Source organism: Enterococcus sp. AZ095b, assembly GCF_051714725.1.
In the GTDB taxonomy this organism is placed as follows: domain Bacteria; phylum Bacillota; class Bacilli; order Lactobacillales; family Enterococcaceae; genus Enterococcus_B; species Enterococcus_B pernyi.
Genome location: NZ_JBIOSL010000001.1, coordinates 229,875 through 287,545, shown reverse-complemented (window position 1 = coordinate 287,545; position 57,671 = coordinate 229,875). Strand labels below are relative to the sequence as shown.

59 protein-coding genes, 1 pseudogene and 1 other annotated feature (2 of these 61 cut by a window edge) are annotated in these 57,671 nt (G+C 38.9%); of the genes and pseudogenes, 15 read left to right on the top strand and 45 right to left on the bottom strand.

Annotated elements, in window-relative coordinates:
* From IGJ99_RS01395 to rlmH, 10 genes and pseudogenes are all read right to left on the bottom strand, one after another.
* A protein-coding gene (locus tag IGJ99_RS01395; RefSeq protein WP_062805823.1) for a BglG family transcription antiterminator crosses the window boundary here: on the bottom strand, positions 1-1,447 show its 5' portion. The gene continues 635 nt to the left of window position 1, outside the view; 1,447 of the gene's 2,082 nt are visible here — the first part of the coding sequence; its start codon is at positions 1,445-1,447; its stop codon lies beyond the left edge, outside the window.
* A gap of 276 nt (positions 1,448-1,723) precedes the next feature.
* On the bottom strand, positions 1,724-2,368 hold the full coding sequence (locus IGJ99_RS01390) for a DUF998 domain-containing protein (protein ID WP_438770473.1): 645 nt from the start codon (positions 2,366-2,368) through the stop codon (positions 1,724-1,726).
* Positions 2,369-2,559: 191 nt separating this feature from the next.
* Positions 2,560-2,772 (bottom strand): annotated as a pseudogene (locus tag IGJ99_RS01385) (hypothetical protein); the annotation flags it as partial.
* A gap of 23 nt (positions 2,773-2,795) precedes the next feature.
* The gene (sstT, locus tag IGJ99_RS01380; RefSeq protein ID WP_438770472.1) at positions 2,796-4,031 is read right to left on the bottom strand and encodes a serine/threonine transporter SstT; all 1,236 of its coding nucleotides are present in this window, start codon (positions 4,029-4,031) and stop codon (positions 2,796-2,798) included.
* A gap of 492 nt (positions 4,032-4,523) precedes the next feature.
* Complete coding sequence (locus IGJ99_RS01375) at positions 4,524-5,090, bottom strand: hypothetical protein (protein ID WP_254679146.1); 567 nt, start codon at positions 5,088-5,090, stop codon at positions 4,524-4,526.
* A 227-nt stretch (positions 5,091-5,317) separates the two neighbouring features.
* Entirely contained in the window at positions 5,318-5,656 is a 339-nt protein-coding gene (locus IGJ99_RS01370) for a DUF4176 domain-containing protein (RefSeq protein WP_224434436.1), read from the bottom strand.
* A complete protein-coding gene (locus IGJ99_RS01365) occupies positions 5,646-6,242 on the bottom strand; it encodes a hypothetical protein (protein WP_438770469.1) in 597 nt (198 codons plus the stop codon). Before IGJ99_RS01365 ends, IGJ99_RS01370 begins: the two co-directional genes overlap by 11 nt.
* Positions 6,239-7,546, bottom strand: coding sequence for a hypothetical protein (locus IGJ99_RS01360; protein WP_349521008.1), 1,308 nt, complete (start codon positions 7,544-7,546; stop codon positions 6,239-6,241). Before IGJ99_RS01360 ends, IGJ99_RS01365 begins: the two co-directional genes overlap by 4 nt.
* Positions 7,476-7,871 carry a hypothetical protein gene (locus tag IGJ99_RS01355; protein ID WP_224434434.1) on the bottom strand — a complete coding sequence of 132 codons (396 nt, stop codon included), beginning with the start codon at positions 7,869-7,871 and terminating at the stop codon, positions 7,476-7,478. The genes IGJ99_RS01360 and IGJ99_RS01355 overlap by 71 nt, the downstream gene beginning before the upstream one ends.
* Before the next feature lie 355 nt (positions 7,872-8,226).
* Positions 8,227-8,706: a 23S rRNA (pseudouridine(1915)-N(3))-methyltransferase RlmH gene (rlmH, locus tag IGJ99_RS01350; RefSeq protein ID WP_010736523.1), complete on the bottom strand. Its 480-nt coding sequence runs from the start codon at positions 8,704-8,706 to the stop codon at positions 8,227-8,229.
* A 428-nt stretch (positions 8,707-9,134) separates the two neighbouring features.
* Here rlmH and IGJ99_RS01345 point away from each other — a divergent pair, with 428 nt between their 5' ends.
* Positions 9,135-10,439, top strand: a complete 1,305-nt coding sequence (locus IGJ99_RS01345; protein ID WP_438770467.1) for a S1C family serine protease — start codon at positions 9,135-9,137, stop codon at positions 10,437-10,439.
* 49 nt (positions 10,440-10,488) lie between these two features.
* Here IGJ99_RS01345 and ytpR read toward each other — a convergent pair whose 3' ends face one another.
* From ytpR to pepA, 5 genes are all read right to left on the bottom strand, one after another.
* Positions 10,489-11,094, bottom strand: coding sequence for a YtpR family tRNA-binding protein (gene ytpR, locus IGJ99_RS01340; RefSeq protein ID WP_010736525.1), 606 nt, complete (start codon positions 11,092-11,094; stop codon positions 10,489-10,491).
* Entirely contained in the window at positions 11,091-11,312 is a 222-nt protein-coding gene (locus IGJ99_RS01335) for a hypothetical protein (protein ID WP_010736526.1), read from the bottom strand. The genes ytpR and IGJ99_RS01335 overlap by 4 nt, the downstream gene beginning before the upstream one ends.
* Before the next feature lie 51 nt (positions 11,313-11,363).
* Positions 11,364-11,819 carry a universal stress protein gene (locus IGJ99_RS01330; RefSeq protein ID WP_010736527.1) on the bottom strand — a complete coding sequence of 152 codons (456 nt, stop codon included), beginning with the start codon at positions 11,817-11,819 and terminating at the stop codon, positions 11,364-11,366.
* Between the two features lie 21 nt (positions 11,820-11,840).
* Positions 11,841-12,161 (bottom strand): thioredoxin family protein, encoded by a 321-nt coding sequence (locus tag IGJ99_RS01325; RefSeq protein ID WP_023518982.1) that lies wholly within the window; start codon positions 12,159-12,161, stop codon positions 11,841-11,843.
* Between the two features lie 123 nt (positions 12,162-12,284).
* On the bottom strand, positions 12,285-13,364 hold the full coding sequence (gene pepA, locus IGJ99_RS01320; protein ID WP_023518981.1) for a glutamyl aminopeptidase: 1,080 nt from the start codon (positions 13,362-13,364) through the stop codon (positions 12,285-12,287).
* Between the two features lie 201 nt (positions 13,365-13,565).
* Here pepA and IGJ99_RS01315 point away from each other — a divergent pair, with 201 nt between their 5' ends.
* Together IGJ99_RS01315 and IGJ99_RS01310 are read left to right on the top strand one after the other, a co-directional pair.
* Positions 13,566-13,916 (top strand): PepSY domain-containing protein, encoded by a 351-nt coding sequence (locus IGJ99_RS01315; RefSeq protein ID WP_169058533.1) that lies wholly within the window; start codon positions 13,566-13,568, stop codon positions 13,914-13,916.
* A gap of 138 nt (positions 13,917-14,054) precedes the next feature.
* On the top strand, positions 14,055-15,014 hold the full coding sequence (locus IGJ99_RS01310; RefSeq protein ID WP_062805833.1) for a glycosyltransferase family 2 protein: 960 nt from the start codon (positions 14,055-14,057) through the stop codon (positions 15,012-15,014).
* Between the two features lie 38 nt (positions 15,015-15,052).
* Here IGJ99_RS01310 and IGJ99_RS01305 read toward each other — a convergent pair whose 3' ends face one another.
* A complete protein-coding gene (locus IGJ99_RS01305) occupies positions 15,053-16,510 on the bottom strand; it encodes an NAD-dependent succinate-semialdehyde dehydrogenase (RefSeq protein WP_169058532.1) in 1,458 nt (485 codons plus the stop codon).
* Between the two features lie 214 nt (positions 16,511-16,724).
* Here IGJ99_RS01305 and IGJ99_RS01300 point away from each other — a divergent pair, with 214 nt between their 5' ends.
* Positions 16,725-17,105, top strand: coding sequence for a PH domain-containing protein (locus IGJ99_RS01300; protein ID WP_010736533.1), 381 nt, complete (start codon positions 16,725-16,727; stop codon positions 17,103-17,105).
* Positions 17,106-17,203: 98 nt separating this feature from the next.
* On the opposite strand, the gene IGJ99_RS01295 is transcribed toward IGJ99_RS01300, so the two are convergent.
* The 6 genes from IGJ99_RS01295 to pepV all read right to left on the bottom strand — a co-directional run bounded on the left by IGJ99_RS01295 (position 17,204) and on the right by pepV (position 23,339).
* The gene (locus IGJ99_RS01295) at positions 17,204-17,404 is read right to left on the bottom strand and encodes a hypothetical protein (RefSeq protein WP_010736534.1); all 201 of its coding nucleotides are present in this window, start codon (positions 17,402-17,404) and stop codon (positions 17,204-17,206) included.
* A 135-nt stretch (positions 17,405-17,539) separates the two neighbouring features.
* Positions 17,540-17,719, bottom strand: coding sequence for a hypothetical protein (locus IGJ99_RS01290; protein WP_010736535.1), 180 nt, complete (start codon positions 17,717-17,719; stop codon positions 17,540-17,542).
* 270 nt (positions 17,720-17,989) lie between these two features.
* On the bottom strand, positions 17,990-19,345 hold the full coding sequence (locus IGJ99_RS01285) for a glycoside hydrolase family 1 protein (protein ID WP_010736536.1): 1,356 nt from the start codon (positions 19,343-19,345) through the stop codon (positions 17,990-17,992).
* A gap of 57 nt (positions 19,346-19,402) precedes the next feature.
* Positions 19,403-20,734 carry a PTS sugar transporter subunit IIC gene (locus tag IGJ99_RS01280; RefSeq protein ID WP_023518975.1) on the bottom strand — a complete coding sequence of 444 codons (1,332 nt, stop codon included), beginning with the start codon at positions 20,732-20,734 and terminating at the stop codon, positions 19,403-19,405.
* Positions 20,735-20,904: 170 nt separating this feature from the next.
* Positions 20,905-21,609 (bottom strand): GntR family transcriptional regulator, encoded by a 705-nt coding sequence (locus IGJ99_RS01275; protein ID WP_023518974.1) that lies wholly within the window; start codon positions 21,607-21,609, stop codon positions 20,905-20,907.
* Positions 21,610-21,920: 311 nt separating this feature from the next.
* Positions 21,921-23,339, bottom strand: coding sequence for a dipeptidase PepV (gene pepV, locus IGJ99_RS01270; RefSeq protein ID WP_438747518.1), 1,419 nt, complete (start codon positions 23,337-23,339; stop codon positions 21,921-21,923).
* Positions 23,340-23,481: 142 nt separating this feature from the next.
* Here pepV and IGJ99_RS01265 point away from each other — a divergent pair, with 142 nt between their 5' ends.
* From IGJ99_RS01265 to IGJ99_RS01250, 4 genes are all read left to right on the top strand, one after another.
* Positions 23,482-24,309, top strand: coding sequence for an NAD(P)H-hydrate dehydratase (locus IGJ99_RS01265; protein WP_010736540.1), 828 nt, complete (start codon positions 23,482-23,484; stop codon positions 24,307-24,309).
* A gap of 14 nt (positions 24,310-24,323) precedes the next feature.
* Positions 24,324-24,782 (top strand): acyl-CoA thioesterase, encoded by a 459-nt coding sequence (locus IGJ99_RS01260; protein ID WP_010736541.1) that lies wholly within the window; start codon positions 24,324-24,326, stop codon positions 24,780-24,782.
* Between the two features lie 62 nt (positions 24,783-24,844).
* The gene (locus IGJ99_RS01255; protein WP_155756849.1) at positions 24,845-25,021 is read left to right on the top strand and encodes a hypothetical protein; all 177 of its coding nucleotides are present in this window, start codon (positions 24,845-24,847) and stop codon (positions 25,019-25,021) included.
* 183 nt (positions 25,022-25,204) lie between these two features.
* Positions 25,205-25,879, top strand: a complete 675-nt coding sequence (locus IGJ99_RS01250) for a GntR family transcriptional regulator (RefSeq protein ID WP_010736543.1) — start codon at positions 25,205-25,207, stop codon at positions 25,877-25,879.
* Positions 25,880-25,949: 70 nt separating this feature from the next.
* On the opposite strand, the gene IGJ99_RS01245 is transcribed toward IGJ99_RS01250, so the two are convergent.
* The 6 genes from IGJ99_RS01245 to infC all read right to left on the bottom strand — a co-directional run bounded on the left by IGJ99_RS01245 (position 25,950) and on the right by infC (position 31,636).
* Positions 25,950-26,594, bottom strand: coding sequence for a hypothetical protein (locus IGJ99_RS01245; RefSeq protein ID WP_438770465.1), 645 nt, complete (start codon positions 26,592-26,594; stop codon positions 25,950-25,952).
* The gene (locus IGJ99_RS01240; RefSeq protein ID WP_010736545.1) at positions 26,569-28,698 is read right to left on the bottom strand and encodes a hydantoinase/oxoprolinase family protein; all 2,130 of its coding nucleotides are present in this window, start codon (positions 28,696-28,698) and stop codon (positions 26,569-26,571) included. The genes IGJ99_RS01245 and IGJ99_RS01240 overlap by 26 nt, the downstream gene beginning before the upstream one ends.
* Before the next feature lie 35 nt (positions 28,699-28,733).
* Positions 28,734-30,071 carry a citrate transporter gene (locus IGJ99_RS01235; RefSeq protein WP_142432881.1) on the bottom strand — a complete coding sequence of 446 codons (1,338 nt, stop codon included), beginning with the start codon at positions 30,069-30,071 and terminating at the stop codon, positions 28,734-28,736.
* 355 nt (positions 30,072-30,426) lie between these two features.
* Positions 30,427-30,786, bottom strand: a complete 360-nt coding sequence (gene rplT, locus IGJ99_RS01230; protein WP_019723984.1) for a 50S ribosomal protein L20 — start codon at positions 30,784-30,786, stop codon at positions 30,427-30,429.
* A 53-nt stretch (positions 30,787-30,839) separates the two neighbouring features.
* Positions 30,840-31,040 (bottom strand): 50S ribosomal protein L35, encoded by a 201-nt coding sequence (gene rpmI / locus IGJ99_RS01225; protein WP_010736566.1) that lies wholly within the window; start codon positions 31,038-31,040, stop codon positions 30,840-30,842.
* A gap of 71 nt (positions 31,041-31,111) precedes the next feature.
* The gene (gene infC / locus IGJ99_RS01220) at positions 31,112-31,636 is read right to left on the bottom strand and encodes a translation initiation factor IF-3 (RefSeq protein WP_010736567.1); all 525 of its coding nucleotides are present in this window, start codon (positions 31,634-31,636) and stop codon (positions 31,112-31,114) included.
* Between the two features lie 43 nt (positions 31,637-31,679).
* Positions 31,680-31,809 (bottom strand) — a sequence feature (ribosomal protein L20 leader region).
* 498 nt (positions 31,810-32,307) lie between these two features.
* On the opposite strand from infC, the gene IGJ99_RS01215 reads away from it, so the two are divergent.
* Complete coding sequence (locus IGJ99_RS01215; RefSeq protein WP_137071930.1) at positions 32,308-33,678, top strand: lytic polysaccharide monooxygenase; 1,371 nt, start codon at positions 32,308-32,310, stop codon at positions 33,676-33,678.
* Between the two features lie 770 nt (positions 33,679-34,448).
* Complete coding sequence (locus IGJ99_RS01210; protein ID WP_438770463.1) at positions 34,449-35,846, top strand: lytic polysaccharide monooxygenase; 1,398 nt, start codon at positions 34,449-34,451, stop codon at positions 35,844-35,846.
* Between the two features lie 132 nt (positions 35,847-35,978).
* Here the strand turns inward: IGJ99_RS01210 and IGJ99_RS01205 are convergent, their stop codons facing one another.
* Positions 35,979-36,635 (bottom strand): deoxynucleoside kinase, encoded by a 657-nt coding sequence (locus tag IGJ99_RS01205; RefSeq protein WP_023518966.1) that lies wholly within the window; start codon positions 36,633-36,635, stop codon positions 35,979-35,981.
* Positions 36,636-36,931: 296 nt separating this feature from the next.
* On the opposite strand from IGJ99_RS01205, the gene mvk reads away from it, so the two are divergent.
* The 4 genes from mvk to fni are packed head-to-tail and all read left to right on the top strand — an operon-like array spanning position 36,932 to position 40,987.
* Positions 36,932-37,879 carry a mevalonate kinase gene (gene mvk, locus IGJ99_RS01200; RefSeq protein ID WP_010736572.1) on the top strand — a complete coding sequence of 316 codons (948 nt, stop codon included), beginning with the start codon at positions 36,932-36,934 and terminating at the stop codon, positions 37,877-37,879.
* On the top strand, positions 37,872-38,849 hold the full coding sequence (mvaD, locus tag IGJ99_RS01195; RefSeq protein ID WP_010736573.1) for a diphosphomevalonate decarboxylase: 978 nt from the start codon (positions 37,872-37,874) through the stop codon (positions 38,847-38,849). The genes mvk and mvaD overlap by 8 nt, the downstream gene beginning before the upstream one ends.
* Before the next feature lie 12 nt (positions 38,850-38,861).
* Positions 38,862-39,947, top strand: a complete 1,086-nt coding sequence (locus IGJ99_RS01190; protein WP_023518965.1) for a phosphomevalonate kinase — start codon at positions 38,862-38,864, stop codon at positions 39,945-39,947.
* Positions 39,944-40,987, top strand: coding sequence for a type 2 isopentenyl-diphosphate Delta-isomerase (gene fni, locus IGJ99_RS01185; protein WP_438770461.1), 1,044 nt, complete (start codon positions 39,944-39,946; stop codon positions 40,985-40,987). The genes IGJ99_RS01190 and fni overlap by 4 nt, the downstream gene beginning before the upstream one ends.
* A gap of 41 nt (positions 40,988-41,028) precedes the next feature.
* Here fni and IGJ99_RS01180 read toward each other — a convergent pair whose 3' ends face one another.
* The 15 genes from IGJ99_RS01180 to tgt all read right to left on the bottom strand — a co-directional run bounded on the left by IGJ99_RS01180 (position 41,029) and on the right by tgt (position 56,286).
* Entirely contained in the window at positions 41,029-41,832 is an 804-nt protein-coding gene (locus tag IGJ99_RS01180) for a gluconate 5-dehydrogenase (RefSeq protein ID WP_010736576.1), read from the bottom strand.
* Between the two features lie 15 nt (positions 41,833-41,847).
* A complete protein-coding gene (gene kduI / locus IGJ99_RS01175; RefSeq protein ID WP_010736577.1) occupies positions 41,848-42,690 on the bottom strand; it encodes a 5-dehydro-4-deoxy-D-glucuronate isomerase in 843 nt (280 codons plus the stop codon).
* 16 nt (positions 42,691-42,706) lie between these two features.
* Positions 42,707-43,714 carry a sugar kinase gene (locus IGJ99_RS01170; RefSeq protein WP_010736578.1) on the bottom strand — a complete coding sequence of 336 codons (1,008 nt, stop codon included), beginning with the start codon at positions 43,712-43,714 and terminating at the stop codon, positions 42,707-42,709.
* Between the two features lie 6 nt (positions 43,715-43,720).
* Entirely contained in the window at positions 43,721-44,365 is a 645-nt protein-coding gene (locus tag IGJ99_RS01165; protein WP_041684164.1) for a bifunctional 4-hydroxy-2-oxoglutarate aldolase/2-dehydro-3-deoxy-phosphogluconate aldolase, read from the bottom strand.
* Positions 44,366-44,458: 93 nt separating this feature from the next.
* Positions 44,459-45,220, bottom strand: coding sequence for an IclR family transcriptional regulator (locus IGJ99_RS01160; protein ID WP_010736580.1), 762 nt, complete (start codon positions 45,218-45,220; stop codon positions 44,459-44,461).
* Positions 45,221-45,271: 51 nt separating this feature from the next.
* On the bottom strand, positions 45,272-46,183 hold the full coding sequence (locus IGJ99_RS01155; protein WP_023518961.1) for an AraC family transcriptional regulator: 912 nt from the start codon (positions 46,181-46,183) through the stop codon (positions 45,272-45,274).
* 57 nt (positions 46,184-46,240) lie between these two features.
* Positions 46,241-47,083 (bottom strand): sugar phosphate isomerase/epimerase family protein, encoded by an 843-nt coding sequence (locus IGJ99_RS01150; protein WP_114543705.1) that lies wholly within the window; start codon positions 47,081-47,083, stop codon positions 46,241-46,243.
* A 10-nt stretch (positions 47,084-47,093) separates the two neighbouring features.
* Positions 47,094-48,389 carry a TRAP transporter large permease gene (locus IGJ99_RS01145; protein WP_438770459.1) on the bottom strand — a complete coding sequence of 432 codons (1,296 nt, stop codon included), beginning with the start codon at positions 48,387-48,389 and terminating at the stop codon, positions 47,094-47,096.
* Positions 48,390-48,399: 10 nt separating this feature from the next.
* Positions 48,400-48,879, bottom strand: coding sequence for a TRAP transporter small permease (locus IGJ99_RS01140; RefSeq protein ID WP_010736585.1), 480 nt, complete (start codon positions 48,877-48,879; stop codon positions 48,400-48,402).
* A gap of 3 nt (positions 48,880-48,882) precedes the next feature.
* Positions 48,883-49,902: a TRAP transporter substrate-binding protein gene (locus IGJ99_RS01135; protein ID WP_010736586.1), complete on the bottom strand. Its 1,020-nt coding sequence runs from the start codon at positions 49,900-49,902 to the stop codon at positions 48,883-48,885.
* A 16-nt stretch (positions 49,903-49,918) separates the two neighbouring features.
* Positions 49,919-51,025, bottom strand: coding sequence for a beta-galactosidase BglB (bglB, locus tag IGJ99_RS01130; RefSeq protein ID WP_438770458.1), 1,107 nt, complete (start codon positions 51,023-51,025; stop codon positions 49,919-49,921).
* Positions 51,026-51,224: 199 nt separating this feature from the next.
* Positions 51,225-51,479 carry a hypothetical protein gene (locus IGJ99_RS01125; protein WP_010736588.1) on the bottom strand — a complete coding sequence of 85 codons (255 nt, stop codon included), beginning with the start codon at positions 51,477-51,479 and terminating at the stop codon, positions 51,225-51,227.
* A 278-nt stretch (positions 51,480-51,757) separates the two neighbouring features.
* Positions 51,758-54,355: a bifunctional acetaldehyde-CoA/alcohol dehydrogenase gene (gene adhE, locus IGJ99_RS01120; RefSeq protein WP_019722420.1), complete on the bottom strand. Its 2,598-nt coding sequence runs from the start codon at positions 54,353-54,355 to the stop codon at positions 51,758-51,760.
* Between the two features lie 314 nt (positions 54,356-54,669).
* Positions 54,670-55,047 carry a preprotein translocase subunit YajC gene (gene yajC, locus IGJ99_RS01115; protein ID WP_010736590.1) on the bottom strand — a complete coding sequence of 126 codons (378 nt, stop codon included), beginning with the start codon at positions 55,045-55,047 and terminating at the stop codon, positions 54,670-54,672.
* Between the two features lie 93 nt (positions 55,048-55,140).
* Entirely contained in the window at positions 55,141-56,286 is a 1,146-nt protein-coding gene (tgt, locus tag IGJ99_RS01110; protein WP_010736591.1) for a tRNA guanosine(34) transglycosylase Tgt, read from the bottom strand.
* A gap of 206 nt (positions 56,287-56,492) precedes the next feature.
* Between tgt and IGJ99_RS01105 the strand changes: the two genes are divergently transcribed.
* Positions 56,493-57,185: a DUF975 family protein gene (locus IGJ99_RS01105; protein WP_023518956.1), complete on the top strand. Its 693-nt coding sequence runs from the start codon at positions 56,493-56,495 to the stop codon at positions 57,183-57,185.
* Between the two features lie 64 nt (positions 57,186-57,249).
* On the opposite strand, the gene IGJ99_RS01100 is transcribed toward IGJ99_RS01105, so the two are convergent.
* A protein-coding gene (locus tag IGJ99_RS01100; protein ID WP_010736593.1) for a calcium-translocating P-type ATPase, PMCA-type crosses the window boundary here: on the bottom strand, positions 57,250-57,671 show its 3' portion. The gene runs 2,239 nt beyond the window's last position; 422 of the gene's 2,661 nt are visible here — the last part of the coding sequence; the start codon falls outside the window, past its right edge; its stop codon occupies positions 57,250-57,252.

Below are 57,671 nucleotides of genomic sequence, written 5' to 3'. Positions count from 1 at the left end.
TGATCGGACGATTCGCATCGGTTAAAATAGGCTCCAACACAAGCAGTGGTTTGTTCTGATCTGATAATTGGAACGTACTGAAAATCAAGTCGACATCTAACTTATCCACCAACTCCGCTTCTTTAGAACTCAATACCACGACAACTTCAATTTGTGGGAACTTCTCTTTTAAATTTTCTGCTAATAGATTGCCTGTTGCCAGTCCATGGTGACAAACCACCACTGATTTATACATGTACATGACATTCTGTTTGATCGTGCTAGCAATCGTCGAAAAATGGATCACTAGAAAAGCAAGTTCATCTTCGATTATCTCTCCACCAATGACTTCCTCGATCGTTGGGACAAATAATTCAACTGCTTCATAGATGGGGCGGTAATTGGCCCGAATATTTTCTTTCAAAGGATTCGTGACTTGGATTCGATGTTTGATGCGAATGATCAAAGCCGTCATATGTTTATAAAGATTTTCACACAGGATTTCTTCTTTTAAGTGAAATGGGATACGGGTCTGTTCCTCGACGAACTGGATCAGTTGGATCGTCAACAGTTGGGCTTGGACCCATTCCAACGAATTACTGATATCTTTTGAACTGAATGTCTCAATCGTAAAACGAAGGTAGTTTCTTTCAACCGGTGGAACGTCTGTCAAGCGAAACTCAACGATGACTTTTTCAATAAAATCAGTGAAACAGTCTTTTTTTTCGTTATTATTTTTCCAATTGATTGCTGAAATAAGTTCATGCTTTCTGACTCGCTGGACCCAGATCATTGTAAACAGCAACAGTTGATTTTTGTAGATATCATCTTCTTGTCTGATCATAGTATCTGTATAGATGGCTTCGAGCTTTACAATCTCCGAAGGTGAAAAATACTGTTGGAAAATTCTTTGAGCCGCAGTGATTTTCGTACCGTTTCTTGCTGAAAAATCAATTCTCCCTAGATTTTTATTAATCAAGTCATAAATCATCGTGCGGATGGAGCGCTCCGCTCCTTTATAGACCAATCCCTGTCTGCCAAAACTCACGATTTCGATACCGTATTTGATCAAATCCGCTCGCAAACGACGCATATCTTCGTCCATCGTACTTTTCGAGATCATGAATGCTTCTTCCTTACGATTCAAATAAACTGGCTGTTGCTCATAAGCAATTGATAACACTAAATCAAAGGTCCTCTCGTCACGATTCAACAACTCCTCTTGATAAGTCACCAATGCTTCTGTCAGTCTTTTTTCTTCCTCATCGCTTAAACGCAACAGAAACCCTTGCTTACGAACCGTTTGGATCTCTGCTAATTGATTGGCTCGCAACCAACTATTGACATCCAGCACATCTTGACGAATCGTTCGTTGACTGACTTGATACTCTAACGCTAATTGTTCCGCTTTGATTGGATAATGATATGCTCTAAATCTTTGAAGTAACTCAATCGTTCTCGTTTTCATATGATTGATTTTCCTTTCTGAACCAAGTATATGTTTGCGCTTCCAAAATAAAAAGTAGAGATTTCTGCCAATTAAGTTGGCAGAAAAGTAAGAAAGCCTGTACTAATTTTTCAAGCAAGAAAGTAGCAGAAGTACCTACTTTCGAGAAATGAGCCGCACAAGTCGAAAATAGTCTCTCCTATTTTTGGCTTGCGCGGCTCATTTCTCGAAAAAATCCTCTTCAGGAAGCTCGCTTATTCGATTGTTTAGAAATAACCATTTCGCTCACCCAAACAGCTATTTTGTCACTCGTTTTAGTTGGTTGGTACCTACTGATATGATCGTTAAATAATTGAAGAAGTAACTCAATCTTTGACAAAAACCTAGTTTATCTAATAGTGGAAGGTGATTCAGCACTTGGATCCTTGCCAGTCCGTAAATCATCGCACTCAGCAGACTCAAGCTGATAAAAACGATATACACTCGACTGATTGGTTGATTCGCTTCTTTTCGATAGAGCAATAAAGCAAAAACCGGAAATAAAAGAAAGCCACTATAACCTAAACTAGAACCAACATTATGTACCCACGTTGAGAAATCCCACGAAGTAGCTTGGGTGTTAAGACTAAACAATCCTGTAAAAAGGCAATCGCCTATCGCATAGAAACCTAGTGAAACAACCAACAATTTCGCTAAATGAGTAGATACTTTTTCAAACGAAGAATACAGCGCAGGTAAGGATAAGCTAAAAAAGATGCCTGAAAAAACAGAACAAACAAGAAAGAATGTTCTCACTGGACTTGTGACGTCACCGAATACACTGATTGGCAGCCTTAATTGATCTAAACCTGGATAGAACAAGCCCAAAATATAAGGTGTTGAAAAATCACTCAACACTCCTAGAAATAAAAAATAAAGCCCATAACGTCGTAAAAAAACCATGTACTCCTCCAAAACACTTTTATTCTTATATACAGAATAACATTTTCAATTTAATTGCAAAACAAAAAATCCTATTGATTCTGTCACATTCAGTGGTTTAAAATCAATGGATTTTTTGCTTTGATAGAGCTTATTAACTATATTCTCAAAAAAGTTATCATTTTAAAATCAATGGTTCACGACGAGCTAGTTTAAGTGAATGGATAATGAATGACCTCTTTGTACGTTTCAAATAATTCAGCATTCAATTGATCGCCACCGTCTATATTGGCAGAATAAAAAATCGGTGGGTGTTTCACTCCCTCAGAAATCAACTGTTCACAAACTTCTACGATGATCGTATTGAGAATGGTCCCTCCAATCACCGTAGAAGAAGGCCCGACCTTTTGTGATAGCCCTGTTAACAAATGACGATAGAAAGATTCCTCTATTGCAATTCACTCAAACGACTTTTGATCGAAACATCCTCGCCATTTCTTTTTCTAGCACCTAGTTCACCAATTGCGGTAAATAGTAAGTCACTGGAAGAATTTAGAGCTGTCTCAACTGAGTCTTGGATGACCCCAATAATAAACCCGATTCCTACCACTTGCATCGCAATATCATTTGAGATGCCAAATAAGCTACAAGCCAAAGGAATCAATAGTAATGAACCCCCAGCTACTCCAGATGCACCACAAGCAGCTAAAGCCGCCAAGATGCTTAAAATCAATTTCAAGCCAAAAGAAGCTTCGATACCTAGTGCCTGAACAGTCGTTAACGTCATCACTGTGATCGTCACTGCTGCTCCCCCCATATTGATCGTTGCTCCTAATGGAATCGAAATGGCATAAGATTCTTTTGTTAATTTCAGTTTTTCTGCCAACATCATATTGATCGGAATGTTCGCCGCAGAACTACGCGTAAAGAAAGCAGAGATTGCACTTTCTTTTAAACAAAAGAAAATTAATGGATAGGGATTTTCTTTGATAAACAAAAAAGTAAGTAATGGATAGATGATCAAAGCAACAAAGAGCATCGTACCTACTAACACAAGAACTAATTGGAGATACTCGGTCAGTCCAGAAAGACCAGTCGTTGCAATTGATTCATAGACTAACCCCAAAATACCGATCGGAGCGAAAGAAATAATCAATTGAACCACCTGTGACAATGCGACCGAAATCTGATCGATAACTTCTTTCGTTGCTTCCGTACGTGTCCGCAATGCCAATCCTAGTAATACCGCCCAAAATAGCACACCTAAATAATTAGAGTCAATAATTGCTTGAATCGGATTTTGAGTGACATTGGTCAGCATCGTTGATAAAACAGTCCCAATATTTTGAGGCGCTTGTTCCGAAGCAGTTTCCTGCAGAGTGATCGGTACCGTAAAAATCGAACTAGTGATCACCGCCACAAAAGCCGCGAAAAAAGTCCCCCCTAAATACAATCCTAAAATCGGTTTTACAAATGTCTCATTCCCCATTTTATGTTTTGCAATTGAAGCTGCAGTCAAGAAAAACACTAACAGCGGCGCAATCGCTTTTAAACAACTAACGAACAACGTTCCTAATAAAGCAATAAATCCCCAGGTCGGTAAAAAAATACCTACTATTATACCAATTAAAATACCGCAACCAATACGTTGAACTAACGACATGTCCAAGAATTTCTCTAACAAACAATCACCCCTTTATAGTTTAACAACCATTTTAACATCTTCATGAGAGAAACAAAAGAGTAATTTTCAGAAAATTCTTATTATTCCGCATATCTATGTGTCCCTTAAAAAAATAACGAACGATTTTGATTTGGAAAAATAAAAAACATCATTGTAATCTTAGGCATAAATTACGAATCCTCTTTCTCAATCCCCCACGATGATACCTTATCAAATAATTATTACAAGATTCCTATGGAACAATGAATGATTTCCTAATTTTTCTTTATTTGGTAGGATTTCTTGATAGATACTCAAAGATACAGCACCTATGTTCCTAAATACTTAAAGGTGGACTAAAAAATAAATACACATTCTATATAAACTTAAATTTTGGAAATTCTAGTAGTCATATTCTTTCTTTTCAAACGTTCTTCTGTTTATTCCCGTAATAGATTAGAATAATGGTTTTAAATGTACAATCATTTCAATTGATAATCTTTCATGTGATTTTTATCTTTTTTCAATTTGATATTTAGAAGATACATCTGGGACTTCTCTAAAATTTGATATGATTTTTCCAAATATTAATGAAGTTGTAGGTGATACTAACAAAACAAAAATAACCTCCCAAAAGTCACCTGATAAAATTGCTGATATAAATAGGTAGCCTACAAATATACCATATACACATGAAAAAAAATTACTCTGAACAACATAGATTTTTGACCTTTTATTTTCAACAAGTACTAACTGTACAATTGTCGTATCTTTAACTAGTTCTTTCACTTTCTTATTGTTATGTAATAGTCGACAGGTTGATATTATTCCATATGTACTAAGAAGACTAGCAATCAATAGAGCTAAATATATTGATTCAAGATAGCCCAAAAATATAAGAAAAGGACTAATTACAAAAACACTGAAAATCCCATAAGATTCAGGAACATAAAATTGTATTTCAGGTGTTTTTTTACCTTCAAAAATTTCTGCTGATCCAGTTACTTTATATGCAGTCCAACTTTCTTTCGGAGCGTTGTTGTAAAAGGTACTAAACGGAAAAAAGTTTCTCAGCCTCATTAACTTAAAATAATCAACAATGTACAATCTATCATTTAATTCCAGTAAATAATATCTGCTATTAATTCTTTTAATCTCTTGGGCACAGTTGTTTCCTATCCTCTAAAGCCTCCTTCAAGTTTCTCAGTTGATTCTGAAAAATTTAGCACTATAAGCTATTACTTAATTAGTTTCAAAACAGTTCTATAGTATTTTATTTCTGTTATTCCATATTAATAACTAAATTTTTAAAACCCAAAAGTTTCTGGTTCCTCTTCAATCTCTCTTTCAATCACTAATTTAGGATAAGGTATGTTTTTTATGTTTTCTTCGTAAGAATTAGCAAACGCTACTTCTTGCTCATCTCGATATCCTTCAAATAAGACTTTCTTTATATCTTTATCATTAAAAAATGCAAAATTGGATTCCGCTATTACACCTTGCGGATAACCTAAAGCAGAATAGTCAAAATAACCAATCGCTCCTTCATTATTAAAAAGCTGTGCCCGTCCAACAATAATAAGTTTGATATCTCCGCCTTTTAATCGCACTACACTTCCTAATGGTAAAATATGTTTATTGATCATGAAATTTTCCTTCCTTTATTTGTTTTTTTAGTATTCCCCCTGCTTTAATTCCTAAAATAGGCGGTACTATTTTTCTTAAACTTGCTAAACTAAACACACCAAATAAAAGTTCTATAAAATCTTCACCTTTTAGCATATGTTCAAAAATCGAAATAATAGAAACAAAGAGTATTCCTATAGTCAATAAAAACTCGACAAACAACAATATCCAAAACTTTGGTGAGTTAGATACAACTCCTTGAATTTCATTGGGAGAAAAATTTCTATATTCTTTTTCTCCCAATGAATTAGTTATCATTATTCCTATAAAAACGTGTGCTAACACATATCCTAGACACCACACAAGAAGTAAACTAACTAAAACTGGAAAAATAAGTAATCTATCTAAAATGGTTCCAAACGTCACCATTCCTACCATAAGAACTTGACTTGTCCAAAAAGTTCTACTTTTAGAGTAGCTTTTTCCTGCTGTTTCCGTATAAGCCCCTTTAAAATGTTGTACATATGGAGTGCTCTTTTCAAAATCAAAATATATTGATGAATTTCCTGATATTTTCAAAAGTGGAATAATCTTCTTCTTTTTCATCCGAATATACTCCCTAATGATTGCCCAAAACCGGCAAAGACTTTACCAACATCGTTTTTCAAACTGTTTATTCCTAAAGAAATAGTTTTTCCAATATTATCAAAAGCTTTTTTAGCTTTCCCCGTTTCAATCCAATCATATACATGCTCTCCAAAACTCCCAATACCAGCTCCAATAACTGCGCCTAGTACGGATCCTGCACCAGGTATTAGTATCAAGGTTCCAAGAATGCCCCCAATATAAGCCCCCATAACTTTGCCACTAGCATCTATTATCGTATATGCAACTGTATTTCTAGTTGCTCTTTCAATATCATTATATTTACTCATTTGAGTATCATAATCAAAAGCTATAACTGCAATCGTACCAGCAATCCCTATACCTTTCCACATATTATTACTTCTTACAATTTCCACTGAATCTAATAAATCATCACTAACACTCTCTAATGTTTTAGCGTACCTAGTTGTACGAGAGAACGAATAATTAGAAACTGACTTAGACCCAAGTCTTATTGCTTTTACTTTAGTTGCTTTACCATATTCTTTGATGACACTTAATGTAGTGTTCCCTATAGAATGGGCATAGTCTATCTTCTCAGTCAATTTCTCCAATATTTGCTTCACCTTATTATCAGTTCCAACCTCAGTAAACCACTTTTTATTTATCCCCTCGGGTAACAAATATGAACCATCTGTCCTCACTCTCGTATTCTTTAACACTAATACACCCTGCATTGCCAGTTTCAATTCATCCAAACTATGACTGAATAATCCACTAGTTTGAGAATTGAAATTATGTAATTTTTTTAGCTTATTTTGTAATTGATCAATATCTTGTTGAAAGCTCTCTGACATACGTTCTAGATATCGTTGGACATTTAGCAATGTTTCGAGAATGCCGACGAACGGATTACTTTGTGCTTTGGACTGAACAAAAGCAGAAGTCGTGTCTACTGATACTTTCATAACTCGCGTCGTCGCCAGTTGCTGGTTCAGTTTGTTCTCATCCAAGTATCCTTCCATTGCTACAATCTGATCCGAGACTTTATACCTTTGTAGCTCCTGTTCAATTTTTTCAATCGCATTCGTTGTTCGTGTAATTGTCGGAATGATCAATTCACTAAATAATCCTTTTCCTGCTGTATATGCTGCACCAGATAATTCGTTTCCGTTAACAGCTGACACGACTTTTTGACTTCCTCTCTTTAGTTGATTGATCGTTTCTTTACTACTAGCTAACTTCTTCTTTAACGCTGACATAAATTCTGATGATTCCCCACTCAAATGTTCTCCTTTCTGCAAACAACTCTTCTCTTTCTACTTCTAATCCTTGTAAAGTTTTCCTGTACGAAAAATCAAGTTCTTCATGTGCCTGATGAAATTGTTGTTGAAATGTTTGTTGCTTTGCTTCATACTCCTTCTGCATCCAAATTGCATTGGTCATACCTTGTTGGATATCTTCATGATTCAATTCAGATAATTGGCGAAAATCTCTTTGAAGTTCTTTTTCTAATTGAAGGAGCTGGTTTTCTAACCTACGTTTCCCATTTACTAATTCGTCTTGTTGCTGTTCCACTTTCCAAATTTCTTTTTGATTCTCATAGATCATTTCATTGTCTATTGACATTCGTTCACCTTCTTAGATATTTGATGGTTGATTTCTTGCAACATTCTTTTTCCTAAACGATAGCTTTGCTCTTTAGATACTGGTCTTCTTAAACTAAATACGCATTTTATCTGAATTATTTTCATATTTAAAACGATTAAAGCGATTTTTATTATTTCATAAAAAAATGAGCCCTTTGATCAAATAAAATAACTGATAAAATTAATTTTACACCTTCGACATATTTCCATTTTAATATAATAATCAATTGAAAAAACAAAATATATCATTAAACATCGTTTTAGTCTCATAATCGTTAAAATAACAAAAAAAGACCGCCATTTATTGACAGTCGATCTTGATATGGATAATTATTTCATTTGTGGTACGGAGCCCCAGTATTGATCCGAAATGCGCGATAAATTTGTTCAACGAGGATCAGGCGCATCAGTTGATGGGGGTAGGTCATTTTGCCGAAAGAGATTTGGGCATTGCTGCGTTGCATGACGTCATCGCTTAATCCTAACGAGCCACCGATGACAAAGACGAGCTGGCTTTTTCCTTGGATGCCTAATTGATCAATTTGCTTTGCAAAGGCTTCACTAGTAGGATTTTCGCCTTGGATCGCTAAAGCGTAGACAAATTCATGATCTTTGATTTTTGCGAGTATACGCTCGCCTTCTTTTTCTTTGACTTGGCGCATTTGAGCTTCGCTAAGATTTTCTGGTGCTTTTTCGTCAGGTACTTCTATTAGTTCGATTTTCCCGTAGGCTTTAAGTCGCTTAACGTACTCATTGCTTCCTTGAATCAGATATTTCTCTTTTAATTTTCCTACTGAGATGATTTTTATATTCATAATTATTTCCTTTCCTCATTCTTCCATGTCGATTTATTCCTTCCTTATTATAATTGAGGATGCTTATTCAAGAAAGTGATTTAAAAAAGTTTTCCCACATAGTTATACACATCTTCCACAGGTTTATCCACAGTTTATCGTGGTTTTATTACTTGTTTCATAAGTATTTCTTAAGCAAACATATGTTTCGCACAGATTTTTCCACTTTTCCCACAAGTTGTTGATAACTTTTATGGACAATTATACGCATTTTTTACAAATACTTTTCCACAATTTCTGTGTATAAGTTTGTATTTAATTTTTTCATCTGAAAACAATTATTTTTCCTAATGTTTTTCATAAAAAGTTCACAGTCTGGAAGTAGACTAAATCTAGTAAATAAGTCTATACTTAACTTATCTAGAAAATAATAAATGGAGGCAGATCACATGGACAGAAGAGATGTGACACCAAAAATGAAAAAAAGAAAATCTAATGGCATTTGGCGAAAGCTAGGTCTTGGCGTAGTTGGTGGCGTGATTGGCGGATTACTGACTTTCGGTATTTTTTATGCAGCAACTGGAGGTGGTAACTCAGTAACGACTTCTTCTAGCAGTGGGACACAAAATGCATCAGGCGAAACAGTTGTCGAGAATGTAAAAGTCAATGTAGATTCAGATATCACTTCTGCAGTAGATAAAGTACAAGGAGCAGTTGTTTCTGTTATCAACCTACAAAAACAAAGTTCATCATCTGACCCGTTTGGTTCATTATTTGGCCAACAACAAGAAAGTAGTGGCGAAGATAGCGAATTGCAAGCTTACAGTGAAGGTAGCGGTGTGATCTATAAAAAAGAGGGCGGTTCCGCTTATATCGTGACGAATAATCACGTGGTCGATGGACAACAAGGGTTAGAAGTTTTATTAAAAGATGGAACAAAAGTGAAAGCAGAATTAGTCGGTACAGATGCTTACACTGATTTAGCTGTGTTGAAAATCAGTGCTGACAAAGTCGACACTGTTGCTTCATTTGGCGATTCTGCTTCATTGAAAGTCGGCGAACCTGCGATTGCGATTGGTTCTCCTCTAGGTTCTCAATACGCGAATTCCGTAACATCAGGGATCATTTCTTCCTTGAATCGCCAAGTGACAAGTACCAATGAATCTAATGAAACGGTCAATATCAACGCGATTCAAACAGATGCAGCGATCAACCCGGGGAACTCTGGTGGTCCACTAGTTAATATCGAAGGACAAGTCATTGGTATCAATTCAAGTAAAATTGCATCGACTTCTGATTCTTCAAGTGTAAGTGTTGAAGGAATGGGCTTTGCGATTCCAAGTAATGATGTCGTAAATATCATCAATCAACTTGAAAAAGATGGAAAAGTAACACGCCCTGCACTGGGTATCACAATGACCGATCTTTCCGCCGTTTCTACACAACAACAGGAACAGATCTTGAAATTACCATCTTCTGTAACAAATGGCGTGATCATTCGTTCGGTTCAACCAGCAACGCCTGCGGAAAAAGCTGGCTTAGAACAATATGATGTCATCACAAAAATCGATGATACAGAAGTCTCATCTGGTGTTGAATTACAGTCTGTGCTTTATGGTAAAAAAGTTGGTGACACTGTGAAGATCACTTATTACCGTGGCGAAGAAGAAAAAACTGTAGATATCAAATTGACAATTGATAATACTGCATTAAATCAAGGAAATTCAAATAGTTCCAATGGCTCAAATAATTAATAAAAAAAGACGACTATCTCAGTGGAGGTAGTCGTCTTTTTTATTATTGCTAGTTTTTGAATGCTTCGCCAACTATCGCATCTTCAGGTAAAACTAAGATGCCTTTTTTCTCTGGGGCGTTAGGTACGTGAAGTTCCTTTGCAGAGCAAATCATTCCATCACTTTTGACCCCTCTTAATTCTCCAGGCCAAATCATCATACCGTCTGGCATCATTGCACCAGGTTTGGCAACGACTACTTTTTGACCTGCTTCGATATTTGGTGCGCCACAAACGATTTGTAAAACTTCACCACCATCTACTTCAGTTTCAGTTACAGATAAATGATCTGAATCTGGATGGGGTTCACAAGTTTTGACGTAACCAACAACGATTTTCGGCTGGTTGTCTTTTTCGAGTGTTTCTTCAAAGCCAGCTTCCTTGATCAAACGGTTCAATTCAGCTAGTTGTTCTTCTGAGATTGTTACTTGGCCGTTGCCTTCAATTGTTAGATGATCTGAGATATGGAAAAAGTTCCATGCAACGATTTGGCCAGATTCATCTTTGATCTGCGCAACATTCCATTTGCGAATAGCGGTATTTTCCGTCCCTTTATCGTCGGCTACGATCACCATTAGTGTGTCGCCCACATGTGCGCGATTATAAGCAAAAATCATTTTGTTTCCTCCAATATCATTTGTTGAAGTTGTTTTTTATTTATGGCAACTGAATACATCGTACTTTCGGGAAACCCCACATAGTCCAGCGCCAAACTCTCTTGCTTTATCTTAACAAAAAAAGGCGGTTCTTGCATGATAAATTCTCTTAGAAAAGCTTGCCGGAATAAAAAGAAAGCACGGATCACAAAAAAAGACGAGGAAACGAAATGCACCATCTTTCGTTTCCTCGTCTTTTTTGTTCAAGGATCTGCCTATTGAATCAAAAACTAGGCTTCTCTTGGTTCTGAAACGACTAAGACATCACACGGAGCTTGTCGAATCACATAGCTTGCCACACTACCAGTCATAAAACGTTCAACGGCATTTAACCCTGATTGACCAATCATGATCAAGTCGATTTGATATTTCTTTGGTAGTTTTACTGCCATAGATTCTCTGACCGAACCGTAAGCCACAATACCTTCTATTTTTTGGTAGTCAACGGATTTGCCGTAATTTTTACATTCTTCAATCAATTCTTTTGCTGATTCAGTCTGTTGATCGATCAAGGATTGGTCAATAGGCGTATACCCCATAAATTGATAAAATTGTTGGTCGATCACATTCGTCGCATATACTGTGCCTTCATTTCTACGAGCTACCTCAACGGCTTTTTTGAATGCAGCAAACGCTTGCTCGCTTCCGTCAATTCCAACTAATATTTTCTTATATGCTTGTTCCATTTTTCCCACTCCTCTCGTTTCTCACTGCTGAATCGTTTTTTTTAAAAATTGTTCGATTTCTTCTTTTGTTTTACGATCTTTATTGACCAGACGACCTAGCTCTTTCCCATCTTTGATGACAATAAAACTTGGAATACCGAAAATATTCCATTCTGCTGCTAAGTCGATATACGCATCACGATCCATTTCGACAAATGTCCAATCTGAAAAGCGACGCTCGATCTCTGGCATTTGTGGTTTGATGAAGCGACAATCACCACACCAATCGGCAGTAAAGAAAAAGATATGATTGCCTTTTTCAACATAACCGGCTACTTCTTCAAGACTTTTAGGAGTAATCATAGGTTTACACTTCTTTCTTATTCTATATTTTACTTAAATTATACACCTTTACAAAAAACTGACCAAACTATATCTAAAAAATAAAAAACGAGCAAAAGCGGATAGCCTTCACTCGTTGATTACTTATTTTCCGTAAACGATCGTATTCACCGTTGATTTATCTAAGCCCTTCAATGTTTGGATCAACATTTCTCTGGCTGCTTCAAAGTCACGGATACTAAACATCGTTTGATGCGTATGGATATAGCGCCCAACCACACCGATAACGGTACTTGGGATTCCTTCATTTTGTGTATGAGCAGCACCCGCGTCGGTACCACCTTTTGATACAAAGTATTGATATGGAATATTGTTTGTTTCAGCAATATCTAGTAAATATTCACGTAAACGTGGCAACATGATCAATCCTGGATCTTGGATACGCATCAAGGTGCCTTCTCCTAGATGACCAAATGTGCCTTTTTTCGTTACTGTATCATCTGCTGCAGAGCAGTCTACCGCAAAGAATAGATCAGGTTTGAATTTGTTCACTGAAGCTTTTGATCCACGTAAACCAACTTCTTCCTGGACGTTAGCGCCGGCGATCAGCGTATGACCTAATGTTTCTTTTTCTAGGGCTTCTAATGCTTCCAAGACCATCGTACAACCGTAACGGTTATCCCATGACTTACTGATAATATTTTTGCCGTTTGCTGTTTTGATCGTTTCTGCATAAGGTACGATCGTATCTCCTGGTAGGACACCAAAACTCATTGCTTCTTCTTTTGATTCAAAACCAGCATCAAATAAAATATCTGTTACTTCGACTGACTTTTGACCGCTTGTACCACGTAATAAATGTGGAGGCACGGAAGAAGAAATACATGGATAATTTTTCCCTGTTGATGTCTTCAATGTAAAGCGTTGAGCCGACACTACATAAGGATTCCAACCGCCTAGCGGAACCACTTTGAACAATCCGTTATCTTGGATTTGTGTCAACATAAAACCAACTTCATCCATGTGTGCTGCCACCATGACACGAGGGGCATCCGCTTCTTGGTGATGGCGCAATCCAAAGATCCCACCTAATCCATCTAATTGTAATTCATCAACTAGTGGCTCCATGTGTTGTTCCATGTACGCGCGGATATCTTGTTCAAAACCGCTTGTTCCTTGTAATTCTGTTAATTCTTTGATACGTTGAAATGTTTTTTCATCCATAATAATGATCGTCTATAATTCAGACTTGTCTCCTTTCAATCTCAGCTTTGATTTGTCTTAAAAAAATAGCATCTGGACAAATCTATCGTGATCATTATACCGTATTTTATTTCAAAACGGTTATTTATTTCAAAGAAAATCCGATAGTGTGGTAAAATAAAGCCAAAGAAACTTGTGTAATTGTAAAGGAGGGCAAGCAGTATGTATGAAGAAAGTGAACAGGCCTATTTCAAAGGTGGTTTAGCTGTCGGACTTGGTTTAGGATTATTAAGTGGCGTGGCAACTGCACTATGGTACAACCGTAACAAAACGATGTCCGCTGATGAAGTCTTAGCTACCATCAAAGAAGCATTTTTAGACGAAGGCTCGATTGAAGGCTCCTGGATCTCTTTTGAGAAAGAACCGACACGTAAATTTGCAATCCATTCAAAAGCTTATCGTGGTGGGATTTCTCGCATAGAAGATGGTGAAGTCGTCTATTATGAATTTTTAGCAGATGCCTATACTGGTACTGTTTTAGATATTTCTAGAAAAAAAGGAACAGGTGCTTGATTTCATTTTTAAAAGATTCTCTTAGAAATAGGCTTTCCTATGGATAAGAGCTTCTTTTTTTGCGTAAAAACTGGTATAAACGTACATGATAGGTTATGCTTAGTTTAAACTTTTTCAATTTATTTAGGAGAGTGAAAAATGAATCACACAGAAAAAATTGCTGTCCTGATTCCTTGTTATAATGAAGAAGCAACGATTCCCACAGTCATTGCCGACTTTAAACGAGAGTTACCAGAAGCAGATATTTATGTATACGACAATAACTCAACGGATAACACCTACGACTTAGCAGTTGCCGCGGGTGCTATTGTAAAAAAAGAACCTCGTCAAGGTAAAGGAAATGTCATACGTCAAATGTTTTTTGACATTGATGCTGATTATTATTTGATGGTAGACGGAGATGATACATATCCAGCCGAAGCCGTACATGGACTTTTAGAAAAATTACGTTCTGGCGAAGCTGATATGGTTATTGGCGACCGTCTTTCTAATGGCACTTACTTTGAAGAAAATAAACGCGCCTTCCATGATTTTGGCAATAATTTAGTTAAAAATACGATCACTCGTTTATATAAAACAAAAATAAGAGACGTGATGACTGGCTATCGCGGATTTAATCGTATTTTTGTTAAAAGCTTCCCAATCATGAGTGCGGGATTCCAAATCGAAACGGAATTGACCATTCATGCCTTAGATAAAAAATTCAAATTAGTTGAGCTCCCTATTGATTACCGTGATCGCCCAGAAGGTAGCGAATCAAAATTGAATACCTTTTCTGATGGCTTCAAAGTCATTATGATGATTATTAAAATGTGTAAAGATTATAAACCTATCCTATTTTTCAATATCTGGACAGTCATTTTCTTTTTAGCTGGTCTGTTCACTGGGATTCCTGTCATTCGGGAGTTTATGTTGACGAGCTTTATTACTAAAGTCCCTTCAGCCATATTAAGTACAGGATTGATGATCCTAGCTTTACTTTCACTAGTTACCGGTATGATTTTAGATACGGTCGTTACAAATGCAAAGAAAGAGTACGAACTGAACCTCTATCATGTTTATCATGAGTATCATCAAAATAAAAAAGAAGAGAGATGATTTTATGCAATCATCCCTCTTCTTTTTTATCTTATCATTTATTTCTCTGATGCAATCGTCACAAACTTCACTTCGACATATTCTTCTACCCCAAAAGTTCCGTTCTCACGGCCAAATCCTGAATGTTTGACTCCCCCAAATGGCGTCGCAGAATTTGAGATGGCCGTGTCATTGACGCCAACCATGCCATATTGCAATTTATTGCTTACATTGTTGATCGTATGGATATTTGTCGCAAAGAAATACGATGCTAAACCAAAAATCGTATCATTGGCATCTTTGATTACTTGTTCTTCGTCTTCAAATGTAATGATTGGAATCACTGGTCCAAATGTTTCATTGTAGAAAATATCCATTTCCTTTTTTACACCATCTAATACTGTCGGTTCAAAGAAGAAGCCATTTGCATATTCTCCGTCCGTTAGACGATGACCGCCAGCCAAGATTTCTGCTCCTTTAGCTACTGCATCTTCTAGTTGTTCTTCAACTTTTTTTACGCCTTCTTCATTGATCAATGGCCCCGTAGTTGGATCGTCTAATCCATTTCCAACAGTCACTTCTCTGATTTTTTCCACAATCAATTTTGTTGCTTGTTCTTTGATTTCTTTATGGATAAAAATTCGATTTGGTGACGTACATACTTGTCCATTGTTGATAAATTTCGTTTTGATCAATGTATCGACTGCTAATTCTACATCAGCATCTGGAAAAATAATAAATGGCGCATGTCCACCTAGCTCCATGGAAACTTTTTTCAAGGTAGGTGCTGCTTGTTCATTTAGAATTTGTCCGACTTCTGTTGAGCCTGTGAATGTGATTTTTTGGATATCATCCGATTCAGATAAAATCTTCCCGATCGTTGAGGAATCACCCATGACGATATTTACAACGCCATCTGGAAAGCCAGCTTTGTGGAATAGTTCCATCAGCGCAAGTGCTGATAAAGGTGTTGATTTTGCTGGTTTTAAGATAACCGTACATCCTGCGGCGATTGCCGGTGAGATTTTACGAATGATCATATTAGAAGGAAAATTCCATGGTGTGATGGCACCGACGACACCAATTGGTTGTTTACGTGCTTGCCATTGTTTTCCTTCAGGTGAAGGAATGATTTCTCCCATGATTCGTTGACCTTGCGCTGCATTCCAGCGAAGGTTCTCGACATTTGTTTGGATTTCTGCCGTCGCTTGAGCAAGCGGTTTTCCTTGTTCCATCGTCATGATTTTTGCTAAACGTTCACTGTCTTCTTCTACAAGATCAGCCATTTTATTCATTAATTTTGCTCGTTCGCTTGGTGCTGTTCTTGACCAATCTTCGAAAGCCTTGTTGGCAGCCTTGATTGCTTCTTTTGTCTCTTTTTCGCCACCTTGTTGAACGCTTGCTAATGTTTCACCAGTTGCTGGATTGACGACATCAACTGTTCCTTCAGAGCCTTCAAGCCATTTGCCATTAATATAAAGATGAGTTTCTACTTGCGGTAAATCATATTTCCCCATAGTTTTCCTCCTCTATTCTTAATTACATAACAACCGTAACACTAATAAAGTCAAAGCTCAAACCATCTGTTTAGTATGAATCGATCCAACTTAGACCTACATCTTCAATTTTTTCGTTCTTTTGAAGAATAAATTGATCGTTCATTCAAAACCTTTGTTACAATGAAATAGAAGTATCACTATAATTTTATCCTACGACTAAAGGAGTGCTTTTATGGGACTATTTGATGGCTTGATGGGAAATGCTACCCAAAAAGATACAACCAATATCACAAGAGAAGTTCAAGAAATCCTGATTCCAATGGAACAGGTAGAGTTAGCGTTCAAATTAGTACGTGATTTGATTATTTTTACCGACCGTCGGATGATTATCGTCGATAAACAAGGAATGACCGGTAAAAAAAGCGAATATAAATCGATCCCTTACCGTTCGATTTCACGTTTTTCGATTGAAACAAGTGGGCATTTTGATTTAGATGCCGAATTGAAAATTTGGATCTCTAGCGCAGAATTACCCGCTGAATCGTTACAATTTAGAAAAGATAAGAATATCATCGCTGTACAACAGGCACTTGCTGCAGCTGTTTTATCTTAAACTTACGATCATCACAAAGAGCCTCCACATCCAAAACTTGAAGAATTTTGGGTGTGGAGGCTGATTGTGCATTGTTGACGACTTATGCAAAAACGCTTCTAGAGACTTAAAATTTTATAATACATAGCCTTCATTTTTTGATCTTTTGTTCTTTTTTCTTTAAAGTCCATTTTTTCTAGTTTAAGTTTCTTCATATTTTTCTCTTTGATTTTATTGATTTCTGTAAAAGAACGTTGTTTGATACCCTCGATTTTTTGTCTTCTTTTCTCTTTTAACTTTTCTAAATCTTTTTCTCTCATCACGCTCTCCTTTCTTTCGAAGAAGTTTGGTTTCTAAGATTCACTGTGACCATACAAATCTAGAAAGTAGTATCAATCGAACAGGATGGCGGGACGTCCAAGTCTCTTCTATTCATATTCTAGATTTTTGAAAATTTATCTCTCTTTATTTTTTTCGCTTTGCACAATAGTCTGAGAATCACCACTGTGTAATACTTCTTTACTATCTTTAGTTACTTCTTTATTTCTGTCGACTTCATTTAATGCTTGCTCTTTAACTGATGCTAATTTACGCTGTTTTCTTTCTCTAAGCCCTTCCAATGTTTCGTGTTCCATCGTAATTCCCCCCTTTAATAATTATTCTATTGGATAAATGTCGAAAGAATGAACCAATTTTTTTTGAAAATAAAAAAAGTATTTCCTTCAAACTATAAAGTAAAAAATCCCGCCTAGATAGTCGCTTGTGAACATTCAGCAGACTAACTGTATTATTGATTCATCACTTAACTCTTCAAACAAATAAGAATATACAAAAAAAACTGCATGTATCCACTTGATCCAGCGAATACATGCAACTATCTATTTTGCTATTATTTACTCATCCTATCAGCCTTGCTCTTTTTGAAGAAATTCCTTGAACCAATAGAAGCTTTTTTTAGGTATGCGTTTCATATCACGTAGATCATGATTTCCTCTATTGACGTAAACCATCCCGTATCTTTTTTCCATATCACCTTTTGAGCTAGGTAGATCAATTAATCCCCAGCCAAGATAACCTAGTACTTCACAGCCGTCAATGCTCATTGCATCTTTCATTGCTTTAATATGTTGTTCATGGTAATAAATGCGGTAGTCGTCTTCAATAGGTGTATGGCCATCCCAATTTTCCTGCGTGCCTATCCCATTTTCAACGGGAAAAATCGGTAGATTGTATTTTTGATACATCTTGTTGATGATATCTCTAAAGCCAAGAGGATCAATTCCTAGATTCCAGTCATTCATCGAAACAAATGGATTTTCTACTTCACCATACGTCAAATAATAATTTGGTGCAACGTCTGCTGGAATATTTTTATGACTGATACTTCCTGTACAATAGTAACTGAACGCTAAATAATCACTTGTTAGTCTTCCGATTTCAGTAAGTTCTTCCTCTGTCATGTCTACATTCAAATACTGTTTTTCAAACGTCAAAACTTGTTTCGAATAACTACGCCCACAAAAAGCATCCAAAAGATTCTGGTTGATAAACTCATCCCATTCTCTCGCAATTAATACATCTTTGGGGTGATTTGTCGCAGGGTACATATTGGAATAGGCTAACATCCCACCGATTTGTCCATCTGTCGTTTCATGGATATAGTTGGCGATTTTGGCATGTGCGACCATGATATTATGCGCGATTTGATGAATGTTATCCGTTGTATTTTCAGTATTCAATGTTCCCCCGTATAATAGTGCCAACGGTGTTGAATACAAGTTTTGTTCATTGAAAGTTACCCAATACTTGACTTTATTCTTGTAACGATCCACCATTTTTTTCCCATATTCCACAAAAGCATCTACGACGTGTTTACTCATAAAACCATCGTAATTTTGTGCAAGATGGAGTGGCATATCAAAATGATAGAGACATAGCATGGGTTCAATATTCCGTTTTAGCATCGCATCGATATAATGATCATAAAATAAGAGACCCTCTTCATTGAATGCTCCATCACCTGTAGGATTGACACGTGACCAAGAAGTTTGAAAGCGATAAAAATTCATACCCATTTCTTGCATCAAATCAAGATCTTCTTCATATCTATGATAGCGATCAATCCCATGTTTCCAATCTGAAGTAGTTTCAGTCGCTTCACGAACGTCATAAACAGACAATCCTTTTCCGCCTTCCTTCCAAGCACCTTCAGTTTGCATACTTGAGGAGGAATCTCCCCAGAAAAATTTTTCCTTTACCATCTTATCATCCCAATCATCGTTCTATTTATCATTTGTCTATTTCCTTTTAGCAATCGTTTAAGAAAGACTCATCTCAGCATTTATACGAGCAACCCGTTCACTGATTTTCAAGAATGGAAGATAGAAGAAGACTAACGCAACGATAATAACTGCTTGAACAACAATTGCTCGCCAATCACCTGCTGTTGCTAAAAATCCACTTAAAAATGGTGGTGTCGTCCATGGAATTGGAACCACACATTGATTAACTAGTTCCATCGATGTTGCTAAATAGCCAATGGTCGTACCTACGATCGGTGATAATACAAAAGGAATGATCATCGGTAAGTTGAAGACGATCGGTAATCCAAAAATCACAGGTTCATTGATGTTGAAAATATTAGGGCCTAACGCCAACTTAGATAAATCTTTATATGCTTGATAGTGACTAAAAATCAATATTGCTATCACTAAAGCAATGGTCGAACCAGTTCCCCCCATCAAAGCGCCATATACTTGGTGGAACGCTGAGTTGATGATGTGAGGAGCAGCCTCACCATTCGCAGTAGCTGCCATATTCTCATTCATATTTACCATCAATAATGGATCTAGGATCGGACCAGTGATGACAGATTGGTGAATACCGAAAGAAAATAGTAAGTTGCCAAAACAAACTAAAAATAAGTAACCAATAAATGAAGTACCTACACCACGTAACGGTTCTTGGATGAATTGCTCAATGATTCTCATAAAATCATTTCCTGTTAGTTGGATCAAAAATGAAGCAAAGGCAAACAATGAAACGACAATGATCAATGGGAACATCGTGTTAAAAGATTTTCCTACTGCTGGCGGAACACTATCTCCTAAGTTGACTTGCAACTTTTTAGAACGTGTCAGACGAATGTATAGCTCTGTTGCCAATAATCCAGTAATGATTGCAGCAAATACTCCTTTTGAACCAATATTTCCGTAACTGATGACTCCACTGATTTCCACAGCCGTTTCCGCATTGATCGGTGTTGTCTCGATCATTGTTGGGAGTAACGTCAAAAATGCTGGAACAACAGCGATCACAACGCCGATTGGATTATCAAACCCTCTATTTTTTGACAAGAAATAGCCAATGGTGAGTACAAGAATAATCCCAGTGATATTAAGGGTCGAGTTCGTAATGATCGATCCCCAGTTTTGCCAAGATGCCATTGTGTCCGCGCTAATCATATTTTGGAACCAACCTGACGGATCTAACACTACCGAATTAATTAAAATAGCAATACCTGCTAAAATAAATAAAGGCATGATAGTAGCAAATGAATCACGCAGTGTTCTTAAATAAATTTGATTGCCGATTTTTTGAGCTGTTAAAACAAATCTTCCCATCAAAGCTTCCCTTTTTTTCTCATCCATTTATTTATGCCTCCTGAATTGTCTAAAGTTGTATATCAACTTCTAATACAGAATATCACCTGCAATAACTTTTGTAAATACATAATTAAAATTAGTATATACTTATTTGTCGACGAAAGAAAAAAGACCACACTTGATCGTGACAAGCACAGTCTTTTAAACATTATGATCTAATTGATGTCTGCTACTATTTTTCCTGACGTATAGGGATATCTTGTCTTAGATAGATCAAACGGCGTACCATCATCAAAAAAGACGATCTGATTGGTTTCCAAAATCGGGTCGCCTACCTCGATCTCAAACTCTTCACTATCTAAATGATTTGCCTTTGAAGCAATGATCACTCGACGGGCCGCACTAACCACATAACCTAACTCTTCTCTGATATAGTTATAGATGGACCCCTTTAAAATCTCTTCGTCCAAATTTTTGATGTACTTAAGAGGCATGATAGATGTCTCTATACTTCTCGCCTCTTCATTGACATATCTCACTCGTTTAATATCATAGACCGGATCAGTCGCCTTTATTTTCAATTCTTCAGACTCATAAGAAGTGGGAAAACGCACATCAAAGCGGATGATTTTACTAGTCACCGCCGTCCCTTCTTGAGCAGAAGTCCCAAATACGCTATTGATCTGGGTCACACTCTCATTGTCCTTTTTTATGTTGCTCCTAACATATGTCCCCGATCCCCGTCTTGTGTAAAGCAAAGATTCATCAATCAATAACTGTATCGCTTTTCTGACAGTTACTCGACTCGTATTATAGGTTTTTGCCAATGCTTCTTGGTTTGGTAATAGCTCGCCTTCTTTAAATTCACCCTCGATAATCTTATTTTTCAAAGAACGAGCAATTTCGATGTATTTAGGCATATTCATTTCACCCCCAAAAAATTTGTATACACTTATTATATTAATAGAATAACAAGAAAATGTAAATAACCTTTACAACTTTAACTAACAAATAAACAAATGACTAGTCAGGAAGACGTTTATTCATTTATTAACATATCCGCTTTTTGGAATCCAAAAAAAGCCTTCAGAGAAGCCCAATTCTCTGAAGGCCAGGTGTCACTCAAGTCTTTGTCATTTGTTGCCTAATGATTTTATCATGTTATATCTAAGATAGGCGTACAACTATTTCTGACTTTTGTAATGAATGTTGAAGTACGAATAAAGATGATTTACTTTGCCAAACGATAGATGGCATCTGCATAAATCGCTGTAGCACGGAATAAGTCATCTAGACTCATAAATTCATTTGCTTGGTGCATTGTATCTGTGTAGCCTGGAAACATTGCGCCATACGCAACACCGCGTTTTAATAAGCGTCCGTATGTGCCGCCACCGATGATTTGTTCGTAGCCTTTTTCGCCGGTATGATCTTCGTAGACTTGTAATAATGTTTCAACCAACGGATCATCCATTGGTACATAATGTGGTTCCATTACACGGGCACCACGAGTAACTGACGCATCTTCGTCTGCTACTGTTTTGTTCAGTTTGCTTTCTAATTCATCTGTGGTTGTGCCCTTAGGAAAACGGAAGTTCATGTTGATATAGTTATCGTCTTCTGAACCATTTTCTTTAAACGCAAACAACCCAGCGTTCATTGTTAGTTTACCCATTTTTTCGTCTTCGTGGGCAACGCCTAATTTCTCACCATAAAAGTCTTCATGGACGTAAGTAGCTGCCACATGGATGAATTGTTTAGCTGCACCAATAAATTCATAATCATCAAGGAAGCTCGCTAAGAAAGAGCCGGCATTGATCCCAGATTGTGGGCTTGCGCCATGTGCTCCTTTTCCGACTACGTTGATCGTAACAAATGTATGCTCTGCTTCGATCGAACCGTTGATTGGGTTTGCTTCAACAAATTCATAAAATGCCTTTTCTAAAGCAACTGCTGCATCTGCGCTTGGTACTTCGATTTTTGCAATCGCTGTTCCTGGCACCATGTTTTCACGTAAACCTGACGTAAATGATTTCAATACATAGTCACCGGCATTATCGCCTTTAAAACGGAATGCGAAAGAAACATTGCCTTTTTCTCCGTTGATGATCGGAAATTCCGCATCTGGTGAGAAACCGAAATCAGGTTCTTCTTCATGTTCAAAGTAGTAAGCCATATCTGCCCAACCACTTTCTTCGTCACTACCTACGACAAAGCGAACTTTTTTCGATAATTCTAAATCTAGGTCTTTGATGATTTTCATCGCATAATAGGCAGCCATACTTGGTCCTTTGTCATCACTTGACCCACGAGCAAAGATTTTTCCGTCTTTGATCACTGGTTCGTAAGGATCAGTATCCCAACCATCGCCAGCAGGCACAACATCCATATGCCCAAAAATCCCTAAGGTTTCGTCTCCTTCACCTAGATCGATGTGTCCTGCGTAATTGTCCACGTTTTTTACAACGAAGCCATCACGTTCACCATAAGCAAGCATGTGTTTCAATGCGTCACGAGGCCCAGGTCCAAATGGTGCATCTGCAGTTGCTTTTGAATCATCACGTTCACTGCTTACGCGTAAAAGATTTTTTAAGTCTTCAAGCAAGTCTTCTTTACGTGCTTCGACTTCTTTTTGCCAATTGATTGTCATAAAGTTACTCCTCCACTCATTCAGTCTACGAGTTCATCATAACATAAATCAGACAAATTGTTTAAAAAATCAGACAACGGATAAACGAAACAGTTTTTTCCCTAAATATTATGGGCTATAATGAAAAAAAGGAGGTTTTCTCATGGAATTAAATGAACGATTACTCCAACAAGTGATTACTCCTCGTCCTGTGGAATCCCATAAAGGTACGTTTGGAAAAGTCGTACTGATTGGCGGAAATGAACAGTTTGGCGGTGCGATCATCATGAGCGCTTTAGCAGCTGTCCATAGTGGGGCTGGCTTGACAACTGTTGTAACAGATCCTAATAATCACGTGACCGTCCATAGTCATTTACCAGAGGCAATGGTAGGGGATTGGACAAATAAAGAAACATGGCATTCGGCTTTTGAAGATGCCGATGTCTTACTGATTGGTCCGGGATTAGGGACCAACCAACAAAGCCTTGAACTTCTGCAATTTGTCCTGACAAATCAAACAGAAAAACAATGGTTAGTCATTGATGGTTCTGCTTTGACACTGCTCACTACGTATTCGCTGGAGCTTCCTTATCCAGAGTATACCGTTCTCACACCCCATCAAATGGAATGGCAACGCGTCAGTGGATTGCGTTTAGATGAGCAATCTGAAGAGAATAATCAGCAGAAGCAACAAGAATTAGGGGCATCTCTGGTTTTAAAAAGTCATCAAACAACGATCTATGGGCAAAATGGCATCTATTACAATACAGCAGGTTCACCAGCTATGGCAACAGGTGGTATGGGGGATACGTTAGCTGGCATGATTGCTGGTTTTTTAGCTCAGTTTCCAAAAAATGACCAAACGATCAGTGCCGCTGTCTATTTGCATAGCTTTATCGGCGATCAATTAGCAAAAGAGCAGTATGTCGTTTTACCGACTCAAATCAGTCAGTACATCCCAAAATGGATGCATTATTTTAGTCAAAGATAAGAAGGAGCATAACAATGGAAAAATATACCGGCTACCTTAGAGAGCCTTTTTATTATGAAACCGATCAAATGGGTATCATTCACCACAGCAACTATATCCGCTGGTTCGAAGAAGCACGTGTTGCCTTGTTAGAACACTTGGATTTTAGTTACAAGAAAATCGAAGAACAAGGCATCATCATCCCTGTACTAGGCGTAAGTTGCGAATACAAAGAGATGATCCGTTATGGGGACAAAATCTTGATCCAACCGATTATCGAAAGCTACACAGGCACACGCTTGAATTTCCGTTATGAGATCTACGACACAGAAGATCAGCGTTTACGGACGACCGGTACAAGCCAGCACTGTTTCTTACTTGCAGAAAATCAACGTTTAGTCAAACTAAGCCGTGTCAACCCTAGCTTGGATAGTCTGTTTAAAACTTATGCAAACATCGACGCAGCCCCTGATTCTGCAACAGAAATAAAATAAAAAATAAGTGTTTATTCTTGCCTTTTAACCCCCGATTTGTATAATGGAAAGAAAAAAAGCAGGTGATTATGATGTATGTCGTGAAAGTACTACACGGTTATATTGATAAAACTGGCTGTCGCACACGTGAAAAAAACCCGGAAAACTTGCTTGTCTTCAAAGACAAAAAAGAATCAGAAACCTTTGCCAATCAAATCGGTGGTCGTGTCAAACAACTGCAGGAAGTTCGCCCAGATTGACTGTTGCTTTCGTGAAAGGATGAGATGTTCGCACTATGGATATGTATTGAAAAGAGTCGACAAACCAATTGTTTGCGGCTCTATTTTTGTGTTTCCGTTCGCTGTTCCTATTGCTTCCTCCCTTATTCTGTTCCTAGTAAAGGATATGCTATACTGGATATAACTTTTTGAAAGGGGTGTTCTATGGGGAACAATTTGCAACAACAAGCATACGAAGCTATCAGACAACAAATCATCTATTCTGAATTAGCTCCAGGGAGTAAGATTTCCGACAGAATCTTAGAAGAACAACTAACGATTGGACGCACGCCAATTCGAGAAGCATTGATCCAACTTAGAAATCAGGAATTGATCAAAACAATTCCTCAATCCGGTACATATATCTCAAAAATCGACATACGTTCCGCAGACTTGGCACGTTACATGCGAGAAAAATTAGAACAACCGATTTTACAAGAGTGCAGTGCTAAAATGAACGATACCGCTCATCAACGCTTGGAGATGATTTTAGAACAGACGGATCAAGCCATCTTGGCACAAGACAAAAAAACCTTCTTTCTTTTGGATAAAGCCTTTCACCAAATGTGTTACAAAGTTGCGGGGAAAGAAGAAATATGGACTTGGCTTGAAAGCTATAGCACTCACTTAGATCGTTTCCGTTGGTTGCGTTTGACGATTTCTGAATTAGATTGGGGCCGTGTATTAGATGAACATCAAATCTTATTGAGAGCCATGAAAGAACACGCACTTGATGAAGTGGGATTTCTTTGTAACCTCCACCTCCATATGATCATTGAGGAACAAGAACAAGTGATCCTTCATTATCCGAATTATTTTGAAGCATCCTCTGAAGGATGATTCAAAAGAGGCGTAACGCTCCGCAATTTTTAGGAACGTTTGCGCCTTCTTTTGCCTTATTCAAATAGATTTACAATGACTGAACAAGTCGCTCACAGAGTAGAGGATCATACGGCCAAATCATAGCGACTTCTAACACATATGGTGAAAATCCTACGTTATTCAACTTCTCCGAAAAGCTCATCGCTGCAATCTCACTCAATGTTCGGATCTTAGACTGATGGCGATACCCAAAAAATCGCCATAGTTCTATAGTTTTCTGTTGGGTATACAATGTAGGATCGCATGTTTCAAGATGATGATACAATTCATGTGCTAAAATCAAAGAAGTCACTTGTTCCAGTGGGAGAGCAGTGATCTTTTCCTGTTCAAACTTCTGGATTGGTTCTGTCATTAAACAGATCCCCGTTGTTTCATCGTAAGTGGCGAGTGTCAAACGATCATTCCGCCATGCTGTTTCTCCATAGGAGATAGCGACATTTAATGTACGACAAAGCGCATGAATATTTCTTGTATGGTACTTTCGATAAATCAGTTCTGCTAACCTTTCTCCACATTGTCTCGCCAGTTCTCCCCATGCTCGTTGCTCAGAAAGTGAGAGTTTCCCTACTAAAATCTCTCGTTTAAATTGATAATCACACCACTGTTTATCAGAAATCGTCATTAATTTTGAAATCAACTCATCTAGTTTACTTTTGCTTGATATTTCCCGCAATCACGATCACTTCTTCCGCTGGTTCCAACATCGCGATTTCTAACTCCATCAAGAGTTGTAGTTGTTCAAATTCTGTCGCTGAAAAATCTGCGACACGCGCGCCGATACATAGATAAAATTCCGGTCGAGCAATCAGCTCCGTCTGATAGACCGCAAGTTCTTCCCATAATTGTTGGACAGCGGAGAGATACTGTTCAGCTGTAGTTTTCAGACATTTTGCATACCCTCTTTGAACTTTGATGAATCCTTTTTGGTCGATGATCCGTAATGCGCCGATTGAATGTTCTGGACTATTTTCCCCAACCACATAGAAGTAGTCAGTATTCGCTAATAAACGAACATCTTTGAGGGACATCCGTAAATCTTCTGCAGCTAATGTCAACGCCTCTGTTTCACTGATCTGCTTTGTTAAATCAGTCGCTTTGACTTCCGTTGAACCTGTAGCAATTGCCGTCACTTTCGATGTCTGTGGATCAATTTCAACATGGACCTCAATCGATTCTGGTGTAGCGCCAGATTCGATTGCTTTATTCATCGCTTCATTTTTCAATCCTCGAATATCTTCTTTACTTGGAGAAGGAATGATTCGTTCAACCACATCTCTCACCATCGCTAATGCCACACCGATAGATGAGATCACTTCCGCATTTTCTGGTATTGAATACTTAACACCCATTTTCTGACTAAAATAAGTAATCAAGGACGCTGCTCCACCGCCTACCCCAACCAAGGAGATTTGCTCTTTTTCCAATTGATATTTTTCTGCCAGTTCCAAAATCACTGGTTCGATTTTGGCATAAGCTTTTGCCATGATCTGCTCAGCGATATCTTCCACAGAAGTCTGACAATAAGCTGCTAAAGCTTCCATGGCTTTTCTTGCGGCTTGTGGATCACCATAAGAAAAGTGTTCTTCTTGGACAAGCCCAAGAACATTCGCTGCACATGTATTGGTAATAGTGACCTCTTTTCCGTCTGCCAAAATCACTTTGACATAATCAGCCGGATCTCCCTCAATGGGTGAGAAAAAAACGATTTTCGGTTGATCGATTTTTTCAATCGGTGTGAATACAGCATAATCCAATCCAGCAATATGGGCTGAACGTGGTCCCACATCAAGGATCCCTGTGCGATCTGCCCGAACCATTGAACCACCGGCCACACCTAAGACACGAACATCTAACGATGAAATATAGGTCGCATGACCGCCGACCACTGAGTAATCGATGGCTGGACGCCCATTCCTGATAACACCAATATTAGTCGTTGTCCCTCCAACTTCAAAATACACACCATTCGAGGCACGTAAATACATCAAAGAACCCATGACAGAGGCAGCTGGACCTGAAAGCATCGTTAATACTGGTCGCTTCTTCATTTCAGCAATTTCCATTACACCACCATCACCACGCATGATCATCAAAGAAACATTGACACCGGCAGTTCGAACGGAACGTTCAGTTGATGTCGCTGTTTCTAACATTTTAGGTAAAATCGAGGCATTGATCGCTGCCGTTCGTGTTCGTCTCGTCAAACCATAAAGCTTTGTGATTTCAGAAGCCATCGTTGTTGGTATCCCTTGTTCCGAAGCAAGTGAATAGATGACTTGTTCTGGTTCACTATTATCTACGCCAAAAGCCATGGAAGAAACTAAAACTTCCGCCTGTTCTTTTTTAAGTGTAGCAATCGTCTCTAACACTCGTTCATTTGTCAATTGTTTGATTGGCAAGAACACATTTGCAATGTCTATTTTTCGATTATTCCCTAAATCAATCGGTGCTAATCGAGTTTGTCTTTTTGCCAAAAAACCTTCGAACCCGCCCTTTGCCATTCCGATCACTCCTACTTTTGCCACATCTCCTTCAATCAAGGCATTCGTTGCTTGAGTTGTAGAATGCGCGACAAAAACAACATCCTCGGGGCTGATCTGATTTTCTTGCAAACAATTTTGGAACGATTGTACAACCCCTGCAGCTACACCCTCTGGATGGTGATGCGTTGTTTTAACAGATGATTTACCGATGACTTCATGTGTCGCATTGTCGATTGCGACTGCTTTTGTATGGGTACCGCCTACATCAATGCCCATTCTTACTGCACGCTTCATTTTGCATCCTCCAAATTTTTTACTTTCTATACCTATCAAAAATTACCATAAAGGATCAACGTCAAGATACAGACGATCACACCGATCGCCCACCCTGTCGGAATCGATTTTTTCATGAATTCACGAGAGGAAACCTTTGTATACCCTAATCCCCATGCAATCCAGGATTGAGTGATATCTAAATGCTGTGGCGCAATGGTCGTCGTCGCAAATAACGGAAATAAGAAGGCCACAGGCATTGTCGGATTGACTGCTAAAACTACTGCTAAAATCGCTGATCCCGAACCGACTAGACTCAACGGACCACGGAAAAAACCTAGAGGCGTCAACAATGCAAAGGCAAGTGCCAACACAAAAGGTGTCTGGGGAATAAAGTCTCCCAAAATCGCAGAGAAATAAGAAGAAGCATATACCGCCGAATTATTGAACATCGCTAAAGTCATCAAAAAGCCAACCATCGGTGCTACATCTGTTGCTCCATCTGTAAATAATTTAGCGAATTGCCGACAGATCTCCTTGTATCCACCACGTAATTTCCCAGTAAATAGCAACGCCCAGATCCCTGCCAACATGAAACCAAGAATAATCGGAATTTCTAATAACACCACTCCCAACACAGGAATAACGACTGCCAACCAAGAAATCATTGGCGCTTCCCCACCTTCTCGTGGAAGTTCAGCTGCCATTGCATAGCGTTTCTTCGGGTTCATTGATATATTAGCTACAAGCAAAACGATTACTAAACTTACGATCATGCCAATCATTCCGATTTGAAAGTAATCATTGTATGTATAATTTTCAGCCGCAGAATTAAACCCTGCATAGATCGTTTGGTATTGCTTGAAATTGACAATATTTGCAAAGATCCCTGCCATAATCGAACCCATGAATGCAAATAGAGCAACAGGTGCAGCAATTCCTAACGACATCAAAATCGGTAAAACGATCACGGCAATTGAAATCACTGGGCCGATCCCGGTCATCGACATAAAAATAATTGACGTTACAAGACATAAAAGGCTCATCGTGATCCGCGGTTTATCACCGCCAAGCTCTACCACTTTTCGAATCAATGTAGCCGCTATCCCACTATCTACCAATACTCGACCAAAAAAAGCACCAAAGAATACATTCACTAAAATCGATTTCGCATATTCCGCTGGACCAGTAGCATATACATGGGTCAACACATCAATGACTGACTGTCCTTCCATTGCGGCATTCGGTGAGAAAAAATTACCAATCAGCGCCAATCCCATCCAAATCGTCGCCATGATCGCTAAACCAACCATCAAATTAAGTCCTTTGACACAATACCAAACCATAAAAAAGAACGACAAAATCAACAACATGCCAATAATCATTTCGCTCATAGACTCACTCCATTCTATTTCATCCCACTGATATATCAGTTGCTTCATTTTACCCTACAAAGAAACCGCTTTCATTAAATATCAACGACAGAATAAGTACATATGATTAAAAAAGATTCATTACGAGCTACTGAAATGTTTTTTGAAAAAACATTTCAGTCAGATAACTATATACAAAGATTCATTATCTAAGACAAAAAATGAGCTATGGTCACCTTTCTTTTCAAAAAAATATCATGTACTTTATCTATTTGGTTATTTCAATTTATTTGTACATAACAGAAATTTTATTGAAGTTTGTTAGATATAAAAAAACACATCCAGAAAACCTGGATGTGTTTAGCTATTCTAGCGCTTATTTAGCTAAAGCATCTTTTGCTTGGTCAGCTAATGCAGTAAATGCTGCTGCATCATGGACAGCCAAGTCAGCTAACATTTTGCGGTTGATGTCGATTTCAGCTAATTTCAAACCGTGCATCAATTTTGAGTAGCTTAAGCCATTCATACGAGCCGCTGCGTTGATACGAGCGATCCACAATTTGCGGAAGTCGCGTTTCTTTTGACGACGATCGCGATATGCGTAGTTGTATGAATTCATTACTTGTTCTTTTGCTGTTTTAAATAAAGTGTGTTTTGAACCGTAGTAACCTTTTGCTAATTTCAGCATTTTTTTGCGACGTTTACGAGTTACTGTTCCACCTTTTACACGTGCCATGTATAATTCCTCCTAATAAAAATAAATCTTTAAATTTCAATTATTTTACGTTCTTATTTCATTTTTGCTAGTTGTTGACGAATACGTTTGAAATCGCCACTAGAAACCATGCGCGCTTTACGTAATTGACGGCGTTGTTTTTTAGTTTTGCCGTGGAAACGGTGACTTGTAAACGCACGGAAGCGTTTCAATCCGCCTTTACCAGTACGTTTGAAACGTTTTGCTGATCCGCGGTGTGTTTTTTGTTTTGGCATGACTATATTTCCTCCTCAAAATCTTTCGTTATCCGACTATTGACTGTCCAACAATCAGTTAGTCATTCAAATTACTTACTGTCGTTTTTCGGTGCCAGCGTCAAGAACATGCTGCGTCCGTCCATTTTCGCTTTTTGTTCCACTGTTGCAATATCAGCAGTTTCTTCAGCTAAGCGATCCAAGACTTTTTGACCAATTTCTTTGTGGGTAATGGCACGGCCTTTGAAACGGATAGAAGCTTTCACTTTATCGCCTTTCTCTAAGAACTTACGTGCATTACGAAGTTTTGTATTGAAGTCATTCAAATCAATCGTTGGACTTAAACGAACTTCTTTTACATTGATCACTTTTTGTTTTTTACGCGCTTCGCGGTCTTTCTTTTGTTGCTCGAAACGGTATTTTCCGTAGTCCATGATTCGCGCTACTGGTGGTTTCGCACCTGGAGCAACTAACACAAGATCCAAGTTTGATTGTTCTGCAATTTGCAATGCTTCTGCTTTTGACTTAACTCCTAATTGCTCACCATCTGAACCGATCAATCGTAATTCACGTGCACGAATGCCGTCGTTAACCATCATATCCTTTGCTATGGTCATTCACCTCCAAATATTATGAGAGAAAGAAAAGCTTACCGAATGAACGGCAATAAAAAAACGAGTTCTTTTGATAGAACCCGCACGTACTCCACCTATACTACATATAGATGAAAACTATCTAGCCCAGTGACTGTATCAACTAAGGCGAGAAGCGGGTGCTTCTGCTTTTATTTCTCAACTTAATTATCATACCAAATCTATTTATTTTTGTCAATCATTTCTTCACTTTTTTCTATTTAATCGTAGCAGTTCTTCTTCTCATACAGCTCAGCAATTAGATATTTTTGTTACTTCCCTTATCACCAATCGAATCTGTCACCCTTCTGCTACTACCTCATTTACGTTTTATATAATTTCACTTTTTTTATTTTAAGATAACTAAAATAGAATCTGAACAAAATCATTCAATTCTTAATCCCAAGAAATATTTTTTTATAAAAAAATGTTCTCATTTTCCAAATATGGTACCTAAATCCTTAAAAAATCAACGTTATAACAAATCATACTATTTATGTTTCTATCATTTTTTTACCTACACATCGGTATAAACTGATTCGTAACTATTCATTTTATTTGATAATCTTAATTCCAGATAACACAAAAGAGAGATAATTACGAAATTCGTTTTTTATTATGCGTTATCTAAATCTTATTTACATATGGAGGAAAAAATGAAAAAACAAATTTTTGGTACAGTTTTATGCTCGGGGATTTTATTTGGAGCAAGCTTAACGATTGGGGAACAAGACGCTTCTGCTCACGGTTATGTCGAATCACCGATCAGTCGTGCGTATCAAGGACACTTAGACCGTAATGTTAATTTATCCGCTGCAGCAGCAAAATATGGTCCAGTGATTTATGAACCACAATCATTAGAAACTGCTAAAGGCTTCCCAGCAGCTGGCCCTGCTGACGGACGCATCGCTTCTGCAAATGGTGCAGTTGGAGGAAGCTTCTTACTAGATAACCAAACAGAAACGATGTGGACAAAACAAAACTTAGATACTGGTGTGAATACATTCAGATGGCGTTATACACAATCTCACCGTACCACTAAATGGCATTATTATATTACTAAAGTAGGTTGGAACCCAAATGAGCCCTTAAAACGTAGCGATTTGGAATTATTAGCAACTATCGATCATCACGGGGCACAAGCTTCGACTAATCCATCGCATTCAGTGAATATACCAAAGGATCGGCTTGGTTACCATGTCGTTCTAGCTGTTTGGGATATCCATGACACAGGCGCTGCATTCTATCAAGTAGTCGACGTCAACTTGAAAGGTGATTCAGCAATTCCAGTAGCACCAACAGCACCACAAAACGTTCGTGCGACGAATGTGACTTCTTCAACTGTCCAATTAGCTTGGAACAGCCAAGCGAATACTGCCTCTTACAACGTTTACCGTGATGGCGTATTGCTTGGAAACACAACAACACCAGATTTCAGTGATACAAACTTAACTGCGGATACATCTTATAATTATGAAATCGAAGCAGTTGGACAAACTGGCTTAGTCTCTGCTAAAACAGCTTTGACAGTAAAAACTACAACAGAAAATACACAAGAAAAACCAACTACACCAACTCACTTACACTCGATGGGTCAAACAAGTTCAAGTGTTTCATTGATGTGGGGCGCTTCTACTCATTCAAAAGGAATCAAACAATACAACATCTACCGTAACAATCAATTGATTGGTTCAACAAAAGAAACAGAATACGAAGTGTCTGGATTAGCTGCAAACACTACCTACTCATTCGTGGTTCGCGCAGTCAGCAATACGGATGAACTATCTGATGCAAGCAATGCGTTATCTATTACGACAGATCGCGATGACAATGGCGGTGACGGGGGTGGTGAAGTCACTCCAGGACGTCAATGGACAGTAGGAAGCTTATTCGCACCGGTTTCTTATACAGCCGGTGAAGAAGTTGTTCACAACGGTGTGACATATATCACTTGGCAATCTCACTTGAACTATGGTGATACAAACTGGGCGCCAGGAATTGCCCATGCCTTATTCTATCCTAAATAAAATAAACCTTATCAACGTAATTAAAACGATAATATAGAAAACATTCCACGTAAACAAAACCCTATAAAAATGAGGCTAGAACAACTTTCTTTGCCTCAAAAATAAGCCAGCACCTGTAACATTCGAGACGAATATTACAGGTGCTATTTTTTTCAAAGCGCTTATCCATTATCACAGATTGCAAAATACATTCCCTCCCACTTCGTATCCCGTTCCTTCTATAAATAGATAAAATAGATAGAATTGCTTGAGAGGTGGTATTTAGTCCTCTCGAAACTCTTGAATCCAAATAAACGATATTCTAATTTGACTTTTTTCGATAATAAGACCGAACGCTCCTATCACAATCTCAGACCAAAAAATTGATGGTCAAATCCATAAAAAAGGAATAAAACAGCCAATAAAAAGATATATTTTAAAAATAAGCAAACGTTAAAAATAACTACAAACGCTACTTCAACCTTTCTCAATTAGAATCAAATTTTATCTTTTTATTTTTTTCTGTTATTTATTATGCAAAATAAATAACTAATAACAAATAAAAAAGACAACAAAAACGCCTTTAAAACAATATTTATTCATGTTTTGGATAAAAATACCATCATTTGAAGTCAAGACCCAATTTTACCTAATGTTCGGTATAAACAGATTATTCAATAGTGCAATTCTCTGATAATATTAAATACAGATAACAACGAGGCACATCGAACGAGTCATACTCATCGACCTTATTAGTTATCTAAAATATCATTTTATCTATGGAGGGAAACATGAAAAAACAAATTTTAGCAACAGTTCTATGCTCTAGCGTTTTATTAGGAGTAGGTTTATCTATCGGAGGACAAGACGCTTCAGCTCACGGTTATGTGCAGTCACCGATCAGTCGTTCATACCAAGGTTCCTTAGACCGTAATGTGAACCATAATGCAGCATTAGCAAAATACGGTCCAGTGATTTATGAACCACAATCATTAGAAGCATTAAAAGGTTTTCCGCAAGCTGGCCCTGCTGACGGACGCATCGCTTCTGCAAACGGTGCTGTTGGAAACAACTTCAACTTAGACCGTCAAACTTCGACCATGTGGACAAAACAAGATTTGAACACAGGTCCTAATACATTTACTTGGCGTTATACCGCGACTCACCCTACAACTAAATGGCATTACTATATCACAAAAGCAGATTGGAATCCAAACGATCAATTAGATCGTAGCGATTTTGAATTGTTAACAACGATCAACCATGGTGGGGCTCAAGCTTCAACAAATCCATCACACTTAGTGAACATCCCTAATGACCGTCTTGGTTACCATGTTGTTCTAGCTGTTTGGGATGTAGATGATACAGCAATGGCATTCTACCAAGTAATCGATGTGAACTTGAAAGGTGATTCAGCAATTCCAGTAGCACCAACAGCACCACGTAACGTTCGTACTACTAATGTAACTTCTTCAACAACTCAATTGACTTGGGATGGACAAGTAAATGCTTCATCATTCAACGTTTACCGTGATGGTCAATTATTAGGAAACACAGCTTCACCAGATTTCAGCGATCAAAACCTAACTGCAGAAACTACATATAAATATGAAATCGAAGCAGTTGGACAAACAGGGCTAGTTTCTGAAAGAACAGCTTTATCTGTTACAACTTTATCTGAAACTACAGAAGAAAAACCAACTGCACCTAGCCACTTACACTCAATGGGTCAGACAAGTTCTAGCGTTTCATTGATGTGGGGAGCTTCTACTCACTCAAAAGGAATCAAAGAATACGAAATCTTGCGTGATGGCCAAGTAATTGGTTCAACAACTGAAACTGTTTTTGAAGTAGAAGGCTTAAAAGCTGAGACACAATACTCATTTGTAGTACGCGCAATCAGCAATGAAGGCGATGTTTCAGATGCAAGTAACACATTAACAATCACAACTGATCGCGATGAAAATGGCGGCGGTGACGAAAATGGTGGCGATGGCGGAAACGGCGGCGGTGAAGTCGTTACTGGACGTCAATGGACAGTAGGTAGCTTCTTCTCACCTGTTTCTTATACAGCCGGTGAAGAAGTTGTCCACAATGGTGTGACTTATATTACTTGGCAGTCTCACTTGAACTACGGTGATACAAACTGGGCACCAGGCATTGCTCACTCATTATTTTACCCTAAATAAATCAACTCACTACCCTTTATTCGACTAAACAACGATTCAAATAAGCAAGAGGCAATCACTCATTTGTGGTTGCCTCTTTTTTGTGATTTTTTATTCGGACAATTCAAAGTTCCACTTAAGTCAGAACATTTTTTATATGCTGACTTCTTCACGGATCTCCATTAGTTTTTCTTCAATCATTTGTAACACTTGTACTCTAGCTGCTTCATCTTCCACAAAGTTCAAACAGTCACCGTCGATTTGGATCTTAGGACTTTCATCGTAAGCTTCATACCATTCATCATAACGGCGATTCAATTCTTGATAATACTCATAGAGACTAGGGTCAAAAGAAAGTTGTTCATATGCCCGCCCTCTTTTTTCGATCCGTTCTAACATGGTTGAAAAAGATACGCGAATATGAACCAATAGATCGGGATGTTTTTTCGATGCCGCATAGGGCAATTCTTCCATCATGTTCGCCAATAATTCATCGTAGACTTGGACTTCTGTCGCTGTCGCTCGACCAAGATCTGCATTTAAATGAAATAATAATGAATCTTCATAGATCGAACGATCTAACACATTGTTATCCTCTTGCATCGCTTGCTTGATACTTGCAAATCGCTTATTCAAAAAATAAATTTGCAATAAAAACGCATATTGTTCAGGGTTTGCATAAAACAAAGGCAATACTTCGTTGTCATCGATTGATTCGTAAAACGCCTGACTCTTAAAATGGTCAGCAATCATTTTTGTTAAGCTTGATTTCCCTGCTCCTATCGTTCCTGCTAAAACAATCACACTCATTTCCCTCCAACTCACTTCTCCCACTAAATACAGTGTTTTTTTCTCATGTTTCTAAATATAACCCCAATATCTTGTGGTGTCAAACGAAATCGACAAGATTCTTTCCTATGAAAAATCAAAATTTTATTAAGAAAATCACGTTTTTTGTCGAGAAATCGTATTCTTTATTTTACTTCTTGACTGGTTTTAGTAAAATAAAGAAGGACTGTTTTTTTGGACAAACATTGCGCACATAGTAATAGGCGCTTTATTTTTTGTTAAAAAGCTACTCTTAGAGGAAAAGAAGGAGTTGTATTATGGCAATTCATGGCCAAGGGGAATCGAGTGGAAAACTGATTTTAATGGGTGAGCATGCTGTCGTTTACGGCGAGCCTGCCATTGCCTTTCCGTTTTATGCAACAAAAGTAACAGCTACACTTGAAGCACTCCAATCATTCAATAAAGATCAACTTATTTCTTCCTACTATATAGGAAATTTACATGATGCACCACATGCGTTGAATAATATCAAACAGCTGATTGCTGGTCTGAAAACTCACTACCATGTGCAAGACACCTTGCGTTTAACGATTGAAAGCACCATCCCTGCAGAACGTGGAATGGGTTCCAGTGCAGCCGTAGCTACTGCGATCACACGAGCTTTTTATTCCGCCTATGAGTTGCCATTATCACGAGAACAATTATTGGCGCATGTGCAAGTTTCTGAAAAAATCGCACATGGAAACCCCAGTGGAATCGATGCTGCCGCAACAAGTGGATTCGAACCGATTTATTTTACAAAAGGCCATCCTTTTGATTATTTTGCGTTGAATATCGATGCTTTCTTGATTGTCGCTGATACGGGAATCAAAGGACAAACACGTGCAGCGGTGAAAGATGTCGCACACCTTTTTGAGAAAGATGCGCAGAAAACTGGACAAAAAATCCAACAACTAGGATACTTGACGAAACAAGCTAAAAAAGCAATTATCGACAATTCGCCAGAAAAGTTAGCTGAAGCAATGAATGATGCCCAGCGCATTCTAAAAAGTTTGACGATCAGTAATGACTTTTTAGATACTCTGATCGCTACCGCACGTGCTGCTGGCGCTTTAGGAGCAAAATTGACCGGTGGCGGACGTGGTGGATGTATGATTGCCTTAGCACAAACAAAAACAGAAGCTCAAGAAATCAGCCACGCACTAATACAAGCAGGCGCAGCTGAAACTTGGATTCAAGGATTAGGAGTACATACCTATGCTTAGTGGTAAAGCCCGTGCTTATACAAATATCGCCTTGATCAAATATTGGGGCAAAAAAAATGAAGAATTGATTCTTCCGATGAACAACAGTTTATCTCTCACTCTCGATGCTTTCTACACAGAAACCGAAGTGATTTTTTCAGATTCGTTCACAGACGATCTGTTCTATTTAGATCATGAATTACAAACAGAAGCAGCCACCAAAAAAGTCAGTCGCTTCCTTGATCTTGTACGCATACAAGCGAATACAAACAAACGCGCAAAAGTGATCAGCCATAACTTTGTTCCAACAGCCGCAGGGTTAGCTTCCTCTGCAAGCGGTCTAGCTGCGTTAGCCGGCGCCTGTAATGAAGCCCTAGGACTAGAATTGGATAAACAATCCCTGTCCAGACTAGCTCGTCGCGGCTCTGGCTCTGCTTGTCGTAGTATTTTTGGTGGCTTCGTGGAATGGGAAAAAGGGCATGATGACCAAACTTCATATGCGCAACAAATCCCTTCTAATGGATTTGAAGACGAACTCGCCATGGTATTTGTATTGATCAATGATCAACAAAAAGATGTATCTAGTCGTGATGGAATGCGCCGAACAGTGAAAACTTCACATTTTTATCAAGGGTGGCTTGATTCAGTCGAAACAGATCTACGGGAGCTGAAACAAGCAATCGCTGAAAAATCGTTCCAAAAAATGGGCGAAATCATGGAGCGAAATGGGTTAAAAATGCACGGCACCACGTTAGCGGCTAATCCACCCTTCACCTACTGGTCTCCAGATAGTCTGAAGGCGATGCAAACGGTTCGTGAACTACGTGCTTCAGGCATTCCTTGCTATTTCACGATGGATGCAGGCCCAAACGTCAAAGTATTAGTTGAAAAGAAAAATCAAACGGCTGTTCAAGCAAAATTCATTGAATTATTTAGTCGTCAACAAGTGATTCTTGCTCATGCTGGGCAAGGAATCACGATTATTGAATAAAGGGAGATTGTTATGGTTGAAGTATCTGCACCTGGAAAACTTTATATCGCTGGAGAATACGCAGTTGTCGAAACGGGGCATCCTGCAATCATCGTGGCAGTCGATCAATTCGTCACAGTAACAGTGAAAGCTGCTCGGAAAGTCGGGAGTATCCAATCTGCACAATATAGCGAAATGCCTGTGCGTTGGACAAGACGAAAAGGCGAACTCATTCTAGATATCCGTGAAAACCCGTTCCATTATATCCTTGCTGCTATACGTTTAACTGAGAAATATGCACAGGAAAAAAACATTCTTCTTTCATTTTATGACTTGAAGGTAACCAGTGAATTAGATAGCTCAAATGGTAGGAAGTATGGACTAGGTTCTAGTGGCGCAGTAGCGGTAGCGACTGTACGAGCATTGAACCAATTTTATGCACTGAATTTATCTCAGCTTGAGATTTTTAAAATTGCAGCCTTAGCTAATCTAGCTGTCCAAGACAATGGTTCTTGTGGTGATATTGCGGCTAGCTGTTATGGTGGTTGGATCGCCTTCTCCACTTTTGACCACCAATGGCTCAAAGAACAAGAATCAAGTAAAACGATCAGTGAATTATTAGCGCTCGATTGGCCTGGTTTATCTATTGAATCCTTACACACTCCGGAAGATCTCCGTTTATTGATTGGTTGGACTGGTAGTCCTGCCTCTACTTCCGACTTAGTGGACCAAGTACATCGCTCTCGTGAAGATAAAATGGCGGCGTATCAACAATTCCTTGAAGATAGTACGCTTTGCGTCAACACGATGATCCAAGGTTTTAAAGAAAACGACGTTGCTTTGATCCAAGAAATGATTCGTAAAAATCGTGAATTATTGCGTGATCTGTCTGCCATCACTGGCGTGTTGATTGAAACACCAGCATTAAATAAACTGTGTTGTTTAGCTGAACAATTTGAAGGCGCGGCGAAATCTTCTGGCGCTGGCGGTGGGGATTGTGGCATCGTGATCGTGGACCAAAAATCAGGTATCCTTCCACTGATGAGTGCTTGGGAAGAAGCTGAAATCACCCCGCTTCCATTACATGTCTACCATCAACAGAAAGAGGACAAGTTATGAATCGAAAAGATGAACATGTATCATTAGCTAAAGCATTTCATAACAAACAAATAAATGAATTTGACTTCGTTCGACCTGTCCATCATCCACTTCCACAAAGCAAGGTCGATGAAGTGTCTTTGAAGACAGAAGTTGCAGGTTTTACTCTTTCTAGTCCTTTCTATATCAATGCCATGACTGGCGGTAGTGAAAAAACAAAAAAGATCAATCATGACCTTGCACAGATTGCTAAAAGTGCTGGATTGATGGTTGCTACCGGTTCTGTCAGCGCCGCCTTGAAAGATCCTTCCTTGGCAAATTCTTATACGGTGATGCGAGATGTCTATCCTGAAGGGAAGATTTTAGCGAATGTCGGTGCTGGTACTTCTGTCGCACGTGCCCAAGAAGCTGTAGCACTCTTCCAAGCGGATGCGTTACAGATCCATTTAAATGCACCACAAGAATTAGTCATGCCTGAAGGGGATCGCGATTTTTCGCAGTGGAAAGAACTGATCTCAGAAATCCAACAAACTCTTGATGTGCCAGTGATCGTAAAAGAAGTGGGCTTTGGGATGACGAGGGAGACCATCATTGAACTGTCTGAACTAGGTATCAAGACGATTGACGTCAGTGGACGTAGCGGAACAAGCTTCACACAAATCGAAAATGCTCGTCGTAAAAAACGTGAATTGGCTTATTTGACGGATTGGGGACAATCTACTGTGTCCTCCTTACTTGAAGCGAACGAAGCAAATACAGCCGCCGAAATCATTGCTTCGGGTGGCATACGAAATGCTTATGATATCTTTAAAGCATTGTGTCTTGGTGCGAACGCTGTAGGGATTTCCGGAACGATCTTGACGCACTACATGACACACGGGATCGAGGAGACGATTGCTCTTATGGCACAGTGGCAAGAAGAACTACGAATGCTCTATGCTATGGTCGGTGCAACAAAAACAAGTGATTTAACCAAACAATCCTTGATTTTTTCTGGCCCGGTCAAAGAATGGTGCGAAGCCAGAGACATCCCATTATCAAAATATGGTCGGCGCAAATAAAAATGACGAGTGCATACGATGCACTCGTCATTCTTTGTTTATTATGGTTGTTTTCCGATATAAGCTAAGATACCGCCATCTACATACAAGATATGTCCGTTAACAAAATCAGACGCACTTGATGCTAAGAAGACAGATGGTCCAGCTAAGTCGATTGGATCACCCCAACGAGCGGCTGGTGTACGGCCAACGATAAATTGGTCAAATGGATGACGCTCCCCGTTTTCTTGTGTTTCTCTTAATGGCGCTGTTTGCGGCGTCGCGATATAGCCAGGTCCGATCCCATTACATTGAATGTTGTACTGACCATATTCTGAAGCAATGTTTTTCGTCAACATTTTTAATCCGCCTTTAGCAGCAGCATAGGCACTTACTGTCTCACGGCCAAGTTCACTCATCATTGAACAAATATTGATGATTTTCCCACCACCTTTTTCAATCATATCTGGGATGACTGCTTTCGACATGATAAATGGTGCGTTCAAGTCTACGTCGATGACTTGACGGAAATCCGCCACATCCATTTCGATCATTGGTGTACGTTTGATGATGCCTGCATTGTTGACCAAAATATCGATTGGACCAACTTCTGATTTGATTTGTTTGACCATTGCTTGTACTGCTGACTCATCCGTCACATCACAAACATAGCCTTTTGCTTCAATGCCAATTTCTTTGTAGTTGGCAATCCCTTCATCTACTGATTCCTGAGTTAAATTATTGAAGACGATCGTTGCTCCAGCTTCTGCTAATGAGCGAGCAATCTCAAAACCGATTCCGTATACCGCACCGGTGATTAAAGCGACTTTATTGTCTAAGCGAAACATATCCATATTGAATGACATTTTTATCTTCCTTTCCTATTTCAATTGATCCATTGATACCATATCCATATCTGTATAGGTGATATTTTCACCACACATTGCCCAGATAAACGAATAATTGCTTGTGCCAACACCTGAGTGGATCGACCAACTTGGCGAAATCACGGCTTGTTCATTATCTACGACTAAATGTTTGGTTTCATCTGGTTTACCCATCATATGGAACACACGTGTATCTTCATTTGCATAATCAAAGTAAACATAAGCTTCCATGCGACGTTCATGTGTATGACAAGGCATCGTGTTCCATGAACTACCCGGTTCTAAAATGGTATAACCCATCTGTAATTGACAGCTTTCACAAACGTTTGGATGGATATATTGGTAGATTTTGCGCTCATTCAATGTGACGCCTTCGCCTGTTTCCATGGGTTTCACTTGATCGATGCTGATTTTTACATTTGGATATTTGTGATGTGCTGGCACAGAACTGATGTAAAATTTTGCAGGGTTTTCTGGATCTACCGAGGAGAAAACTACATGCTCCGTTTCTTTACCGATGTAATACCCATCTTGTTTCTTCATTTCTTCTTTTTCACCGTCGATTCCAATGAATCCGGGTCCGCCGATGTTGATCACACCAAGCTCGCGACGTTCTAGGAAATAAGTAACACCTAGTTCTTTATCTAGTTTGATTTCTAATGGATGAGTTGTTGGTGTTACACCGCCGAAGATCATACGATCATTGTGCGTATAAGTAAGACTGATTTTCCCTGGAACAAATACTTTCTCTACCAAAAATTCATTTCTCAATTGTTCTGTTGAATAATGACGGATATCCTCTGGGCTATGTGTATAACGTGTTTCCATTTCTTGCATGTTGATAGACTCTCCTTTATCGAATGATTTTTCCAGAACCGCTAGTGATAAAACTAGCAACTTCTGCTTGATTGAATTGGTTGCAATCTCCATGAATCGTGTGTTTCAACGCAGAGGCTGCTGTCGCAAAATCAATAATTGCTTGTGGTTGCATCTCTTCTAAAATTCCATGAAGCAATCCCCCAGCAAACGCATCTCCTCCACCCACACGATCAACGATCGAAGTGACTTGATGAAGCGGCGATTCGAAATAGCTATCCTTCATCCACAAGGTACCTTGTAGATCATTTTCACTCGCTGAATGCACCGTACGTTTGGTTGAGTAAAACGTTTGGATGTTGGGAAATCTTTCTTGCATTTTTTCGTAATAATAAATAAGTGGATTTACTGTCGTTTCAGGTGCTTTTGCTATCCCTAACAAATAAAGCGCATCCATCTCACCCGCTGAACAAATATCAACGAGTGGTAATAATTGTTCTAACACTTTACCCGCTTCTTGTTGTGTCCACAGCTTGCCCCGATAATTGATATCAAAACTGATTTGACAACCTGCTTGTTTGGCTGCTTCCATAAGTTCTTTTGTCAGCCATCGCCAATTTTCTGATAATGCCGGTGTGATTCCTGAAACATGGAATAGATCGACTCCCTTAAAACAATCCTCTAGTGACCATTCCAAGCGATCCATCACCGCGAAACTAGAACCAGCACGATCATAAATGACTGAAGCCGCACGTTCACCGATCCCTGTTTCCATATAATATGTGCCAAGCCGAGGGCCGCCTTTCAGCAGTAGGCTAGTATCTACCCCATAGCTTCGTAAGTGTTTTTCGACTGCCAGACCCAGTGAATGTTCTGGGACTTTTGACATGAACGAAACCATATGTCCATAATTTGCTAATGAGATCGCGACATTCGCTTCCCCACCGCCATAATGCGCGCAAAAATGATCACTGTCTTGTAACCGTTGTCCCTGTTCTGTCGACAAGCGTAGCATGATTTCTCCGAGTGTCACGACTCTTCCCATCAGCGGTTACCTCGTAATTTCTTTCATTTTTGCCGCATATTGTTGTGCGACTTTTGTCACTTCCTCAAAATCTCCATGAGCTGCTGGAGCCAACAAGTTCCCACCAACACCAACAGTGATCACGCCTGCCTCAAACCATTCTTGCATGTTTTCTAAACTGACCCCACCAGTAGGCATGATATTGACATGGGGCATCGGCGCTTTGAATGCAGAGATGATACTTGGACCGAAAGCACTTCCAGGAAATAGTTTGACGATGTCTACGCCACTTTTTAGCGCTGTTTTGATTTCATCGATCGTCATACATCCTGGTAAATAAGGGATTTGGTATAAATTGCATAGTTCTGCGGTTTCCTGATCAAAACAGGGGCTGACGATATACTCAGCACCTGCTAAAATCGCTAAACGCGCAGTAATAGCATCCAACACTGTCCCTGCACCGATCACCACATCCTGTTGGTCTTTGTAGGTTTCTACTAGTTCTTTAATTACTCGATCTGCTTGTGGCACGGTGAAAGTCAACTCAATGCCAGTTAGTCCGCCTTTGATAATCGCGTGACAAGCATTCAGTGCTTCTTCATTTGTTGCTCCTCGTACGACTGCAATAACTCCCGCTTGTTTCAAACGAGATAAGATATCCATTTTTTTCATCTTCCCACCCATTTCTTATTTGGAAATTATAGTTTACAATAAAGAAATTTACATCTTCATTATACGGCAGGAATAAAAAAATGCAAACGCTTTTTAGCTTTTTTCAAAAGTTTTTTCGATTTCTTCTTTCGTTTGCAGGATCGTTTGAATGATTTGAGCCTTGCTTTCTTCACTTAATCGGTATTTCGGCATACTGACACTAAACGCTCCAACCACCTGGTTCTCATGAACTAAAGAGGTACCGATGCAAAAAATGTCTTTTTCGACTTCTTCATCATCGAAGGCGATTTTTGTTTGTTTAACTTGCTGGATCTCTTTTTTTAGTTTTAAAGAATTGGTAATTGTATATTCAGTGAAGGGGACCAGAGGACATTGTTCGATATACTGTTGATATTGCTCTTCCGTAAAATGCGCCAAGACGGCTTTCCCCATTGCTGAACTATATAAAGGTCTCGTGATACCGATTTTTGAAGACATACGGATCGTTTGATTTTTAGGGTCCAACTTATTGACATAGAGAATCTCGTTGTTGTCTAAAATACCTAGATGAATGGTTTCATCAATTGTTTGTTGTAGTTTTTCCAAAAATGGCAAAGTACGTTCAACTAGATCGATTTGATCGATATTTTTGTTTGCATATCGGACCAGTTTCCCACCTAAACGATAATTTTTTTCTTGATTTTTATTTACATAACCAATCATGGATAACGTATCTAAAATTTTTAATGCAGTAGATGACGTCATGTCGATACCTTTTGCAATTTCTTGTAATGAAGCATCTGGATGCTCTGCTAGATAATCTAAAATATGCGAAGCTTTGATTAAAACGGTCCCATAAGGTTTTTTATTTTCCATATTCCACTCTCCTATTTCTATATAGGAAATTATATCGGAAAGAACGATAATTTAAAAGGGATCTTTGTTTTCTTCTTCATAATGCGTATAATGAACAAACGCTCCTGCCAGATCTTTTTTCAAAAATTCTTTGGGAGTTACGCCAAATTCGGTTTTGAATGCGCGTAAATAGTGAGGATAAGAAGCGAAACCACATTTACTATAAACGGAACTTGAGTTGCCGTACTCTCTTAATAGTTGTTTTGAATAAAGTAGTTTTTTCTTCATCACGTATTGATGAAAGGTAAAACCAGTATGTTTTTTGAATTCGCGAGTCACGTGATATTTACTGATGAAAAATTCTTTTTCCATTTGTTTGAGTGAGAGGGGTTCACTCAAATTCTCTGCGACAAATTGGAGCATTTTTTCTAACCGTTCATTTGGTACAGTGAAATTTTCTTCCGAAATATGTTCTTCGATCTGTACCATACGGTTGAGAAAAATCAAATATTCGACTAGCGCTTGTTCATAACGAATATCTGCACCATAATCTTTTCGATCCAACGTTTGGTCGATAAAAGAAAGTTTTTCTTTTAGTACTTGTGGTTCAATATGTAATATCCGGCTTCGGCGTTCACCAATCGGCCAAAAACAGGCGGATAGATTGGACCACTTGGTGGAACGACTCTCTAAGAATGCAGGGGTGATAAACATGTAGACACGCTCGAATACATCAGTTGATTGACGAACGATCCGATGCAGATCTCTTGAATGGATCAATAAAACATTTCCTGATTGGATCGTAAACTGACGACCATCTAAATAAAAAATGGCTTCTCCTTCCAAAGTGGCATGGATCTCATAGAAATCATGATGATGATAGACCGTTTTATTTTGACTAACGATATCTTTCACGTGATAAATCTCATATTGATCAGAAATCATCGTATTGACTTCTTTTCCATTGATGTGTTTTTTCTCCATGCCTATCTCCCCTTTCGCATTGCTCAATAATGAGCAAATGCACATTCCTGCGTTTTCTTATCCAGTAACGTGACTCAGTATCGAGACAGCGTGCTTTAGCGCATCGTCTTTTGTTTCTTCTAAAACGATATAAAGATACGGACGATGCTCCTGCGCGATTGTTACGATGGCTTCGTAATCAATCAGTCCCGTACCTAAATCAGCCGGGATAATCTTCCCTTCATCAGAAACGAGGTAGTCTTTTAGATGTAATCCGCAAATTTTTTCTCCAAAACGTTCAAAGGCTTCTTCAACTAATCCAACTTGTTGGTGATGATTTTCTGCAGTGATCAAATTCGTTGGATCTAAAATGATACCCAGATAATCCGAATCGATTGTTTCAATTAACTCTGCTACGCGATCAAGCGAATACAAAGGATGATTCAACCCTGGTTCGATACCGACCATCATTCGATATTTTTCGCCAGCTCGCACTAACTGGCGAATCGCTTCAACGATTTGTGAAAAGGCCTCCTCCGAAAAGTTCTTCTCTGTATAACCTGCTTCACTCACGCTCCCCGTCTCGGTTGCGACCATCGTCGCCCCGAAGCTTGCAGCATATTGGAGATATCTTTCAAATTGACGAAGCACCGTTTCACGAACAAATAGATCAGGATGGATCATGTTGATATAACAGCTTAAGATACCGACACTTATGCCTTCTTTTGCGAGAATATTTTTCATATATTGCCCCATTCCAGCATTGATGGCTTGTCCATCTGATGGAAGTGTAGGAAATGAACGACTTAATGCCAATTGTAGCGTAGAAATTTTTTGTTGACTCACTTTTTTTGCTAAATCATCCACGGTTTGTACATGGCTCAAGTCATGCCCTCTGGCGACTAGGTTTAATTTCATCATGCTTTCTCCTTTATCCTAATAGATCCGGTAACCACATCACGATTTTGGGGAAATACGTAATCAACAATAAAACTGTTAATATGACACCGTAAAATGGTAACAGCGGCTTCAACATCGCTTCTGCTTTAACTCCACCAACACTCGCTCCTACATATAGTCCGGTACCTACTGGTGGGGTAATGGAACCGACACAAAGATTCATGATCGAAAATAAGCCATAGTGGACTGGATCGACACCAACACTTGTCGCGATCGGCAAGAAAATCGGCGTAAAAATCAAAATCGCTGGCGCGACATCCATAAACATCCCAACAAGTAACAAAATGATATTGATCAATAATAAAATAATGAAGCGATTATCAGTGACTCCAATGATCAGACTGCTGATTGCTTGAGGTATCCCAGTAAATGCCATAGCGAATGACATCATGGAAGACGTCGCTAATAAAAACATGATCGTTCCCGACATCGCCACGGATTGTACCAACATCTTTGGTATATCTTGTAGTTTCACTGTCTTGTAGAAGAACATGGAGATCAATAAAGAATACAATACCGCAATCGCAGATGCTTCGATAGCTGTGAAGAATCCTGTTAAAATACCACCAATGATGATAACGATCAAAGCTAAACTTGGGATTGCTTCTTTTAACACTTTTCCGACTTGCTTCCCTTGTCCTTTTGGTACTGTCGGATATTTATTTTTCTTCGCCACTACAAATGCAACGAGCATGATTCCTAACGACCACAAAGCTCCCACTAAATAGCCACCCATAAATAGAGCTGAGATCGAAGCGCCTCCGGCAACTAAAGAATACATGATAAATGCTGTACTTGGTGGGATCACCATCCCTGTAGGTGCCGAAGCAATATTGACTGCTGTCGCAAATTTACGATCGTACCCTTCTTCGACTTGTTGCGGAATCAGCACGCCCCCAATCGCTGTCGAAGCAGCAATCGCCGAACTGGAGATTGAGCCGAACAATGCGTTTCCTAAAACATTCGTATGGGCCAAAGACCCAGGGATCCGACCAACAAACAACATAGCAAAATCAACTAATTTTTTAGCAATCCCACCATGGCTCATAATGATTCCTGAAAAAACGAAAAATGGAATGGCAATCAATGAGAAACTATTGATACTCCCGACCATTTTTTGCGCAGAACTAAACGCTGCGACATCAAAGGGAATCGCTAATAACAACGTGAGCATCGATGAAAAAGCGATACTGATTGCAATGGGCATTCCAACAATCAATAAAAAGACAAAAACAAAAAATAAAATTGCACCTGCTTCTAAAGCCATCAAATTCCTCCTATCCCTTTTCCTGAACGACAGACTTCCTATTCATTGCTTCAATCAAATTGATCAAACTGTAGATAATGATCAAAACACCTGAGACCGGCACCGATAAATAGACATAGCCCATCGGAATCCCTAATGAAGGGGAAATTTGCCCCATCGTCAATGTCACAGCATTCCAACCACCATAAACCATGATCGTGATTGCAAAAGCCAGAAAAAGACACTGAACGACGATCTCCAATACATTCGCTTTCTTACCAGTCAGTTTCTCACTTAACAGTGTAACTGCTAAGTGCCCTTTTTGACCCACTACATAAGCGGAAGATAGCATCGCAAACCAGACTAATCCAAAACGCACTAATTCTTCTGTTACAGTATTTGGATTACCCAAAATCGTTCGCGAGAATACTTGCCACAAGACAATGATGATCATACCGATCAACAGACATGCTCCTAGAAATTCTAACAGCCGACTGATTCCTTTTTTCATCGATTACACCCCTTCTTCTTGGATCATTCGGTAAAGCGTCTGAAAATCCGGATGATTTTTGAATTCGTCATGCAACGGTGCGACTGCTTCACGAAATGGCGTATTGTCCACTTCATTGAACTGGACGCCATATTCTTCCGTTGCCACTCTTTTTTCTTCTTCGATTGCTTGAGCGAATGCTTCGATTTCAAAAATCGTTGATGCTTTCGCCGCTTCTTCGATTGCTTGTTGTTGCTCAGCAGTCAAACGTTCTTTGATCGCATCGTTCATGATGATGATATCCGGCACTCGTGTATGCTCATCATAGGAATAATACTTGGCTACACCACCATGCCCGGCTGTATACAAAACAAATTCATTGTTCTCTGATCCGTTGATCAAGTTTGACTGTAGCGAAGTATATACTTCGTCACTGCCCATCGGCACAGGTGATCCACCTAGTAGTTCCACCATTCTAATGGCCGTTTCACTTTGCATCACGCGGATTTTTTTCCCTTTTAGATCATCCGGTGTGTGGATCGGGCCATCGACCATATAAAAACTACGTTGCCCTGAATCATAATAGGTGAGACCAGAAAAACCTAAATCTGTCGTTGATTGATAAATGGGTGGCATGATCTCTTCGTTCTCCATGACATTGAAGAAATGTTGCTCATCATTGAACAAGTAAGGAACTGAAAAAATCGAATAGACTTTAGAGAAACTTTCTAACGCAGAAGCACTGACTTTCGTAAAATCAATCGCACCTGATTGAGTCAGTTCGATCAATTCACGTTCTCCCCCCAATTGACCATCAGGAAAATATTTTACTTTGACTGAGCCAGCTGTTTTTTCTTCTACTAACTCTCCGAATTTATTCATTGCATCAATGACTGGCTGACTATTACTGGCATAAGCAAAACGTAAAGTGATCGTTGCTTCTTCCTCTGCATTTGCGACAACACCAACACTTGACTGACTACTACAACCACTCAAACCGATGATTCCCAGTAAACAAAAAGCAAAAGCAAGTGTTTTTTTCATTTTTTTCTCCTTTCTATCAACAATACGACACAAGTAATTCTGTCAGACATAATACAAGTAACGATTGGCCATAAGGCATCGCTGTCTTGCCAATCGTACGGTAAAACTCTAAATCATCGCCCATCCCTGTACCTACCGAAACATTTTGAACTTCGCCAGTTTCATCTACTTGCTCAAGCAACCCTTGGATCGCACGATAGGCGGTTTCTAAATATTTCTTTGGCAAGTAGCGCTCATGCACTGCTTTTAAAATACCGTAAGCAAAACCTGCTGTCGCAGATGATTCTAAGTATGAGGTTGGATCATCGATCAAGGTATGCCATAAGCCACTTTCTGATTGCTGATCTGCTAAGGTTTGCACTTGGGCTTCTAGCGTTTCTATTAATAATTTACGGAAAGCATCTCCTTCTTTTAGTTCCAGAATCGCGATGATTTCAGGAATCGCAATCGTCAACCAACAATTTCCCCTTCCCCAAAATGCTTCCGCATAATTATGATTACCTTCAAAGGTCCACCCGTGGTACCAAAGACCTGTACGTTTATCCATCAAATATTTGATGTGGATCATAAATTGGTATCTGGCTTCCTCTAGGTATTCTGGACGATCTAGGAGCTTACCGATTTTGGCTAATGGCAAAACCGTCATCATCAAGGTGTCATCCCACAATTGATTCTTATTTTCCGGTCCATATGTAGCGTGCTGTAATCCGTCTTCCTCTGTCCGAGGCATATCATTCATGACCCATTCCGCCCATTGCTTCAAGTAAGGCAAGTAGCGTGTATCACCTGTCTCCTCATATAAATACGCCATCGTGAGGATTGGTGCCATCGTATTGACGTTCTTCGGCGGTGCGCCTTCTTGCATCCGTGCTTCAAACCATTCCTTCACCACTTCCGCCGCACGAGGATTTTTAGTCAACTGATAATTTTTATAGATACCGTATAGCCCTACACCTTGTGGCCAGTTCCAAATAGACCAACTTTTGTCATCCACCTTTAACCCATCAAAATCCAATAAAAATTCACCTAAATCATCGTTGATCGTCGTCAAATTCTCCACTAATCGGTCAATCGTTCCTTCTACAACTTCTTTCTGTACAAATAGTTCCTCTTTAATAATCAATTTCCCCTCTCCTTTTTAAACGCTTTCATTCTATGCTGTTAATATATCAGTAAACGCTTTCTCAATAAATAGCATCATTTGAACAAAAACTATCTAAAATTGACATAACGAGATTATTAATGGGTTTTCTGTAAAAAAGAGCCCTATCAAAAGAAAAACCATGACGCCTACCGCTCGTCATGGCTTCAAAATCAACCGTTTATAAAAATGTATACACCATAAAAAATGGCAAACATGCAAGTAAAGGAAACCAAAAGTAGTTCTTACGAAAACCCAACTCGCTATTTTCCTGATTCGCTCGCATGCGATCCCCTGAAACTGCTGTGCCAGAAAGTGCAATTCCGATCAAAAGTAACCCAATGCCAATGTTACGTAAGATTTCTCGTTCCAAAAGAAAGGATAGTCCAAGAGAAACGACACACGCAATCAACAAAGTAACAATATATTTCTTCAAGATCTCATCTCCTTTTTTATAGAAAAATAGTAGCATAGCATATTCATCAAAATACCTATTATTCGAGTTATCTAATACTTCTTTTTTTAGATATTAGAAAAAAAAGCTACGACATTTTTCTCTTCTAACAACATATTGAGCGATTCTACAAAAATTATTTCCGGAAATTCTTCTGGTGTATCGCTTGATAGACATTATCTTAAAAAGAAAAAACAACGAACCAAGTGAGAAGATTCTCTCATGCTTGATTCGTTGTTGGGACAACTTTTAGTTATGAATTACGCATTATATGCGTCGATAATGATTTGTTTCAACTCACTGATCAATGGTTCTTTTGGATTGGCTGTTGTACATTGATCTTCATACGCTAATTCAGCCATGCGATCAACTGTTGTGTCTAATGTTTCTTGCGTCACGCCTTGCGCTCTCAAGCTCATGTCGATACCAACAGATTTTCCTAAGTCGCTAACAGCTGTTGCCAATGCTTCTACAAGCTCTGCTGTTGTTTTCCCTTTCAAACCTAAGAACTTCGCGATATCCGCGTAGTCTGTATCCGCACGGAAGTAGTCATATTTAGGGAACATCGCATGTTTTTGTGGATCTTTCGCATTATAGCGGATGATATGCGGCAATAGGATCGCATTTGTACGTCCATGAGGGATACCGTATTCTCCACCGATTTTATGCGCAACTGAGTGACAAATTCCTAAGAAGGCATTGGCAAAGGCCATACCAGCCATTGTTGACGCATTATGCATTTTTTCGCGTGATTCCATATCTGGTGTTTTCACTGATTTTTCCAAGTAGTCAAAGACTAATTTGATTGCTTGTAAACTCAACCCACGAGTGTAATCAGAAGCCATCACAGAGACATAAGATTCGATAGCATGTGTCAATACATCCATACCTGTATCCGCTGTAACAGAAGCGGGAACTGACATCACAAATTGTGGATCAACGATTGCCACATCTGGTGTCAATGCGTAGTCAGCTAATGGATATTTCACATGTGTTTCGCTATCTGTGATTACTGCGAATGGTGTCACTTCTGAACCAGTTCCTGATGTTGTTGGGATACATACAAACTGTGTTTTTTCAGGTTTGTCGATTTTATACGTACGTTTACGGATATCTAAGAATTTTTGTTTTGCGCCAAAGAATGAAGTATCTGGGTGCTCATAGAACATCCACATGCCTTTCGCCGCATCCATTGCTGATCCGCCCCCAAGAGCGATCACTGTATCTGGTTTGAAGTCCGCCATCATTTTTGTACCAGCGTAAACTGTATTTGTTGAAGGGTTTGGTTCAACATCTGAAAAGATCTCGATTTTCACATCATTTTTACGACGTGCTAATACTTCTCTTACAGTGTCACAGTAGCCGAATTGGACCATACCTGGGTCACAAACGATCATGACACGTTCAACGTTTTCCATTTTTTCCAAGTAAAGCAAAGAATTCTTTTCAAAAAAGATTTTTGGTGGTAATTTGAACCATTGCATGTTATTTCTCCGTTTCGCTACAGTTTTGACGTTGATTAAGTTGACTGCTGATACGTTTCTTGAAACAGAATTCTTTCCGTATGAACCACAACCTAGTGTCAATGATGGAATCATTTCGTTGTAGATATTTCCGATTCCGCCTTCTGCTGATGGTGTGTTGACTAAGATACGGCAAGCTTTCATGCGTAGTCCAAATTGAACATGCAACTCTTCGTTTTCTGAATGGATGACAGCTGTATGCCCTAATCCACCAAGGTTCAACATTCCTTCACATAATTCGAAAGCATGTTCTGTACTGTTTGATTTGACCATTGCTAAAACCGGTGAAAGTTTCTCACGTGAAAGTGGATAATCAGGCCCTACGCCTTCTAATTCTGCCACTAATAATTTGGTTCCTTCTGGTACATTGATCCCTGCTAATTTTGCAATATCCATTGCTGAATGTCCCACGATTGCAGGATTTACAGCGTATTTACCTTCATTCATGACAGCATCTTCTAATTTTGAAAGCTCTGCTGGTTTGACGAAGTACACTTGGTGAGCTTGGAATTCTGCTTTTACGGCTGCATAGATTTCTTTATCTACGATGACTGCTTGCTCAGAAGCACAAATCATGCCGTTATCGAATGTTTTTGATACGATCAAGTCATTCACTGCACGTTTTACTTTTGCTGTTTTTTCGATATATGCAGGAACGTTACCCGGTCCAACACCTAAAGCTGGTTTACCAGTTGAATAAGCGGATTTTACCATGCCTGCGCCACCAGTTGCTAATACGATTGCAATTCCTGGGTGGTTCATCAACATTGAAGTCGCATCGATCGATGGATGCTCGATCCATTGGATACAGTTTTCTGGCGCACCTGCTGCGATGGCTGCATCACGAACGACTCTTGCTGCCTCAGCGGAACATTTTTGAGCGCTTGGATGGAAAGCAAAAACGATTGGGTTTCTGGTTTTCAAAGCGATCATTGATTTAAAGATTGTTGTTGAAGTTGGGTTTGTTGTTGGTGTTACGCCACAAACGACGCCGACTGGTTCAGCAATCTCAATCAACCCTTTTTGAGTGTCTTCATTGATTACTCCGACAGTTTTGTCATATTTGATACTGTTCCAAATATATTCTGAAGCATACATATTTTTGATTGCTTTATCTTCATAGATGCCACGGCCAGTTTCTTCGACAGCCATTTTTGCTAGAGGCATGTGCTGATCTAATGCAGCCATTGCCATTTCATGCACAATGTGATCTACTTTTTCTTGATCAAAACTTTCCATTTCTTTCAACGCAACATTTGCTTTTGTCGCTAAATCGTCGATCATCGCTTGTACATCAACAGTTTTTGTCTCTTCTTTTTCCATTATTTTAGCCATTATGTTCCTCCTACTGAGTCATGGTTATTTGTTAATTATTTCACATACACATCATACAACACTTTTTTTTCGATGTAAATACTTTTTTGTGATTTTTTTCACAGTTATATTTTTCTTTAGAAACAGTCCGTTCCACAAGAGAGATTATCGAGTGACCGCTCCATAATGGCAGATGTGATTTATTTAGCAAAGTCACACAAAAAAGACTGATCGCCTTCTTATCTCTATACGAGATAGGAATGACGACAGTCTTTTTGATAAAGAATGATCGAACTCCGTATACATTTAGCCCACGCGTGGCAAACAACCGGTGTCTATAATTCTTTTTCTTCTTTTTTCTCTTCAGGTGTTTCTGGAACTTCAACAGTTTCAATTACTTCTGGTTCTGTCGGTTCTTCTACTGGTGCGATTGGTGTGCTTGTCATCGCGCCTGTACCTGGTTTTACCGTTTTGATGGCTGCTCGATCGTATTCTAAAAAGATCCCTTCGCAGTCTAAAACAACTGTACGATTTGTCTCGTCGATTTCTGAGACTACGCCATGAAGTCCACCGATCGTGACTACTTCATCGCCAGCTTTCATACTATCAAGCAAGTTTTGACGTTCTTGTTGTTGTTTCTTTTGTGTACGTGACATAAAGAACCACATCCCTAATAGGGCAACGAACATCACTAACATTGGTAATGAACCCATTTTTTTCACCTCACTAACTAAATATCTACACTAAACACTTTAGCAGAAAAAGGCGCTAGAAACTAGTTTTTTAACTAAATTTCACAAATCCTGCTAGAAACTTTTTGCGTTTTCTTTATTGAACCCATACTCTTCGAAAAAGGCTGCACGAAACTCTAATAAGTTATCATCCATAATCGCTTGTCGAACTTGTTTCATCAAGTTTAATAAGAAGTATAGATTGTGATAAGACGTTAAACGGATGCCAAATGTTTCATCACATTTGATCAAGTGACGAATATATGCTCTCGTATAATTTTTACAAGTATAGCAATCACATTTTTCATCGATTGGACGGAAGTCCCGGGCATATTGCGCATTTTTTACGACTAATCGTCCTTGCGATGTCATACATGTTCCGTTACGAGCGATTCGGGTTGGTAGAACACAGTCGAACATATCGACTCCACGAATCACGCCATCAATCAATGAATCCGCAGCTCCTACCCCCATCAAATAACGTGGCTTATGATCTGGGATCAATGGCGTCGTAAATTCTAAGACACGGTTCATCTCAGCTTTTGGTTCACCGACAGATAAACCTCCGATGGAATACCCAGGGAAATCCATACTGATTAAGTCTTTCGCACTTTGTTTACGTAAATCTTCAAAACCAGCTCCTTGGATGATACCAAATAATCCTTGACGATCTGGATTCGCATGAGCTTTCAATCCACGTTCTGCCCAACGAGAAGTTCGTTCAACTGATTTTTTCACATAATCATAGCTCTCATCAAATGGAGGACATTCATCAAAACTCATCATGATATCAGAACCTAATTTATTTTGGATGTTGATGGCTTTTTCAGGAGACAAGAACATTTTTGAGCCGTTCAAGTGGTTTTTGAAATGCACACCTTCTTCAACGATGTTACGCATATCACTTAATGAGAAGACTTGAAATCCACCAGAATCAGTTAAAATCGGCTGGTCCCAATTCATAAATTTATGCAAGCCACCTGCTTCTTCGACCAAATCTTCTCCAGGACGAAGCCATAAATGATAGGTATTACTCAAAATCACGCCTGCACCCATTTCTTTTAGTTCTTCCGGCGACATAGTTTTAACGGTAGCTAGTGTACCCACAGGCATAAACATCGGCGTTGGAAAAGTTCCATGGGGAGTAATCAATTCACCAAGGCGGGCGCCTGTATGTTTTTCTTTTTTTATTAAACGATAACGAATGGCAGGTTCTGTCATTCAATTCCCTACTTTCTTTTATAGAATCGCGTTTGCAACTCCCACCATCATAATCTTTTCAACTACTTTTTGCAAGAGCTTCTCTTTTTTTATAGTTCTTTTTAACCTGCTTTTTTTGCGAACCTTTCAATAATGAAAGAGTAATCCCTGAGCTAATTCGGCCCTTCTTTGATATACTAAGGGTATCAAAAAAAGGAGTGAAGTGTATGGTATCTTCTGGGGAACTAAAAAAACAAGCAAAAGATAGCTTAAAGGGACGCTGGGGGCAAGCAATTTTGTTGAATCTGATTCCAACATTGATCACAATTGCTATTATTCTTATTTTAGCTTTGCCTACCGCTTTACTGATTGCATCGATGCAAGACAGTAGTTCAATACAAGAAATGGTGAATGGCTCAAGTAGCAGTAGTTCAGGTGGAGGGATCGTTTCTACGATCATCAGTGCATTATTCATGAGTGGGATTTCTTGGACCTATTTAGACATTATCCGTGGGAAACGAACAACGATCGAACCATTCAAAGATGCTTTCCGAGGTTTTTCAGGCGTATTCTTCGGTGGCGTTCTATTGTTAGCACTAGTGACAACAATTTTCACTACGTTATGGGCATTGCTTTTAGTCATTCCTGGGATCATCAAAGGGTATGCCTATTCTCAAAGTTATTTCATTTACTATGATGTCGTAACAGAAACAGGTGAAAAACCAAAAATCCTTGATACGATTACAGCAAGCCGTAAATTGATGGATGGCTACAAAGGAAAATTATTCTGGTTAGACTTATCGTTTATCGGATGGCACATCTTAGCAATTGCCACAGTCGGTATCGGTTATCTATGGTTGAATCCATACATCACTGCAACTAAAGCTGCTTTTTACGAACAATTACCAAAACAAGTTTAATCAGCTTTTTCACCATAATAAAAAGGATTGGAAAATCTCCAATCCTTTTTTGGTGTTTATTTTTTTACATTTCAGATTCTGGTGCTTCTACTGTCTCTTCCTCATCTGGCAATTGGTGGAACTTGATCAATTCATTGACCCCAATCGGTATGAGCGACAAGATTCCTACTAAGAACCAATGATTCAAACTAATATGAACTAACCCAAATAATTCTTGCGTGAATGGTAATAAAGCGACTGCTGACGTGATAAGAAGGGAAAGAATCGCCATTTCCACTAACGATTTATTCGTTGCTAAGTTCACTTTGAAAATCGATTGACTACTACGAACATTAAAGACATGAATGATCGAAGAGTAAGCCAATACTAGAAATGCAACGGTTTGGCCAACTTCTTGACTAGCATCAACCCAAGGGCTGATCGTATCGACGAAGCTTCCTAAGTAGTAACCAAATAAAGTGACTACCGTAAATATTCCTGCATTGA

Bases quoted from the DNA above. Each gene is read 5' to 3' on its own strand.
- IGJ99_RS01390 (WP_438770473.1), bottom strand. From the start codon at position 2,368: ATGGTTTTTTTACGACGTTATGGGCTTTATTTTTTATTTCTAGGAGTG.
- IGJ99_RS01375 (WP_254679146.1), bottom strand. From the start codon at position 5,090: ATGAGGCTGAGAAACTTTTTTCCGTTTAGTACCTTTTACAACAACGCT.
- IGJ99_RS01370 (WP_224434436.1), bottom strand. From the start codon at position 5,656: ATGATCAATAAACATATTTTACCATTAGGAAGTGTAGTGCGATTAAAA.
- IGJ99_RS01365 (WP_438770469.1), bottom strand. From the start codon at position 6,242: ATGAAAAAGAAGAAGATTATTCCACTTTTGAAAATATCAGGAAATTCA.
- IGJ99_RS01355 (WP_224434434.1), bottom strand. From the start codon at position 7,871: ATGTCAATAGACAATGAAATGATCTATGAGAATCAAAAAGAAATTTGG.
- rlmH (WP_010736523.1), bottom strand. From the start codon at position 8,706: ATGAATATAAAAATCATCTCAGTAGGAAAATTAAAAGAGAAATATCTG.
- IGJ99_RS01345 (WP_438770467.1), top strand. From the start codon at position 9,135: ATGGACAGAAGAGATGTGACACCAAAAATGAAAAAAAGAAAATCTAAT.
- ytpR (WP_010736525.1), bottom strand. From the start codon at position 11,094: ATGATTTTTGCTTATAATCGCGCACATGTGGGCGACACACTAATGGTG.
- IGJ99_RS01335 (WP_010736526.1), bottom strand. From the start codon at position 11,312: ATGGTGCATTTCGTTTCCTCGTCTTTTTTTGTGATCCGTGCTTTCTTT.
- IGJ99_RS01330 (WP_010736527.1), bottom strand. From the start codon at position 11,819: ATGGAACAAGCATATAAGAAAATATTAGTTGGAATTGACGGAAGCGAG.
- IGJ99_RS01325 (WP_023518982.1), bottom strand. From the start codon at position 12,161: ATGATTACTCCTAAAAGTCTTGAAGAAGTAGCCGGTTATGTTGAAAAA.
- pepA (WP_023518981.1), bottom strand. From the start codon at position 13,364: ATGGATGAAAAAACATTTCAACGTATCAAAGAATTAACAGAATTACAA.
- IGJ99_RS01315 (WP_169058533.1), top strand. From the start codon at position 13,566: ATGTATGAAGAAAGTGAACAGGCCTATTTCAAAGGTGGTTTAGCTGTC.
- IGJ99_RS01310 (WP_062805833.1), top strand. From the start codon at position 14,055: ATGAATCACACAGAAAAAATTGCTGTCCTGATTCCTTGTTATAATGAA.
- IGJ99_RS01305 (WP_169058532.1), bottom strand. From the start codon at position 16,510: ATGGGGAAATATGATTTACCGCAAGTAGAAACTCATCTTTATATTAAT.
- IGJ99_RS01300 (WP_010736533.1), top strand. From the start codon at position 16,725: ATGGGACTATTTGATGGCTTGATGGGAAATGCTACCCAAAAAGATACA.
- IGJ99_RS01295 (WP_010736534.1), bottom strand. From the start codon at position 17,404: ATGAGAGAAAAAGATTTAGAAAAGTTAAAAGAGAAAAGAAGACAAAAA.
- IGJ99_RS01290 (WP_010736535.1), bottom strand. From the start codon at position 17,719: ATGGAACACGAAACATTGGAAGGGCTTAGAGAAAGAAAACAGCGTAAA.
- IGJ99_RS01285 (WP_010736536.1), bottom strand. From the start codon at position 19,345: ATGGTAAAGGAAAAATTTTTCTGGGGAGATTCCTCCTCAAGTATGCAA.
- IGJ99_RS01280 (WP_023518975.1), bottom strand. From the start codon at position 20,734: ATGGATGAGAAAAAAAGGGAAGCTTTGATGGGAAGATTTGTTTTAACA.
- IGJ99_RS01275 (WP_023518974.1), bottom strand. From the start codon at position 21,609: ATGCCTAAATACATCGAAATTGCTCGTTCTTTGAAAAATAAGATTATC.
- pepV (WP_438747518.1), bottom strand. From the start codon at position 23,339: ATGACAATCAATTGGCAAAAAGAAGTCGAAGCACGTAAAGAAGACTTG.
- IGJ99_RS01265 (WP_010736540.1), top strand. From the start codon at position 23,482: ATGGAATTAAATGAACGATTACTCCAACAAGTGATTACTCCTCGTCCT.
- IGJ99_RS01260 (WP_010736541.1), top strand. From the start codon at position 24,324: ATGGAAAAATATACCGGCTACCTTAGAGAGCCTTTTTATTATGAAACC.
- IGJ99_RS01250 (WP_010736543.1), top strand. From the start codon at position 25,205: ATGGGGAACAATTTGCAACAACAAGCATACGAAGCTATCAGACAACAA.
- IGJ99_RS01240 (WP_010736545.1), bottom strand. From the start codon at position 28,698: ATGAAGCGTGCAGTAAGAATGGGCATTGATGTAGGCGGTACCCATACA.
- IGJ99_RS01235 (WP_142432881.1), bottom strand. From the start codon at position 30,071: ATGAGCGAAATGATTATTGGCATGTTGTTGATTTTGTCGTTCTTTTTT.
- rplT (WP_019723984.1), bottom strand. From the start codon at position 30,786: ATGGCACGTGTAAAAGGTGGAACAGTAACTCGTAAACGTCGCAAAAAA.
- rpmI (WP_010736566.1), bottom strand. From the start codon at position 31,040: ATGCCAAAACAAAAAACACACCGCGGATCAGCAAAACGTTTCAAACGT.
- infC (WP_010736567.1), bottom strand. From the start codon at position 31,636: ATGACCATAGCAAAGGATATGATGGTTAACGACGGCATTCGTGCACGT.
- IGJ99_RS01215 (WP_137071930.1), top strand. From the start codon at position 32,308: ATGAAAAAACAAATTTTTGGTACAGTTTTATGCTCGGGGATTTTATTT.
- IGJ99_RS01210 (WP_438770463.1), top strand. From the start codon at position 34,449: ATGAAAAAACAAATTTTAGCAACAGTTCTATGCTCTAGCGTTTTATTA.
- IGJ99_RS01205 (WP_023518966.1), bottom strand. From the start codon at position 36,635: ATGAGTGTGATTGTTTTAGCAGGAACGATAGGAGCAGGGAAATCAAGC.
- mvk (WP_010736572.1), top strand. From the start codon at position 36,932: ATGGCAATTCATGGCCAAGGGGAATCGAGTGGAAAACTGATTTTAATG.
- mvaD (WP_010736573.1), top strand. From the start codon at position 37,872: ATGCTTAGTGGTAAAGCCCGTGCTTATACAAATATCGCCTTGATCAAA.
- IGJ99_RS01190 (WP_023518965.1), top strand. From the start codon at position 38,862: ATGGTTGAAGTATCTGCACCTGGAAAACTTTATATCGCTGGAGAATAC.
- fni (WP_438770461.1), top strand. From the start codon at position 39,944: ATGAATCGAAAAGATGAACATGTATCATTAGCTAAAGCATTTCATAAC.
- IGJ99_RS01180 (WP_010736576.1), bottom strand. From the start codon at position 41,832: ATGTCATTCAATATGGATATGTTTCGCTTAGACAATAAAGTCGCTTTA.
- kduI (WP_010736577.1), bottom strand. From the start codon at position 42,690: ATGCAAGAAATGGAAACACGTTATACACATAGCCCAGAGGATATCCGT.
- IGJ99_RS01170 (WP_010736578.1), bottom strand. From the start codon at position 43,714: ATGGGAAGAGTCGTGACACTCGGAGAAATCATGCTACGCTTGTCGACA.
- IGJ99_RS01165 (WP_041684164.1), bottom strand. From the start codon at position 44,365: ATGAAAAAAATGGATATCTTATCTCGTTTGAAACAAGCGGGAGTTATT.
- IGJ99_RS01160 (WP_010736580.1), bottom strand. From the start codon at position 45,220: ATGGAAAATAAAAAACCTTATGGGACCGTTTTAATCAAAGCTTCGCAT.
- IGJ99_RS01155 (WP_023518961.1), bottom strand. From the start codon at position 46,183: ATGGAGAAAAAACACATCAATGGAAAAGAAGTCAATACGATGATTTCT.
- IGJ99_RS01150 (WP_114543705.1), bottom strand. From the start codon at position 47,083: ATGATGAAATTAAACCTAGTCGCCAGAGGGCATGACTTGAGCCATGTA.
- IGJ99_RS01145 (WP_438770459.1), bottom strand. From the start codon at position 48,389: ATGGCTTTAGAAGCAGGTGCAATTTTATTTTTTGTTTTTGTCTTTTTA.
- IGJ99_RS01140 (WP_010736585.1), bottom strand. From the start codon at position 48,879: ATGAAAAAAGGAATCAGTCGGCTGTTAGAATTTCTAGGAGCATGTCTG.
- IGJ99_RS01135 (WP_010736586.1), bottom strand. From the start codon at position 49,902: ATGAAAAAAACACTTGCTTTTGCTTTTTGTTTACTGGGAATCATCGGT.
- adhE (WP_019722420.1), bottom strand. From the start codon at position 54,355: ATGGCTAAAATAATGGAAAAAGAAGAGACAAAAACTGTTGATGTACAA.
- yajC (WP_010736590.1), bottom strand. From the start codon at position 55,047: ATGGGTTCATTACCAATGTTAGTGATGTTCGTTGCCCTATTAGGGATG.
- tgt (WP_010736591.1), bottom strand. From the start codon at position 56,286: ATGACAGAACCTGCCATTCGTTATCGTTTAATAAAAAAAGAAAAACAT.
- IGJ99_RS01105 (WP_023518956.1), top strand. From the start codon at position 56,493: ATGGTATCTTCTGGGGAACTAAAAAAACAAGCAAAAGATAGCTTAAAG.